58 protein-coding genes and 3 pseudogenes (1 of these 61 running past the window's edge) are annotated in these 55,257 nt (G+C 67.0%); 52 read left to right on the top strand and 9 right to left on the bottom strand.

What is annotated here, in order from left to right; all coding sequences use genetic code 11:
* Positions 1 to 2, bottom strand: a 2-nt sliver of a protein-coding gene (locus tag J7654_RS03165; RefSeq protein WP_209738129.1) for a DMT family transporter. 904 nt of this gene lie to the left of the window's left edge; a 2-nt sliver of its 906-nt coding sequence is all that appears in the window; its start codon straddles the left edge of the window (only 2 of its three bases are visible, at positions 1 to 2); its stop codon lies off the left edge, out of view.
* Between the two features lie 80 nt (positions 3 to 82).
* Here J7654_RS03165 and J7654_RS03160 point away from each other — a divergent pair, with 80 nt between their 5' ends.
* The 15 genes from J7654_RS03160 to J7654_RS03090 all read left to right on the top strand — a co-directional run bounded on the left by J7654_RS03160 (position 83) and on the right by J7654_RS03090 (position 12,770).
* A complete protein-coding gene (locus tag J7654_RS03160; protein WP_209738128.1) occupies positions 83 to 682 on the top strand; it encodes a TetR family transcriptional regulator C-terminal domain-containing protein in 600 nt (199 codons plus the stop codon).
* Positions 683 to 896: 214 nt separating this feature from the next.
* Positions 897 to 1,700 (top strand): FadR/GntR family transcriptional regulator, encoded by an 804-nt coding sequence (locus tag J7654_RS03155; protein WP_209738126.1) that lies wholly within the window; start codon positions 897 to 899, stop codon positions 1,698 to 1,700.
* Complete coding sequence (gene rpiB / locus J7654_RS03150) at positions 1,697 to 2,146, top strand: ribose 5-phosphate isomerase B (RefSeq protein WP_209738125.1); 450 nt, start codon at positions 1,697 to 1,699, stop codon at positions 2,144 to 2,146. The genes J7654_RS03155 and rpiB overlap by 4 nt, the downstream gene beginning before the upstream one ends.
* Before the next feature lie 25 nt (positions 2,147 to 2,171).
* Complete coding sequence (locus J7654_RS03145) at positions 2,172 to 3,098, top strand: NAD(P)-dependent oxidoreductase (protein ID WP_209738124.1); 927 nt, start codon at positions 2,172 to 2,174, stop codon at positions 3,096 to 3,098.
* Positions 3,095 to 3,772, top strand: a complete 678-nt coding sequence (locus J7654_RS03140) for an amino acid ABC transporter permease (protein ID WP_209738123.1) — start codon at positions 3,095 to 3,097, stop codon at positions 3,770 to 3,772. The genes J7654_RS03145 and J7654_RS03140 overlap by 4 nt, the downstream gene beginning before the upstream one ends.
* A gap of 13 nt (positions 3,773 to 3,785) precedes the next feature.
* Complete coding sequence (locus J7654_RS03135; protein WP_209738122.1) at positions 3,786 to 4,460, top strand: amino acid ABC transporter permease; 675 nt, start codon at positions 3,786 to 3,788, stop codon at positions 4,458 to 4,460.
* Positions 4,461 to 4,486: 26 nt separating this feature from the next.
* A complete protein-coding gene (locus tag J7654_RS03130) occupies positions 4,487 to 5,212 on the top strand; it encodes an amino acid ABC transporter ATP-binding protein (protein WP_209740156.1) in 726 nt (241 codons plus the stop codon).
* A 38-nt stretch (positions 5,213 to 5,250) separates the two neighbouring features.
* Positions 5,251 to 6,048: a transporter substrate-binding domain-containing protein gene (locus J7654_RS03125; protein ID WP_209738121.1), complete on the top strand. Its 798-nt coding sequence runs from the start codon at positions 5,251 to 5,253 to the stop codon at positions 6,046 to 6,048.
* A gap of 64 nt (positions 6,049 to 6,112) precedes the next feature.
* A complete protein-coding gene (locus tag J7654_RS03120; protein ID WP_209738120.1) occupies positions 6,113 to 7,033 on the top strand; it encodes a ribokinase in 921 nt (306 codons plus the stop codon).
* Between the two features lie 470 nt (positions 7,034 to 7,503).
* The gene (locus J7654_RS03115; RefSeq protein WP_245195612.1) at positions 7,504 to 8,418 is read left to right on the top strand and encodes a MipA/OmpV family protein; all 915 of its coding nucleotides are present in this window, start codon (positions 7,504 to 7,506) and stop codon (positions 8,416 to 8,418) included.
* A gap of 224 nt (positions 8,419 to 8,642) precedes the next feature.
* On the top strand, positions 8,643 to 9,554 hold the full coding sequence (locus tag J7654_RS03110) for a LysR family transcriptional regulator (RefSeq protein ID WP_209738119.1): 912 nt from the start codon (positions 8,643 to 8,645) through the stop codon (positions 9,552 to 9,554).
* 275 nt (positions 9,555 to 9,829) lie between these two features.
* Entirely contained in the window at positions 9,830 to 10,234 is a 405-nt protein-coding gene (locus J7654_RS03105; protein ID WP_209738117.1) for a DoxX family protein, read from the top strand.
* A gap of 26 nt (positions 10,235 to 10,260) precedes the next feature.
* Positions 10,261 to 11,136 (top strand): VOC family protein, encoded by an 876-nt coding sequence (locus J7654_RS03100; RefSeq protein WP_209738115.1) that lies wholly within the window; start codon positions 10,261 to 10,263, stop codon positions 11,134 to 11,136.
* A gap of 12 nt (positions 11,137 to 11,148) precedes the next feature.
* The gene (locus tag J7654_RS03095) at positions 11,149 to 12,165 is read left to right on the top strand and encodes a glutathione S-transferase family protein (protein WP_209738114.1); all 1,017 of its coding nucleotides are present in this window, start codon (positions 11,149 to 11,151) and stop codon (positions 12,163 to 12,165) included.
* Positions 12,162 to 12,770, top strand: a complete 609-nt coding sequence (locus J7654_RS03090) for an alpha/beta hydrolase (RefSeq protein WP_209738112.1) — start codon at positions 12,162 to 12,164, stop codon at positions 12,768 to 12,770. The genes J7654_RS03095 and J7654_RS03090 overlap by 4 nt, the downstream gene beginning before the upstream one ends.
* 55 nt (positions 12,771 to 12,825) lie before the next feature.
* On the opposite strand, the gene J7654_RS03085 is transcribed toward J7654_RS03090, so the two are convergent.
* Complete coding sequence (locus J7654_RS03085; RefSeq protein ID WP_209738110.1) at positions 12,826 to 13,509, bottom strand: GntR family transcriptional regulator; 684 nt, start codon at positions 13,507 to 13,509, stop codon at positions 12,826 to 12,828.
* Between the two features lie 94 nt (positions 13,510 to 13,603).
* Here J7654_RS03085 and J7654_RS03080 point away from each other — a divergent pair, with 94 nt between their 5' ends.
* From J7654_RS03080 to J7654_RS03035, 10 genes are all read left to right on the top strand, one after another.
* Positions 13,604 to 14,605, top strand: a complete 1,002-nt coding sequence (locus J7654_RS03080) for an Ldh family oxidoreductase (protein WP_377946608.1) — start codon at positions 13,604 to 13,606, stop codon at positions 14,603 to 14,605.
* A 19-nt stretch (positions 14,606 to 14,624) separates the two neighbouring features.
* The gene (locus tag J7654_RS03075; protein WP_209738106.1) at positions 14,625 to 15,878 is read left to right on the top strand and encodes an iron-containing alcohol dehydrogenase; all 1,254 of its coding nucleotides are present in this window, start codon (positions 14,625 to 14,627) and stop codon (positions 15,876 to 15,878) included.
* A gap of 3 nt (positions 15,879 to 15,881) precedes the next feature.
* Positions 15,882 to 17,360 (top strand): NAD-dependent succinate-semialdehyde dehydrogenase, encoded by a 1,479-nt coding sequence (locus tag J7654_RS03070; protein ID WP_209738104.1) that lies wholly within the window; start codon positions 15,882 to 15,884, stop codon positions 17,358 to 17,360.
* A 28-nt stretch (positions 17,361 to 17,388) separates the two neighbouring features.
* Positions 17,389 to 18,504 (top strand): mandelate racemase/muconate lactonizing enzyme family protein, encoded by a 1,116-nt coding sequence (locus J7654_RS03065; RefSeq protein WP_209738102.1) that lies wholly within the window; start codon positions 17,389 to 17,391, stop codon positions 18,502 to 18,504.
* Between the two features lie 23 nt (positions 18,505 to 18,527).
* Positions 18,528 to 20,138, top strand: a complete 1,611-nt coding sequence (locus J7654_RS03060) for an ABC transporter substrate-binding protein (RefSeq protein WP_209738100.1) — start codon at positions 18,528 to 18,530, stop codon at positions 20,136 to 20,138.
* A 13-nt stretch (positions 20,139 to 20,151) separates the two neighbouring features.
* Complete coding sequence (locus tag J7654_RS03055; protein WP_209738098.1) at positions 20,152 to 21,087, top strand: ABC transporter permease; 936 nt, start codon at positions 20,152 to 20,154, stop codon at positions 21,085 to 21,087.
* Positions 21,087 to 21,965: an ABC transporter permease gene (locus J7654_RS03050; RefSeq protein ID WP_209738096.1), complete on the top strand. Its 879-nt coding sequence runs from the start codon at positions 21,087 to 21,089 to the stop codon at positions 21,963 to 21,965. Before J7654_RS03055 ends, J7654_RS03050 begins: the two co-directional genes overlap by 1 nt.
* A 2-nt stretch (positions 21,966 to 21,967) precedes the next feature.
* Positions 21,968 to 22,819 (top strand): fumarylacetoacetate hydrolase family protein, encoded by an 852-nt coding sequence (locus J7654_RS03045; protein ID WP_209738093.1) that lies wholly within the window; start codon positions 21,968 to 21,970, stop codon positions 22,817 to 22,819.
* Between the two features lie 61 nt (positions 22,820 to 22,880).
* On the top strand, positions 22,881 to 24,740 hold the full coding sequence (locus tag J7654_RS03040; protein ID WP_245195611.1) for an ABC transporter ATP-binding protein: 1,860 nt from the start codon (positions 22,881 to 22,883) through the stop codon (positions 24,738 to 24,740).
* A 39-nt stretch (positions 24,741 to 24,779) separates the two neighbouring features.
* Positions 24,780 to 25,400, top strand: coding sequence for a LamG domain-containing protein (locus J7654_RS03035; RefSeq protein WP_209738091.1), 621 nt, complete (start codon positions 24,780 to 24,782; stop codon positions 25,398 to 25,400).
* A gap of 25 nt (positions 25,401 to 25,425) precedes the next feature.
* On the opposite strand, the gene J7654_RS03030 is transcribed toward J7654_RS03035, so the two are convergent.
* Positions 25,426 to 25,749 carry a winged helix-turn-helix transcriptional regulator gene (locus J7654_RS03030; RefSeq protein WP_209740151.1) on the bottom strand — a complete coding sequence of 108 codons (324 nt, stop codon included), beginning with the start codon at positions 25,747 to 25,749 and terminating at the stop codon, positions 25,426 to 25,428.
* Between the two features lie 143 nt (positions 25,750 to 25,892).
* Between J7654_RS03030 and J7654_RS03025 the strand changes: the two genes are divergently transcribed.
* On the top strand, positions 25,893 to 27,008 hold the full coding sequence (locus J7654_RS03025; protein WP_377946603.1) for an NADH:flavin oxidoreductase: 1,116 nt from the start codon (positions 25,893 to 25,895) through the stop codon (positions 27,006 to 27,008).
* A gap of 159 nt (positions 27,009 to 27,167) precedes the next feature.
* Here the strand turns inward: J7654_RS03025 and J7654_RS03020 are convergent, their stop codons facing one another.
* Positions 27,168 to 27,950: a phosphodiester glycosidase family protein gene (locus tag J7654_RS03020; protein ID WP_209738087.1), complete on the bottom strand. Its 783-nt coding sequence runs from the start codon at positions 27,948 to 27,950 to the stop codon at positions 27,168 to 27,170.
* A 245-nt stretch (positions 27,951 to 28,195) separates the two neighbouring features.
* Here J7654_RS03020 and trhO point away from each other — a divergent pair, with 245 nt between their 5' ends.
* Both trhO and J7654_RS03010 read left to right on the top strand, forming a co-directional pair.
* The gene (gene trhO / locus J7654_RS03015) at positions 28,196 to 29,122 is read left to right on the top strand and encodes an oxygen-dependent tRNA uridine(34) hydroxylase TrhO (RefSeq protein ID WP_209738085.1); all 927 of its coding nucleotides are present in this window, start codon (positions 28,196 to 28,198) and stop codon (positions 29,120 to 29,122) included.
* A gap of 82 nt (positions 29,123 to 29,204) precedes the next feature.
* Positions 29,205 to 29,492 carry a hypothetical protein gene (locus tag J7654_RS03010; protein ID WP_209738083.1) on the top strand — a complete coding sequence of 96 codons (288 nt, stop codon included), beginning with the start codon at positions 29,205 to 29,207 and terminating at the stop codon, positions 29,490 to 29,492.
* A gap of 102 nt (positions 29,493 to 29,594) precedes the next feature.
* Here J7654_RS03010 and J7654_RS03005 read toward each other — a convergent pair whose 3' ends face one another.
* Positions 29,595 to 30,539, bottom strand: coding sequence for a LysR family transcriptional regulator (locus J7654_RS03005; RefSeq protein ID WP_209738081.1), 945 nt, complete (start codon positions 30,537 to 30,539; stop codon positions 29,595 to 29,597).
* A 150-nt stretch (positions 30,540 to 30,689) separates the two neighbouring features.
* On the opposite strand from J7654_RS03005, the gene J7654_RS03000 reads away from it, so the two are divergent.
* The 5 genes from J7654_RS03000 to J7654_RS02980 are packed head-to-tail and all read left to right on the top strand — an operon-like array spanning position 30,690 to position 34,904.
* On the top strand, positions 30,690 to 31,427 hold the full coding sequence (locus tag J7654_RS03000) for a 5-oxoprolinase subunit PxpA (protein WP_209738079.1): 738 nt from the start codon (positions 30,690 to 30,692) through the stop codon (positions 31,425 to 31,427).
* A 13-nt stretch (positions 31,428 to 31,440) separates the two neighbouring features.
* Positions 31,441 to 31,683 (top strand): acetyl-CoA carboxylase, encoded by a 243-nt coding sequence (locus J7654_RS02995; protein ID WP_209738077.1) that lies wholly within the window; start codon positions 31,441 to 31,443, stop codon positions 31,681 to 31,683.
* A gap of 5 nt (positions 31,684 to 31,688) precedes the next feature.
* On the top strand, positions 31,689 to 33,065 hold the full coding sequence (locus J7654_RS02990) for an acetyl-CoA carboxylase biotin carboxylase subunit (protein ID WP_209738075.1): 1,377 nt from the start codon (positions 31,689 to 31,691) through the stop codon (positions 33,063 to 33,065).
* Positions 33,065 to 33,937, top strand: coding sequence for a 5-oxoprolinase subunit B family protein (locus J7654_RS02985; protein WP_377946605.1), 873 nt, complete (start codon positions 33,065 to 33,067; stop codon positions 33,935 to 33,937). Before J7654_RS02990 ends, J7654_RS02985 begins: the two co-directional genes overlap by 1 nt.
* A complete protein-coding gene (locus tag J7654_RS02980; RefSeq protein ID WP_209738073.1) occupies positions 33,927 to 34,904 on the top strand; it encodes a 5-oxoprolinase subunit C family protein in 978 nt (325 codons plus the stop codon). Before J7654_RS02985 ends, J7654_RS02980 begins: the two co-directional genes overlap by 11 nt.
* On the opposite strand, the gene J7654_RS02975 is transcribed toward J7654_RS02980, so the two are convergent.
* Complete coding sequence (locus J7654_RS02975; RefSeq protein WP_209738071.1) at positions 34,891 to 35,886, bottom strand: GntR family transcriptional regulator; 996 nt, start codon at positions 35,884 to 35,886, stop codon at positions 34,891 to 34,893. The genes J7654_RS02980 and J7654_RS02975 overlap by 14 nt on opposite strands.
* Positions 35,887 to 36,188: 302 nt before the next feature.
* On the opposite strand from J7654_RS02975, the gene J7654_RS02970 reads away from it, so the two are divergent.
* The 12 genes from J7654_RS02970 to J7654_RS02915 all read left to right on the top strand — a co-directional run bounded on the left by J7654_RS02970 (position 36,189) and on the right by J7654_RS02915 (position 46,709).
* The gene (locus tag J7654_RS02970; RefSeq protein WP_209738069.1) at positions 36,189 to 37,259 is read left to right on the top strand and encodes an ABC transporter ATP-binding protein; all 1,071 of its coding nucleotides are present in this window, start codon (positions 36,189 to 36,191) and stop codon (positions 37,257 to 37,259) included.
* Positions 37,259 to 38,182, top strand: a complete 924-nt coding sequence (locus J7654_RS02965) for an ABC transporter permease (protein ID WP_209738067.1) — start codon at positions 37,259 to 37,261, stop codon at positions 38,180 to 38,182. Before J7654_RS02970 ends, J7654_RS02965 begins: the two co-directional genes overlap by 1 nt.
* A 1-nt stretch (position 38,183) precedes the next feature.
* Positions 38,184 to 39,029 carry an ABC transporter permease gene (locus J7654_RS02960; RefSeq protein ID WP_209738064.1) on the top strand — a complete coding sequence of 282 codons (846 nt, stop codon included), beginning with the start codon at positions 38,184 to 38,186 and terminating at the stop codon, positions 39,027 to 39,029.
* Complete coding sequence (locus tag J7654_RS02955) at positions 39,026 to 39,766, top strand: SDR family NAD(P)-dependent oxidoreductase (RefSeq protein ID WP_209738063.1); 741 nt, start codon at positions 39,026 to 39,028, stop codon at positions 39,764 to 39,766. The genes J7654_RS02960 and J7654_RS02955 overlap by 4 nt, the downstream gene beginning before the upstream one ends.
* 14 nt (positions 39,767 to 39,780) lie before the next feature.
* The gene (locus tag J7654_RS02950; protein ID WP_209738062.1) at positions 39,781 to 40,548 is read left to right on the top strand and encodes an SDR family NAD(P)-dependent oxidoreductase; all 768 of its coding nucleotides are present in this window, start codon (positions 39,781 to 39,783) and stop codon (positions 40,546 to 40,548) included.
* A 26-nt stretch (positions 40,549 to 40,574) separates the two neighbouring features.
* Entirely contained in the window at positions 40,575 to 41,804 is a 1,230-nt protein-coding gene (locus J7654_RS02945) for an ABC transporter substrate-binding protein (protein WP_209738061.1), read from the top strand.
* A gap of 64 nt (positions 41,805 to 41,868) precedes the next feature.
* Positions 41,869 to 42,954, top strand: a complete 1,086-nt coding sequence (locus J7654_RS02940; protein WP_209738060.1) for an ABC transporter ATP-binding protein — start codon at positions 41,869 to 41,871, stop codon at positions 42,952 to 42,954.
* A gap of 46 nt (positions 42,955 to 43,000) precedes the next feature.
* Complete coding sequence (locus tag J7654_RS02935; protein WP_209738059.1) at positions 43,001 to 43,882, top strand: polysaccharide deacetylase family protein; 882 nt, start codon at positions 43,001 to 43,003, stop codon at positions 43,880 to 43,882.
* Positions 43,883 to 43,932: 50 nt separating this feature from the next.
* Complete coding sequence (locus tag J7654_RS02930) at positions 43,933 to 44,259, top strand: hypothetical protein (protein ID WP_209738058.1); 327 nt, start codon at positions 43,933 to 43,935, stop codon at positions 44,257 to 44,259.
* Positions 44,256 to 45,257 carry a CobW family GTP-binding protein gene (locus tag J7654_RS02925; RefSeq protein ID WP_209738057.1) on the top strand — a complete coding sequence of 334 codons (1,002 nt, stop codon included), beginning with the start codon at positions 44,256 to 44,258 and terminating at the stop codon, positions 45,255 to 45,257. The genes J7654_RS02930 and J7654_RS02925 overlap by 4 nt, the downstream gene beginning before the upstream one ends.
* Positions 45,254 to 46,450, top strand: coding sequence for an ABC transporter substrate-binding protein (locus J7654_RS02920; protein WP_209738055.1), 1,197 nt, complete (start codon positions 45,254 to 45,256; stop codon positions 46,448 to 46,450). The genes J7654_RS02925 and J7654_RS02920 overlap by 4 nt, the downstream gene beginning before the upstream one ends.
* 1 nt (position 46,451) lies before the next feature.
* Positions 46,452 to 46,709, top strand: coding sequence for an asparaginase domain-containing protein (locus tag J7654_RS02915; protein ID WP_209740717.1), 258 nt, complete (start codon positions 46,452 to 46,454; stop codon positions 46,707 to 46,709).
* Here the strand turns inward: J7654_RS02915 and J7654_RS18280 are convergent.
* Positions 46,697 to 47,185: pseudogene (locus tag J7654_RS18280) on the bottom strand (RES family NAD+ phosphorylase); the annotation flags it as partial. The gene J7654_RS02915 and the pseudogene J7654_RS18280 overlap by 13 nt on opposite strands.
* Positions 47,186 to 47,193: 8 nt before the next feature.
* Positions 47,194 to 47,544, bottom strand: a pseudogene (locus J7654_RS02905) (hypothetical protein).
* On the opposite strand from J7654_RS02905, the gene J7654_RS02900 reads away from it, so the two are divergent.
* Positions 47,519 to 48,757 (top strand): TonB-dependent receptor, encoded by a 1,239-nt coding sequence (locus J7654_RS02900; RefSeq protein WP_245195610.1) that lies wholly within the window; start codon positions 47,519 to 47,521, stop codon positions 48,755 to 48,757. The pseudogene J7654_RS02905 and the gene J7654_RS02900 overlap by 26 nt on opposite strands.
* Positions 48,758 to 48,845: 88 nt before the next feature.
* The gene (locus J7654_RS02895) at positions 48,846 to 49,097 is read left to right on the top strand and encodes a hypothetical protein (protein WP_209738054.1); all 252 of its coding nucleotides are present in this window, start codon (positions 48,846 to 48,848) and stop codon (positions 49,095 to 49,097) included.
* Positions 49,098 to 49,399: 302 nt separating this feature from the next.
* Here J7654_RS02895 and J7654_RS02890 read toward each other — a convergent pair whose 3' ends face one another.
* On the bottom strand, positions 49,400 to 49,813 hold the full coding sequence (locus tag J7654_RS02890; RefSeq protein ID WP_209738053.1) for a Fur family transcriptional regulator: 414 nt from the start codon (positions 49,811 to 49,813) through the stop codon (positions 49,400 to 49,402).
* Between the two features lie 144 nt (positions 49,814 to 49,957).
* Here J7654_RS02890 and J7654_RS02885 point away from each other — a divergent pair, with 144 nt between their 5' ends.
* The 5 genes and pseudogenes from J7654_RS02885 to J7654_RS02865 all read left to right on the top strand — a co-directional run bounded on the left by J7654_RS02885 (position 49,958) and on the right by J7654_RS02865 (position 54,950).
* Positions 49,958 to 50,863 carry a metal ABC transporter substrate-binding protein gene (locus J7654_RS02885; RefSeq protein WP_209738052.1) on the top strand — a complete coding sequence of 302 codons (906 nt, stop codon included), beginning with the start codon at positions 49,958 to 49,960 and terminating at the stop codon, positions 50,861 to 50,863.
* Positions 50,864 to 50,963: 100 nt separating this feature from the next.
* Positions 50,964 to 51,875: a manganese/iron ABC transporter ATP-binding protein gene (locus J7654_RS02880; RefSeq protein ID WP_209738051.1), complete on the top strand. Its 912-nt coding sequence runs from the start codon at positions 50,964 to 50,966 to the stop codon at positions 51,873 to 51,875.
* Complete coding sequence (locus tag J7654_RS02875) at positions 51,872 to 52,738, top strand: metal ABC transporter permease (RefSeq protein WP_209738050.1); 867 nt, start codon at positions 51,872 to 51,874, stop codon at positions 52,736 to 52,738. The genes J7654_RS02880 and J7654_RS02875 overlap by 4 nt, the downstream gene beginning before the upstream one ends.
* On the top strand, positions 52,735 to 53,571 hold the full coding sequence (locus J7654_RS02870; RefSeq protein WP_209738049.1) for a metal ABC transporter permease: 837 nt from the start codon (positions 52,735 to 52,737) through the stop codon (positions 53,569 to 53,571). The genes J7654_RS02875 and J7654_RS02870 overlap by 4 nt, the downstream gene beginning before the upstream one ends.
* Before the next feature lie 188 nt (positions 53,572 to 53,759).
* Positions 53,760 to 54,950 (top strand): annotated as a pseudogene (locus J7654_RS02865) (IS256 family transposase).
* Positions 54,951 to 55,257: the final 307 nt, after the last annotated feature.

The raw sequence follows: 55,257 nt of genomic DNA, 5'->3' as shown, positions 1-55,257 counted from the left end.
ATGCCACGTCCTTTCATCAGGTTAAGACGACCGGTCTACTTAATTGTTTGACGAGATAAGACGATCGGTCTATTTTTGTCCAATGAAAAGACGCAACACTCGTGAGATTCTGATCGGCGAAGGCCTGAAGGCCTTTCTGGCCAGGGGGTTCGAGGGCATCGGCATCCAGCCGATCCTCGCCGGCGCGGGCGTGCCGAAGGGTTCGTTCTACAATTTCTTCCCGAGCAAGGAGGCCTACGCGCTGGAGGTGATCGAAGCCTATGCGCTGCGATACGAGGCATTCCGCATGGAGTGTTTCGCCGGGAATGCCACGCCGCTCGGCCGCCTGCGGGGCTATTTCGAAGCGCTGGAAGCCGAGAAGAAGGGGGCGGGGGAGACACCCGGATGTCTCTACGGCGTCCTGGCCCAGACCAGCGCGCCGCATAACGAGGCTTTGCGCGCCCGCCTTCAAGCCGCCTTCGCGAACTGGCGCGCCCAGATGGCCGAGCTGCTCGACGCGGCCCGGGCGGCGGGCGAACTGCCGCCGGGGACGGACACGGCCGATCTCGCCGACGCGCTCATCGACGCTTACGAGGGGGCGATGATCCGCGTGCGCGCCGAAGGCGACATGCGGCCGCTGCGGCGCTTCCGGCGGCTGACCCTCGAGAGCCTGTTGTCCTCGCCCCCGACCTCGGACGCCTGAACGCGCATCAGGGCCGACCCGCCTTTCCTGCGCGACAGCCCGGCGATTCTGCCTCCGGCGAGACCGTGAAAATTCCTTTCCGTGCCCGGGAAGCCGGCCGCCCTGATGTATGCGGCACGCCTCGTCGAACGCCTTCACCGGGCTGGAGAGAGGGCGCGGCATCGTCGCGCACGCCTCTGGTTGACTAGTGGTCAGACCACGGTATGATCGCGGCATGAACACTGAGCCCGTCATTCGACGCGACATGCAGGAGCCCAAGAGCGGCTACGCCAAGATCTCGTCCTTCCTGCGCGAACAGCTTTTGAGCGGGCAGTTGAGGACTGGCGACTATCTCCTGCCCGAGCGCGAGCTGGCCACGCGGCTCAACGTCTCCCGCCCCGTCCTGCGCGAGGCGCTTCGGGCGCTCGCCATGATCGGCGTTCTGGAGATCCGCCACGGCGTGGGCACGGTGGTGAAGCGCCCGGACGTTTCCACCCTCGGCGAGTTCTTCACCTTCGTGCTCGCCCAGCAGTCGGACGTGATCGACGACATCATGCAGGCGCGCATCGCGATCGAGCATCAGGCCATCCGGCTCGCCTGCCAGCGCGCCGGCCAGCGCGACTTCGACCGTCTGGCCGGCGCGCTCTCAACGATCGTCGAGACGATCCACGAGCCCTCCGCCGGGGCCGCCGCCGATTTCGCCTTCCACGAGGCGGTGGTGAAGGCGGCGCAGTCGCCGACCCTGTCGAGCATCTACGCCTCGATCGCCGAGCTGATGATGCGCTCCCACCGCGAGCGCCGCGAGCAGATCATCCAGATCGAGGGGATCGAGGAGTTCCTGATCGACCATCACCGCTCGATCTTCTCGGCCGTGATCGAGCGGGATGCGGCGCGGGCCGACGATCTGCTGGCCCGCCATTTCGAGATCGGCGCCGACTTCCGCCGCCGCGCGACCGCGCGCCACATGACCGCGTCCGCGGCGGCCACAGACATGGCGGCCCGCCCGCCGAGCCTCAGAGACGAGAGGATGAGCGAATGAAGATCGTGATCGGCAGCGACCACGCCGGTTTCCCGATGAAGGAGGGCATCCTCGCCTTCCTGAAGGAGGGTGGCCACGAGATCGAGGATGTCGGCAGCTTCGACCCCGAGCCGGTGGACTTTCCCGATATCGCGCGCCTCGTCTGCGCCCGGGTGAGCGGCGGGCAGGCCGAGCGCGGCCTCCTGATCTGCGGAACCGGCGTGGGGGCCTCGATCGCGGCCAACAAGATTCGCGGCATCCGGGCCGCGGTCTGCCACGACGTCCATTCGGCCCACCAGTCGGTCGAGCACGACGATGTCAACGTCATGTGCATCGGGGCGCAGATCGTGGGTCCCTGGCTCGCGCGCGATCTCGTCGCCTCCTACCTCGCGGCGACCTTCGACAGGGAGGACGCCGACTTCGTGCGGCGGGTGGAGAAGCTGGCGGAACTCGAGAAGGCCGGCTGACCAGGAAGAGCAGGGAGGGTTCTCGATGAGTGACAGACAACAGCGCGGCACCGTGGCCTTCGTGGGCCTCGGCGTCATGGGCCGCGAAATGGCCCGCAATCTGGTGGAAGCCGGCTTCGACGTCCGCGTCTTCGATGTGGTGCCGTCCGCCATGGAGGCCGCCCGCCTTCATGGCGCCGTGCCCGCCGTGTCCCTTTCCGCCGCCACGGCGGAGGCCGACATCGTGGTGACGATGCTGCCCGACACGCCGCAGGTGGAGGAGGTGGTGCGCGGGCCGGACGGACTTCTGGCCTGCCCGCCGCGCGGCCGCCTTCTGGTGGACATGAGCACGATATCGCCGCAGGCCACGCGCCGGCTGGCCGGCGAGCTTGCGGCGGCGGGCGTCGCCATGCTCGACGCGCCCGTCTCCGGCGGCCCGGTGGGGGCCCGCAACGCGACGCTCTCCATCATGGTGGGCGGCGAGGCGCAGGCCGTCGCCCGCGCCCGGCCGGCTCTGGAGGCGATGGGCACCACGATCAACCATGTCGGCGCCTCCGGCGCGGGGCAGACGGTGAAGCTCTGCAACCAGCTCATCTGCGGCATCAATCTTCAGGCCATCTGCGAGGCGCTGGCGCTGGGGCGCTCCTGCGGCGTCGACCTGGCGCAGATGCGCGAGGTCCTGATGGGCGGGTCCGCCAATTCCTGGATGCTGGAGAAGCTCGGCCCCGCCATGATCGAAGGGGATGCGAGCGCGGGCTTCCGCATCGACCTGATGCTGAAGGACCTGCGCCTCGTCCTGGAGATGGCCCAGCACGAGAACGTGCCTCTGCCGGGCACCTCGCTCGTCGCCTCGCAATATATCGAGGCGCGCGCCCATGGCGAGGGGGCGAACGGCAACCAGGCCCTGTTCCGCGTCTATGACAGGATGAGCGGGCAGGCGCGGGAGGCCGCGGCCGGGGCCGTTTCGAGATGACGCTCGACTTCACCGTCATCCTCCTGCGCTGGCAGATGCTGCTGGACGGGACGATGCTGACGATTCAACTGGCGGCCGTCACCACGGTGGCGGGCTTCCTGATCGGCACGTTCTGCGCGGTCGCCCGGCGCTCGCACTTCGCCCTTCTGAGGCGGATCGCCGCGATCTATGTCGAGGCGATCCGCAACACGCCCTTCCTCGTGCAGATCTTCGTCGTCTATTTCGGCCTGTCGAGTCTGGGCTTCTCCTTCTCCCCCATCACGGTGGCCATCATCGCGCTGACGATCAATGTCGGCGCCTACACGGCCGAAATCATGCGGGCGGGCTTCGATTCCATCCATCCCGGGCAGTGGGAGGCGGGCGAGTGCCTCGGCCTCTCGCGCGTGCAGTCCTACTGGCATGTCGCGCTGCGGCCGGCCATGGAGCGCGTCTACCCCTCGCTGACCAGCCAGTTCATCCTCCTGATGCTCGCCTCTTCGGTCGCCTCGCAGATTTCCGCCGAGGAACTGACGGCGGCGGCCAATTTCATCCAGTCCGAGACCTATCGCCCGTTCGAGACCTACATCGTGATCGCGCTCATCTACCTGGCGCTTTCGCTGGCCATGCGGGTCTTCTTCTGGGCCTTCGGGCTTCTCGTCTTCCCGCGCCGCCGCCGCCTCGGCACCAGTCTCTAGAGGGAGGGCCAGCATGAACACGGCGATCAATTCCGGCCACCTCGTCTTCCTGCTGCACGGCGCGATGTGGACGCTCATCCTCTCGGTGATGGCCTTCCTCGGCGGCGGGCTCGGCGGCTTCGTCATCGCGCTCGGGCGCACCTCGCCGATCAGGCTGCTGCGCATCCTGGCCGGTGTCTACGTGCAGATCGTGCAGGGCACGCCGCTTCTGGTCATCCTCTTCCTCACCTTCTTCGGCCTGCCGACGCTCGGCTTCACCATCACGCCGCTCTTCGCCGCCGGGATCTCGCTGACGATCTACGTCAGCGCCTATCTCGGGGAGATCTGGCGGGGGTGCCTGGAGGCCGTGCCGACGGCGCAGTGGGAGGCGGCCGAGTGCCTGGCGCTGAACCGCGTCCAGCGCATGTTCAAGGTCATCCTGCCGCAAGCCGTGCGCATCGCCACGCCGCCGACCGTGGGCTTCTCGGTGCAGATCATCAAGAACACCTCGCTCGCCTCGGTCGTCGGTTTCGTGGAACTGGCGCGGGCCGGCCAACTCATCAACAACTCGATCTTCGAGCCTTTCGCGATCTATATGATCGTGGCCTTCCTCTACTTCTGCATGTGCTTTCCGGTCTCCGCGTTCAGCCGCCGCCTGGAGCGCAGCGGCGCCGCGCGGCTGCGGACGCTGAAAGCCGTGTCCGCTTGAGGACGCCCCCCGTTTTGGAGAGCATGATGCCGATCGTCGTTCTTAAGGATGTCAAGAAGAGCTTCGGCTCCCTGCAGGTTCTTCACGGCGTTTCCTTCTCGGTCGAGAAGGGCGAGGTTCTCGCCCTCATCGGCGCCAGCGGCTCGGGAAAGAGCACGGCGCTGCGCTGCATCGACCGGCTGGAGACGGTGAACAGCGGGGAGATCGAGGTCTGCGGCCACAAGGTGCACGACCCCGACCTCGACCTTCGCAAGCTGCGCCTGGACGTCGGCATCGTGTTCCAGAGCTACAATCTCTTTCCGCACCTGACGATCCGCGAGAACGTGACGCTCGCGCCCCGTTCGGTGAAGAAGCTCGGCCGCAAGGAGGCGAACGACATCGCCATGGCCTGCCTGAACAAGGTCGGGCTGGGGGAGAAGGCCGACAACTATCCCGAGCAGCTTTCCGGCGGGCAGCAGCAGCGCGCCGCCATCGCCCGGTCGCTGGCGATGGAGCCGAAGGTCATGCTCTTCGACGAGGTGACCTCGGCGCTCGATCCGAAGCTGACCGGCGAGGTGCTGAAGGTCATCGAGGCTCTCGCGGCCTCCGGCATGACGATGATCATGGTGACGCACGAGATGGGCTTTGCCCGGCGCGTGGCCGACCGGGTCGTCTTCATGCACCAGGGCCTGGTCCACGAATCCGGCACGGCTGGAATCCTGACCGACCCGCAGACCGCCGAGCTCAGGGAATTCGTCATGAACGATCTGTGACGGATGCAATACGCCGATCATCAACGGGAGGACCATCCATGAAGACCGCAAGCCGAATCGCAACCGCCGGCGCCCTGTGCGCCATCATCCTGGGCGCCTCGGCGCCGGCCATGGCCGACGCCTACGAGGATATCATGGCCGCGGGCAAGATCCGCGTGTCCACCGACCTTGCCATTCCGCCCTCGGGCATGCTCGATGCCAACCTCCAGCCCACCGGCTCCGACGTGGAGACGGCGCGGCTTCTGGCCGAGGACTGGGGGCTGGAGCTCGAATTCGTCCAGACCACGGGGGCGACGCGCATTCCCAACCTCCAGACCAACAGGGCCGACATCGTCATCTCGACCCTTTCGGTGACGCCCGAGCGCGCGCAGGTCATCGACTTCTCCGAGCCCTATGCGGCGCTTCGCTCCGTCATCGGCGCGCCGGCCGCCAGCGAGATCAGCGACTGGGAAGACCTGCGCGGACAGACGGTGACGGTGACGCGCGGCACCACGCAGGACACCGAACTGACCGCCATGGCGGCGGAGCGCGGCTTCAACATCGCCCGCTACGACGACGACGCGACGATGGTGACGGCCGCCGTCAGCGGGCAGGCCCAGATGGTCGCCACCTCGGAAACGATCGTGAACCAGATCGGCGAACGCAACACGGAGCGCGCCTTCGAACCGAAATTCGTGATCCGCACCTTCGACATCGCCATGGGCGTGCGCAAGAACGAGCCCGAACTGCTGGCGAAGCTGAACGAGTGGGTGGCGGCGAACCTGGCCAACGGCAAGCTCAACGAAATCTACCAGAAGTATCACGGCGCGCCGCTGCCGGAAGAGATGCTTCAATAGGCCCTTCCTCTGCGGGCGGCGCCGTCACGGGCGGCGCCGCCCCAAGCCCCTGGATGCTGATGGCATGATCCTCGTCTTCGGTTCGATCAATCTCGATCTCGTCGCGCGCGTCCCGAAGATCGCGCGGCCGGGCGAAACGGTGCTGGCCCCCGGCTATGACCGCTTCTTCGGCGGAAAGGGCGCCAACCAGGCCGTGGCCGCCGCCCGTGCGCTGGCCCCCGATGCCCCCGCGATCGCCTTTTGCGGCGCGGTCGGCGACGATGCGTTCGGGGCCGACTGCATCGCCAATCTTGCCGGGGAGGGGATCGACGTCTCGCGCATCGAGGCCGTTTCGGCGGGGACGGGCTGCGCTTTCATCACGGTCGAGCATGCGGGCGAGAACGCCATCACGGTGGCGAGCGGCGCCAACCGCCAGATACGGGCCGACGGGCTGGACGACGCCTTTCTCGCCGCCGTCGATGTCGCCGTGCTCCAGATGGAAGTGCCGTGGGAGGAGAACGCGGCCCTGGCCGCGCGGGCCCGGGCGGCGGGCGCGCATGTGCTCCTCAATTTCGCGCCGGCGCGGCTCGACATTCCGATCGAGAAGCTCCGCGGCTTTCTCGAGGAGATCGACACGCTCGTCGTCAACGAGCATGAGGCCGAAACCCTGGCGCTCGGACTCGGCCTGGGTGGCGGGGATTCCGGCCGGCTGCTCGCCGAGGACCTGTCGCTGACGGTGATCGTCACCCTGGGCGCCGAGGGAACGAGGCTCGTGCAGGCCGGCCAGCCGGACTGGCATTCTCCGGCCCGCAAGGTCGAGGTGGTCGATACGACCGGCGCGGGCGACACCTTCGTGGGCGTGCTGGCCACGGGGCTCTTCGAGGGCCTGCCGGTCCGGCGCGCCATCGAGCGCGCGGGCCTCGCCGCGTCTCTCTCCTGCACGAAGGCCGGCGCCCAGGCCGGGGCGCCGACGCGCGCGGCCGTCGATACGGCCTCGCTCGCCTGAAGCGAGCCGATTCGGGGGAGGGCGAGCCCCCTCGCCGATTCCCGAACGGGCTTCGCCCATCCATCGCAGGCCCGCGACCAGCGCCGCGATCCGGAACCGACCGGAATCGGCGCGGCTGGCCGTGCGGGGGCAGCCGCCGCGCTCCATGTCGTGCGTTCAGGCGAGGCGAGGCGAGGCGGGGCGCGGGCGTGGGGATTCGCGGCAGGCTTACGAGAGGGCCTCCAATACGCCAGCGGGACGGCTGCCCGCCACGTTTCGATACGGCAGAACCAGCCGCGAACGGCTCCATGGGGAGCGGCGCGGCGGCCATCGCCAGCATCGGCATTTCCGCCTGCCTGCGCGCATCGCGGCGGCTTCGCCGCCATCGGATGCCAGCCTGTAATGCTGCGGCAATCATCGGCTCCCAAAGTCCGCCCGAGCCCTCCGGGAGGGCGCGAGCGATCTGCCGATCCGCAACAGGAGTTCCCAAAGTGAGCCGACACATCCCCGGTCTTCGGATGAACGAGCGATGCCGAGCGCGGGTCGCGGGCCCCGGCGGCCGGACGCCGCGGATCCGAGCCGCCACGAGAGGAGCGGCATCCCTGGCCGCCGCGCTGACGCTGGCGCCCCTCGGGGCCCATGGCGCGGACCTCGAGACCTACGAGTCGGACATCGTCCCCGCCCAGCCGGCGGATACGGCGCGCTACGGCGATTTTCGCGACAATCTCGACCGCTGGGAGGTCACGATCGGCGCCGGCGCGATCTATCTGCCGGAATATGAAGGCTCCGACAAATTCGAGGTCAAGCCGTTCCCCCTCTTCTCCGCGCAGTTCGGCGACAGAGTGCAGATGGACATCACCGGCGTGACCGTCGATCTCTACCGGTGGGAAGGCCTGACGCTTGCCGCGCGGGGCGGATACGAGACGGGGCGGCAGGAGGACGATTCGGACTATCTGCGGGGCCTCGGCGACATCGACCCGGGCGGCGTCGTGGGCGGTATCGTCAGCTACGAGGCCGGACCGGTCGAGGTCTATGCCGCGCTCAACAAGACCGTGGGCGGCAGCGAGGGGCTGACCGGCACGTTCGGCGCGAAGGCCTCCCACCGCTACGAGCGCTTCATCGTCTCGGCCGATGTGTCGGGCACCTGGGCCGACGACAATCACATGCAGTCCTATTTCGGCATCACGGCGGAGCAGTCGGCCCGTTCGGGCCTTTCCGAGTACGATGCGCAGGCGGGCATCAAGCGCGTCGATCTCAAGACGTCCGTCACCTACATGATGACGGAGAGCTGGATGGTCACCGGCGGGGCCGGCGCGGGCCTTCTCCTGGGCGACGCGAAGGACAGCCCCGTCGTCAAGGACGATGTACAGCCCTTCGCGATGCTGGGCGTGGCCTATCGCTTCTGAGCGCGGGCGGGGGCGCTCCCGCGCGGGCGCCCGGCGGTCCTTCCGCCGGAGCCCCCGCTTGCAGTTCGGGTGTCCCGGAGTTCCATTTTCGTAAAAAGATACGCATGATGGCGCATGGGCCGGGCGCCGTTCGAGAAGCCCGCCACGGGGCGAGCAAGGAAGCTGGTGGAATGACGGGGGCGGGGGAACGCGGTGCCCGGGGCTCAAGGGGCGACGGGGCCTGAATGGAGCGTCTGGACTGCGACCGCATGTTCGTCGCCGTGCTCGACATCGGCAGCTTCGCGGGCGCGGCCCAGCGCCTCGGAACGAGCAGCGGGCAGGCGTCCAAGCTCGTCTCCAGGCTGGAGGCGGATCTGGGCGTCCAGTTGATCAAGCGCACCACGCGGGCGCTGGCCCCCACGGAGGTGGGCCAGGCCTATTACGAGCGCATCAAGGCCCTGCTCGACGAGTTCGACGCCCTGGACGCCTCCGTGCGAACGGCCTCCGGGGCGCCCGTGGGCCGGCTTCGCCTGACCGCGCCCATGTCGTTCGGTACGATCCAGCTCGCGCCCGTCCTTCTCGACTTCGCCAGCGCCTTTCCCGATATCCAGCTCGATGTCGGTTTTTCCGACCGGGTGGTGAACCTCGTGGACGAAGGCTTCGACGCGGCGGTCCGCATCGGCCATCCGGGCGACAGCAGCCTGATCGCACGCAAGCTGTGCGATGCGAGGATCCTGCTGGTGGCGGCCCCGGCCTATCTGGAGCGTCGCGGCGAGCCGGCATCCTCCCTCGATCTCATCGGGCACGATTGCATCGTGGACACCAATTTCCGCGATCCGCTGCACTGGAAACTGCGGGCGCCGGACGGGCGGCTGGTGGACGTGCCCATCTCCGGCCGGTTGCGCTTTTCCAGCGGGGAGGCCTGCCTTTCCGCTGCCGAAGCCGGTTTCGGCATTGCAAGGGTGCCCAGCTTCATCGCTGGTCCCCGGATCAGGGCGGGCCATGTCCGTCCCGTGCTCGGCTCGTCGGAGGACGCGCCGCTCGGCCTCTACGCGCTTTATCCGCCCGGCCGGCATCTGGCGCTCAAGGTGAGGGCGCTGGTGGATTTCCTGGCGAACCGCTACCGAGGCAAGCCGGCGTGGGACCAGGGCTGGTGATCCCCGGGGCGCCTTGGAATGCCCCGGGATCAATTCCGCTCGGGAAATGGAACGAGCCGTTGTTCATCGGCATGACGGCCGCATAAGCCCCGCCCAGGCATCCCACGCTCTGCACCTTGTCCGCTGACGGCAAAGGGGCTGCCTCGAGAACGGCGCGCCGCTTCATTCCTTCCATTATGGAACGAAAACCTTCCAGTTCCCCTGGATAATCATTCCGGTTGCGCGAGTGCATATCGGGTGGCGAGGCATTCCCCTTTCGTACAAGGATATTCGTCATGATCGACACCCGCACCGCCCCCTACGCCGTGCTCGTCCTGCGCCTGGCGCTGGGCATTCTCTTCCTGGCCCATGCCGGGCTGAAGATCTTCGTGTTCACGCCCGCCGGCACCGCCGGCTTCTTCGCCTCGCTCGGCCTGCCGGGCTGGCTCGCCTACGTCACCATCGCCTGGGAACTCGCCGGCGCCGCCGCGCTGATCCTCGGGGTGTGGCCGCGCCTTGCCGCGCTCGCGCTCGTCCCGGTTCTCCTCGGCACCATCTTTACCGTCCACGGGGCCGCCGGCTTCTTCTTCGACAATGCCGGCGGGGGCTGGGAATTCCCGGCGCTGTGGATCGTCGCGCTGATCGTGCTCGCGCTTGCCGGCGACGGCAAGTACGCGCTCAAGCCCACCCCGGCGCGCTGAACGCGCCCGCAACGGAGACAGGACCCATGACCACCGCCATCACGCGACCCGAAGCCGGCGAAACGCCCGTGTCCATGGGCCGGGTCGCGCTCACCGTCAACGATCTCGACCGCGTCAGCGACTTCTACCAGCGGGCGGTCGGGCTTCACCCCATGGGCGCGGACGGCGAGAGCGCGAGGCTGGGCGCCGGCGGCGCGGTTCTTCTGGAGTTGCGCCGCGACACGGCGGCGCGGCGGCGCTCTCCCCGGGAGGCGGGCCTCTTCCACACCGCCTTCCTGCTTCCCACGCGCGCCGATCTCGGCCGCTGGACCAACCATGCGATCGCCACCCGCACGCCCGTCGTCGGCGCTTCGGACCACGGCGTCAGCGAGGCGCTCTATCTGTCCGATCCGGAAGGAAACGGCATCGAGATCTACGCCGACCGCCCGGCCTCCGGCTGGAAATGGGCCGGCGGGCAGGTGGAGATGCCGAGCGATCCGCTCGACGTGGAAAGCCTGGTCGAAAGCGCCGGCGGGGCTCCCTGGCAGGGGTTCCCGGAGGGCTCGGTCGTTGGTCACGTGCATCTTCAGGTGGGGGCCATCCCCGAGGCCGAGGCCTTCTATTCGGGCATTCTCGGCCTCGACGTGACCTCCCGATACCCCGGCGGCACCTTTTATGCCGCCGACGGCTACCATCACCACATCGCGACGAATGTCTGGAACAGCCGTGGCGCCGGCCCGCGCAGCTACCCCTCCACCGGCCTTGCCGAGGTGGTGGTCAGCATGAACGGCGCCCGGCGCGAAGCGGTGCGCGAGCGAGCCGCCTCGCTTATCGAACAGGCGCCCGGCGCTCTCACCTTGAGCGACCCGTGGGGCACGGCGATCGCGTTGCGCGCGGCCGATTTCGACAACGACGCTTCTTGAGAGGAACGAATCATGCTGGTGGACGGCAAGTGGACGGCGGACTGGCAGCCGGTGCAGGCGACCGACAAGAAGGGCGGCTTCGTGCGCCAGACTTCCGGTTTCCGTCATTGGATCACGCCCGACGGCAGCGCCGGGCCGACGGGCGAGGCCGGCTTCAAGGCCGAGGCGGGGCGCTACCACCTGTATGTGGCGCTGATCTGCCCCTGGGCCTCGCGCACGCTGATCGCCCGCAAGCTCAAGGGGCTGGAGGATGCGATCTCGCTCTCGGTGGTGGAGCCCGCGCTGACCGACGAGGGCTGGCGCTTCGGCGATTATCCGGGCTCGGACCGCGACACGCTGAACGGTGCTTCGCATCTGCACGAGCTCTATACCCGCGCCGACCCGCACTATACGGGCCGGGCGACCGTTCCCGTGCTGTGGGACAAGGAGCGCGCGACGATCGTCAACAATGAATCGGCCGACATCGTGCGCATGTTCAATTCCGGCTTCGGCACGCTGGCCCGGCCGGATTTCGAGCTTTACCCGCAGGATTTGCGCGAGCGGATAGACGCGCTCAACGAGCGCATCTATCCGCGCCTCAACAACGGGGTCTACCGGGCCGGCTTCGCCACCACGCAGCTCGCCTATGAGGAGGCCTTCGCCGACGTCTTCTCCATGCTGGACGAGCTGGAGGAGCGCCTGGGCGGCGAGGGGCCCTTCCTGTTCGGCGAGCGCTTCACCGAGGCCGACATCCGCCTGTTCGTGACGTTGGTGCGCTTCGACGCGGCCTATCACGGCCTGTTCAAGTGCAATCTGCGCCGCCTGGCCGACTACCCGGCCCTCAGCGCCTATCTGGCGCGCGTCCTCGCGGTGCCGGGCGTGCGCGGCACGGTCGATATCGACCACATCAAGCGCGGCTACTATTCGATCAAGGCGCTCAACCCCACCGGTATCGTGCCCGTGGGGCCGGACCTTCCGGGGCTCGATCCGGTCGCTTCGCGATATGCGGGGCAGGCGGCGGGCGCGCAGGCGTTGAAGGAGCCGGCATGAGCGAGGGTCTCGTCATCTTCCTGCACGGCGTGGGCAGCCGTGGCGCGGACCTTGCCCCGCTCGGCGAGATGTGGCGCTCCGCGCTGCCGGGAACGGATTTCGCCGCGCCCGACGCGCCCTTCGCCTTCGACCAGGGCTCGGGCGGCCGGCAGTGGTTCAGCGTCCGGGGCGTCACGCCCGCCAACCGGGCCGAGCGGATTCTGGCCGCCCGAAGCGCGTTCGACGGGACGATCGCGGGGATCGTAGAGGCGCACGGCCTGACGGACCGGCTGGACCGGGTCGCCTTGGTCGGCTTTTCGCAAGGCTCGATCATGGCGCTCGATGCTCTGGTGTCCGGCCGCTGGCCTGTGGGCGCCATCGTCGCCTTCTCGGGACGCCTGGCCTCGCCCGAGCCCTTCGCGCCCTCCACGCGAACCCGGACCCTGCTCGTCCACGGCGACGCCGATCCGGTGATGCCGGTGCAGGAAGGCGAAGCGGCGCTGGACGGGCTGAAACGGGCGGGTGTCGATGCCTCCCTGACGGTCCTTCCGGGCCTGGGGCACACGATCTCGCCGCAGGGGGCCTCGGCGGCGCTCGACTTCCTCTCGCGGACAATCGCCGCGTAAGCGGGGAGCGCGGGCGCCGCGCCCCGTTCTCCCCGGCCGCAGCGAAGGCGGCCGTTCAGAACACCAGCCTGAAGCGCTGCTGGGATCGTTCGATATGGTCGCGCATGGCCGCTTCCGCTCCGGCGGGGTCGCGCCGCTTGAGCGCGGCCAGGATGCGCTGGTGTTCCTCATTGGCCTCGATCGTCGCCCGCGCGTGATAATGCAGGCGGAACAGATGCACATGCGTGTGCAGCCGCATCAGCGTCTCGTGCACGATGGCATTGCCGCTTTCGGCCGCGATGCGGTCGTGGAACTCGCTGTCGTAGCGGGCGAACTCGGCGTAGCCCTTCTGGTTCAGCTTGCCGTCCATGGCCCGCATGTTGCGGTCGTCGCGCTCCAGAAGCGCGAGGGCGTCGTCGCTGATATGCGTCGCGGCCCTGGCTGCCGCGAAGGGCTCAAGGAGCAGGCGCAGCTCGTAGAGCTGCGCAAAGCGCTGCTCGTCGATCTGGCCCGCCGCGCTGTATCCGATCAGGTGCGTCTTCACCACCAGCCCCTGCGCCTCCAGGCGCGACAGGGCCTCGCGGATCGGCGTCTGCGAAACGCCCAGTTCGCGCACGAGACTGTCGACCGACAGGCGCCCGCCGGGCGCGATCTTCAGCGACATCAACTGCGAATAGATCGCCTCGTACACATCGTCGACGAGCCGGGAGGGCCGTCTGATCGGTCCGTTCGCGCCGGCATTCGCTTTGTCTCTCACCATCGTCCCCGGAAAGCAGCTTGACCGAGGCGACGCCTATCATCATAGTGCCCGCAAGACAATCAGATATCCGATAGGATTATATATTGTGGAATTGATCGCTCTCGATGAGGCCCGTGCGGTGGGCTTGCGGGCGCTGGCGAAGGCAGGGGTGCCGGACGACCACGCGCGAACGCAGATCGAGCTTCTCCTCGACGCGGAGCTGCGCGGCGTGCCCTCGCACGGGCTGCTGCGGCTCGGCCGGATCATCGAGCGGATCGGGAACGGCGTTGCCGATCCCGCCGCGCGCGGGGCGCATTCCTGGCGCGCCGAAGGGTTCCTGGCGGTGGACGGGCAACGCGGGCTCGGCCCCGTCGTGGCCAATGCGGCGCTCGATGCCATCGCGGAGCGTGCGCGCCGCACGGGCATCGCGCTGGCGGCCATCTCCAATTCGAACCATATCGGTATGCTCGGCTGGTATGTGGAGCGCATGGCGGACGAAGGCTTCACCGCCATCGCCCTGTCCACCAGCGAGGCGCTCGTGCATCCCTGGGGCGCGCGCCGCGCCATGATCGGCACGAACCCCATCGCGATCGCCGTGCCGACGGGCGAAGGCGAGCCCTTCATGATGGATACGGCGACCGGGATCGTGTCGATGGGCGAGATCCACGACCATGCGAACCGGGGGGCGCCCATCCCGTCCGGCTGGGCGCTGGATGCGGAAGGCAATCCGACCACGGACGCCGCGGCCGCCAAGGACGGCGCCATCGCGCCCTTCGGCGGGGCGAAGGGATATGCGCTCGGCCTGGCGCTGGAGCTCATGGTGACGAGCCTTGCGGGCGCGGCGGTCGGCCGCGATGTCGTCGGCACGCTGGATTCGGACCGTGCCTGCAACAAGGGCGACGTCTTCATCGTCATGGACGGCCCGCGCCACGACCTCAGCCGCTATCTCGCGGAGCTTCGGGCGCTCGAACCCGCCGAGGGATTCGAGCGCGTGCTGATCCCTGGAGAGCGGGGCCGTGAATGCAGACGCCGCAGGCTCGTGGAGGGAATTCCCGTCGCGGAGGCGGTGTGGAACCGGATGCAGGCTTTGGCAGGAGTGGAACATGTCGCCGGATGAAGCTGGAAAGGGGAGGGCCATGCCGAACTTCGGGACCTTGCGCGTTCCGCGCAACATCGTCTTCGGGGCCGGGCAGCGCCGCGCCGTGGCGGGCTACGGGCGCGAGCTGGGCTCCCGGGCGCTGATCGTCACCGACGAGCGCCTCGGGGCCGATCGGGAGCTGCGCGACCTTGTGGACGCGCTCGCCGCCGCCGGCGTCCGGTCCCGCGTGTTCGCGGGCACCATGGCCGAGCTTCCGCTCGACTGCCTGGGGGCCGGCTGCAAGGCGGGCGCAAGCTTCGGCGCCGACCTCGTCATCGGCTTCGGCGGCGGAAGCTGCCTGGACGCGGGGAAGGTCATCGCGTTGATCCTCGCCCATGGCGGCCAGCCGAAGGACTATTACGGCGAGTTCGCCGTGCCCGGGCCCATCCTGCCGGTGATCGCGTTGCCGACGACCGCCGGAACGGGTTCGGAAGTGACCCCGGTCGCGGTGGTGGGCGATCCCGAGCGGGCCGTGAAGGTGGGCATCGCCAGCCCCCACCTCATCCCCCACACGGCGATCTGCGATCCCGAGCTGACCTATTCCTGCCCGCCGGGCCTGACGGCCGCCTCGGGCGCGGACGCCATGACCCATGCGATCGAGGCGTTCACCAATCTTCGCCGCGAGGCGACGGGAAGCGTCGTCCATGAGCATGTCTTCGTGGGCAAGAACGCGCTGAGCGACCATTTCGCGCTTCTGGCCATCTCGCATCTGGCCGCCGGCTTGAAGCGCGCCTGCGACGAGGGCGGCGACATCGAGGCGCGAGAGCGCGTCATGCTCGGCTCCCTCTCGGCGGGCCTTGCCTTCGGCACCGCGGGCACGGCGGCCGCGCACGCCGTCCAGTATCCGGTGGGCGCCATGACGCACACCGCGCACGGTGTCGGCGTGGCCGTGATGATGCCCTATGTGATGGCCTTCAATCGCGACCACTGCGAGGGCGCCCTTGCCGAGATCGCAAGGGCCATGGGGCTGGCGAGTGACGAGGGAACCGTGTCCGGCGCGGCAGTCGCCGCCGTGGAGGGGGTGCGCTCGCTGTTCGCCTCGATCGGCATTCCGCGCACCATCGCCGAGCTGGGGGTTCGCGAGGACCAGCTCGCCCTCGTCGCCGAGCAGGCGCTCGGCAGCGTGCGCCTCGTCAAGAACAATCCTCGCCCGCTCGACGCCGCGTCCATGCGGCTTCTCGTGGATGCCGCCTTCCATGGCGGTGATCCGCTCGCGGACATCCCGTTTTCCGAAACGCGAAAGGCTAGCTGAACGATGAATGCGATCCAGAAGATTTCCGCGGCGCTCAGCTTCGACATCGCCTCGATTCCCACCGACCTGATGATCGGAGGGCAGTGGCGGAAGGGCCGCGGCGGCGACCGGCTCGAGGTGATCGACCCGTCCACCGGCGCCCGGATCGCCGATGTCGCGAACGCCTCGATCGAGGACGCGATGGACGCCGTGCGGGCCGCGCACGAGGCCGGGCCGGGCTGGGCGGCGACGCCGCCGCGCAAGCGCTCCGACATCCTGCGCCGCTGCTTCGAGCTGATGATGGAGCGCCGCCAGATGCTGGCCGAGCTGATCAGCCTGGAGAACGGCAAGGCGCTGAGCGACGCGCAGGGCGAGGTGGCCTATGCGGCCGAGTTCTTCCGCTGGTTCTCCGAGGAAGCGGTGCGCCTGAACGGCGAAATCTACACGGCGCCGAGCGGCGCCAACAAGATCGTGGTGGAGCACCAGCCCATCGGCGTCGCCGTGCTGGTGACGCCCTGGAACTTCCCCGCCGCCATGGCCACGCGCAAGATCGCGCCGGCGCTGGCCGCCGGCTGCACCTGTGTGCTGAAGCCCGCGACGGAGACCCCGCTCACCGCCTACGCGCTCGCCGCGCTCTATGCGGAGGCCGGCGTCCCGGACGGTGTCGTCAACGTCGTCACCACCGGCCGCGCGGGCGCGACGGTCAGCGCCATGCTGCACGACCCGCGCGTGCGCAAGCTTTCCTTCACCGGCTCCACCGAGGTGGGGCGCCGGCTCCTTCACGAGGCGGCCGACACCGTCGTCTCCTGCTCCATGGAGCTGGGCGGCAACGCCCCCTTCATCGTCTTCGACGATGCCGATCTCGACAAGGCCATCGAGGGCGCGATGGTCGCCAAGATGCGCAATGGCGGCGAGGCCTGCACGGCGGCCAACCGCTTCTTCGTCCAGAAGGGCATTCTGGAGGCGTTCTCGACGCGGTTGGCCGAACGCATGGGCGCCATGGCGCTCGGGCCCGGCTACGATGCGGCCACGCAGTGCGGCCCGGTGATCAACGCCGAGGCGCTGGAGCGGATCGACGGCCTCGTTCGCGATGCGGAGGGGCGCGGGGCGCGCACGCTGACGGGCGGCCGGCGGGCGGATCGCGAGGGCTTCTATTTCCCGCCCACCGTCCTGTGCGACGTTCCCGCCGAAGCGAGCATCACGGCCGAGGAGATCTTCGGCCCGATCGCGGCCATCGCCTCCTTCGAGACGGAGGAAGAGGCGATCGCGCGGGCGAACGACACCGAGTACGGCCTGATCTCCTACGTCTTCACCGAAGACCTCGGCCGCGCCATGCGCGTGGCCGAGAAGCTCGACAGCGGAATGGTGGGCGTGAACCGGGGGCTCGTGTCCGACCCGGCCGCCCCCTTCGGCGGCACCAAGCAGAGCGGGCTCGGCCGGGAGGGCGCCCATCACGGCATCATGGAGTTCTGTGAGACCAAATACATCGCCGTCACCTGGTAGGCGGCCACCGAAGAGGGAGGAATTCGGTTTGAAAATCACCAAGATCGAGGCATTTCAGGTGACGATGGGCAATGGCGACGGCTGGATGCCGAAGAGCGCCTTTGTCCGCATCGAGACGGAGGACGGCGCGTTCGGCATGGGGGAGGCCTCGCCCATGCTGGGAGGCTACGCCTCGCTGGTCGTGGTGGCGCGAGATCTCGCGCCGGCGCTGATCGGCAAGGACGTTCTCGACCATGCCATCCTCGTGGACCGGCTGTTCCACAAATGCGTGAAGCTGGGGCCGGAGGGCGTGGCCACCGCCGCGCTGGCGGCCGTCGACATCGCCCTGTGGGACCTGAAGGGCAAGCTCTTCGGCCAGCCTGTCTACAAGCTCCTGGGCGGCGCCTGGACGACCAGCCTTCCCTGCTACTCCTCGGTCGGCGGCAATGCCGCGCGCAGCGTGGACGAGGTGGTGAGGGAGGTCGAGGCGCGCGTGGCGAAGGAGAGACCGGCGGCCGTCAAGATTCGCTGGGACGGCGACCGGACGCGGCAGGATGTCGATATCGCCGGGGACATCGCCAAGGCGAAGGCGGTCCGCAAGCTCCTGGGCGACGGCTTCCCGATCGGCTTCGACGCCAATAACGGCTATTCCGTGGGCGGCGCGATGCGCGTCGGCCGCGCGCTGGAGGACCTTGGATACGACTGGTTCGAGGAGCCGGTGCAGCACTACAACGTGCGGGCCATGGGGGAGGTGGCCCAGCGTCTCGACATCACCGTGTCCGCCGGAGAGCAGACCTATACGCTGCAGGCGGTGCGGGACCTGATCGAGGCGGGCGTGCGCATGGTGCAGCCCGACATCGTCAAGATGGGCGGCATCACGGGCATGATGCGCTGCGCCGCGCTGGCCCATGCGGCGGGTGTCGAGCTCGTGCCGCACCAGACGCAGCCGGTGGTGGGGCATCTGGCCAACCTGCACGTCCTGTCCACCTTGATGCATCTTTCCAAGCCCGTCGAGCTGGCGGACATGTGGGAGCGGGGCTCGCCCGTCTTCGTCAATCCGGCCGAGCCGAAGGACGGGCGGTTCCACCTGCCGTCCGCTCCCGGCCTCGGCGTCGAGATTCATCAGGAGGAGTTCGATCGACGAGCCGTGCTCGTCGCGCAATGACATTTTCGCTGGGAGGCAAGCACATGATGAACCGCAGGCAGTTCCTTTCGCAGACCGCGATCGCGGGCTCGGCACTTTCACTCGGCCTAGCGGCGGGATGGGGGCCCGCCCTGGCGCAGTCGGACACGTTGTCCATCGCCCTGGCGTCCCGGACGTCGAACGGCATGAACCCGCAGAAGCCCGGCATCGCCGGCGCCGACAACTGGGTCATCTACCAGCTCTTCAACCAGTTGGTGAAATCGCCGCTCGGCAAATGGGCGACGCGGCCGGAGGAGTTCGAGCCCAATCTCGCGCAGTCCTGGGAGATGTCGGACGACGCGCGCACCTTTACCTATGCGCTTCGGGAGGGCGTGCAGTTCCACAAGGGCTATGGCGAGCTGACGGCCGACGACGTCGTCTTCACCTTCGGCCGTCATCTGGACGCCTCGATCCCGACCCTGAACAAGGTGCTCTACGCCAATATCGAAACGGTGGAGGCGCTCGATCCGCGCACGGTGCGCTTCGTCCTCAGGCAGCCCGACCCCACGTTCAACGGCACCTGCGCCTCGCAGATCACCGCCAGCATCCTTTCGCGCAGGGCCTTCGAGGAGAAGGGCGAGGGCTACGACACCGATCCGATCGGGACCGGCCCCTACCAGTTCCAGTCCGTGGACCAGAATCGCGGCCTCCTGCTGACCGCCTTCCCGGAGCATTTCGACGGGCCGCCCGCCACGCCCAACCTCCAGGTCTCCTTCATCGCCGACACGACGGCGCGCACGCTCGCCTTCGCTTCCGGCCAGCTCGACATGATCGAGGGCGTGCGCGCGCCCGGCTGGCTCCAGACGATGCGCCAGCGCTCGGCCGACACCATCTTCGACGCCACCGAGCCCGGCAGCTTCAACGAGCTTCACCTCAACCTCACGCGCAAGCCTCTCGACGATCTGCGGGTGCGCCAAGCCATTCGCTACGCGATCAACAACGAGCAGATCGCCGCCGCATTCGGCGAGCTGGCCACGCCCATGGTCGGCGTCATCGCGCCGCAGTTCGAGGGCTCGGTGACGAAGGACGAGCTGCCGCCGGAGCTGCGCTACGACTACGACCCGCAGAAGGCCCGCGCCCTCCTGGCCGAGGCGGGGCATCCGGACGGCATCACCATCCCCTGCTACACCAGCCAGCGGGAGGACTACGCGACCATCAGCCTCATGATCCAGGAGCAGCTTCGGGCCGCCGGGATCACGCTCGACATGCAGATAGTCGATCATTCGACGTTCCGGTCCGACAACCGGCTGGATCGCAACAGCCTGCAGCTCTACTCGTCGAGCTTCCCGCCCGTCCCCACGCAGCCCTTGGTGCAGATGCTGTCCGCCGCCGCCGCCGTCAAATCCGACGGGAGCGGGCAGGACAATTTCAGCCATTACGGCGTCGCCATGGAGGGTATCGACGCGCTGATGGCGGAGGCGGAGAACGAGCCGGATTTCGACCGGCGGATCGCCATCATCAAGGAAGCCGAGAAGAAGATCCTCGCCGATCTGCCGACCCTGGGCATCATCACGCTGTCCTACGTCATCGCCCGCAACCCGCGCGTCGATCTGGGCTACGAGGTCGAGGGCGGCCCGGCCTACTGGTCCCTGGCCCGGGCCAGGCGACTGGCCTGACGAGGAGAGCCCCATGTCGAGAACCCTCTATGTCAGGCTCCTCGACGCCGTTCCGACGGTGCTCCTGGTCCTGACCCTCGTCTTCGTGGCGCTCCGGCTCCTGCCGGGCGACCCCGCCATGGTCGCGCTGGGCGACTACGCCACGCCGGAGCAACTCGCGCTGTTCCGGGCCCAGATGGGGCTCGATATCCCCATCTGGCAGCAGTACTTCGTATTCCTGAAGGACATGCTGACGCTGGATTTCGGCCAGTCGCTCATCTCGGGCCAGCAGGTCACGACGCTGATCTGGCGCAACCTGCCCTTCACGCTGGAGCTGACGCTCGCCGCCGTGCTGATCGGCATCCTCATCGGCATCCCCTTCGGCGTCTGGGCCGCCGTGAAGCGCAATCGCCTGCCGGACTCGGGGATGCGCACCTTCTCGCTGCTCGGATACGCCATACCCGACTTCTATCTCGGCGCTCTCCTGCTGATCGCCTTCGCGCTCAACCTGCAATGGTTCCCGATCAATGGCGGGGGCGAGGGGTTCGTCGACCGGCTCCATCACCTGGTGCTGCCGGCGGTGACGCTGGCGACGATCAAGATCGCCTTCCTGGGGCGCCTCACGCGCACCTCGATCCTGGAGGTCCTGTCGAAGGACTATGTGCGGACCGCGCGCGCCAAGGGGGCGGGGGAGCGGCGGGTGATCTACCGCCATGCCCTGCGCAACGCCCTGTTGCCCGTCACCACCGGCATCGGCCTCAGCATCCTGTCCACGCTGTCGGGCTCGGTGGCGGTGGAGCTGGTCTTCAACCGGCCGGGCCTGGGCAGCATGCTCGTCACCGCCATCGCCGAGCGCGACTACCCGGTGATCCAGGCCGGCGTCGTCATCTTCGCCCTCAGCGTCGTCGTGGTGAACCTCCTCGTCGATCTCGCCTACGCCTTCATCGACCCACGCCTGAGGGGGAACTGATGACCGTTTCCGACGCCAACACCGCCATCGTCGCGGCGCGACCGCCCTCCAGCGTCCTCCGGCGGATCGCCTTCGCCAAGCCGACCACCACGGTCGCGCTCGTCGTCATCGCCCTCTATCTGGCGATGGCCCTCTTCGCGCCCTTCATCGCTCCCTATGATCCGCTGGCGCAGAGCTACTTCGCGATCAGCGCCTATCCCTCGGCCGAGCACTGGCTGGGCACCGACCAGTTCGGCCGCGACGTGCTCTCGCGCCTGATCTACGGCGCGCGCAACTCGCTGACGCTCGGGCTGATCGCGCCCGTCCTGGCGGCCGTCATCGGAACGGCGCTCGGGGTCTCGGCCGGCTATTTCGGCGGGCTGATCGACCGCATCGTCACGCGGCTGATCGACCTTCTCCTGTCCTTTCCCGAGCTGCTTCTGGCGATCATCATCGCGGCGGCGCTGGGCGGAGGCTTCTGGAACGTCGTCATCGTGCTGACGATCGCCTTCGTCCCCGGTTTCGCGCGCGTTTCCCGGGCCGCGACCCTCTCGGTGAAGGAAGAGCCCTATGTCGAGGCGGCCGTGTCGATCGGGGTGCGCACGCCCGTGATCATCCTTCGGCACGTGGTGCCGAACATCTCCGCCTCGGTGGTGCTTCTCCTGACCTTGTGGATCGCCTCCGCGATCCGCCTGGAGGCCGCGCTCAGCTTCCTGGGCATCGGCACCCGGCCGCCGAGCCCGAGCTGGGGCAACATCATCCGGGACGGGCTGGGCAACGTGTTCGGGACGCCCTGGCCGATCATCGGGGCGGGCTGCGCGATCACCATCATCGTGCTGGCCTTCAACATCCTGGGCGACACCGTTCGCGACGTTCTCGATCCGGAAGCGGCTGAATAGCCATGAAGCTCCTCCGGTACGGACCGCCGGGCCGGGAGCGGCCCGGCATGATGGACGACGCGGGAGAGATCCGGGACCTCTCGCCCCACATGCGCGACCTCGACGGCGATGCGCTGGGGCCGGAGAGCCTCGCGGCGCTCGGCCGGATCGATCCGGCCACGCTGGCGCGGGTCGAGGGCGCCGTGCGCCTCGGCGCCTGCGTGGCCCGGCCCGGAAAATTCGTCTGCCTCGGGCTGAACTATGCCGACAACGCGCGCGCCCTCGGCCTGCCGAGGCCGCAGGAGCCGGCCATCGCCATGAAGCCGCTTTCGGCCGTGTGCGGCGCCGGGGACGATATCGAGCTGCCGCGAGGCTCGGCGGCCACGGACTGGGAGGTCGAGCTCGGGGCGGTGGTGGGGCGCCGGGCGCAATATCTGGAAGCCGGGGAGGGGCTTGCCCACCTCGCCGGCTACTGCCTCGTCAACGACCTGTCCGAACGCCACTTCCAGGCGGCGCGGGGCGGGGATTCGAGCAAGGGGCGGGGCCATGACAGCTTCGGCCCCGTCGGTCCCTATCTGGTGATGCGCGACGAGATACCCGATCCGCAGGATCTGCGGCTCTGGCTGGAGATCGACGGCGAGCGCGTCCAGTCCGGCTGGACCGGCGACATGTTCTTCGGCGTGGACGAGATCGTCGTCCATCTTTCGCAGTTCATGACGCTCCTGCCCGGGGACATCATCGCCACCGGAACCCCGGCGGGCATCGGCGCCGGCATGAAGCCGCCGCGCTTCCTGCGGGAAGGGCAGATGGTTCGTCTCGGCGGGACGGGGCTGGGCGAGCAGGCGCACCGTGTCACCGCCCCGTTCGGCACATGAACAAAACGGCCGGCAGGCCCGTCGCCCGCGCGGCGAGGCATCGAACGGCAGGAGGAAACCCATGTCGATGACGCAACAGCATTCCATTCCCGCAGCGAGACCGGAGGCGGCGGTTCTCCCCGAGGCCGCGCTCAGCGTTCGCGGCCTCAGAACCTCGTTCCGCAGCGGCGCGGGCTGGACGCCTGTCGTCCGGGGCATCTCCTTCGACGTTCCGCTGGGGCAGACGCTCGCCATCGTGGGCGAATCGGGCTCGGGCAAGAGCGTCACCGCCATGTCCATCATGCGTCTCCTGCATCGCGAGAAGACCCGCATCGAGGGGCAGGTGATGCTCGACGGGCGCGATCTCCTGGCGCTGGACGAGGAGGAAATGCGCAAGGTGCGCGGCAACGCCATCTCGATGATCTTCCAGGAGGCGATGACGAGCCTCAATCCCATCCTGACGATCGGGGAGCAGATCGCCGAGGCGCTGACCCTGCACAAGCCTCTGAGCAAGCGCCAGGCGCGCGAGGAAGCGCTGCATCTCCTGGAGAAGGTGCGCATCCCCGCGCCGCAGAAGCGCCTGAACGAATACGCGCATAACTTCTCCGGCGGGATGCGCCAGCGCGCCATGATCGCCATGGCGCTGGCCTGCAAGCCGAAGGTGCTGATCGCCGACGAGCCGACCACGGCCCTCGACGTGACCATCCAGGCCCAGATCCTCGAGCTGATCAAGCAGCTTCAGGAGGAGGAGGGCATGTCCGTCCTCTTCATCACCCACGACATGGGGGTCGTGGCGGAGATCGCCGAACGCACGATCGTCATGCTGAAGGGGGAGATCGTGGAAAGCGACGCGACCGAGGTGATCTTCCGGAACGCCGCGCACCCCTACACGCGGATGCTGCTCACCGCCGTGCCGCAACTGGGCGCGATGAAGGGAGAGCCCTACCCGAAGCCGTTTCCCGAGGTCGATCGCGCGACCGGGCTGGCGAAGCCGCTGGCGCTGGAGCTGCAATCGACGCCCCCGGAGGACGATCCGCTTCTTCGGGTGCGCGGCCTGACCAAGCGCTACGATATCCACACGGGCCTCCTGCGCCGCGTGTCCAGCCGCATTCACGCGGTCGAGAACATCTCGTTCGACCTGCGCAGGGGCGAAACCCTGTCGCTGGTCGGGGAGTCGGGCTGCGGCAAGTCGACCACCGGGCGGGCCGTGATGCACCTGACCAAGCCCAGTGCGGGGTCGGTCCTCCTCGAGGGCAAGGACATCGCGGCGATGACGGGCCACCAATTACGCAATGCGCGGCGGTCGGTGCAGATGATCTTCCAGGACCCGTTCGCCAGCCTCAGCCCGCGCCGCACGATCGGCGACTCGATCGCCGAACCCTTCCTGACGCACGGGCTCGGCTCGGCCGAGGACGCGCGCAAGCTCACCGCGGACCTCCTGGAACGGGTCGGCCTGTCGCCCGACATGGCCGGGCGCCTGCCGCACCAGTTCTCCGGCGGGCAGCGCCAGCGCATCTGCATCGCCCGTGCCCTGGCGCTTTCGCCGAAGGTCATCGTGGCGGACGAATCCGTGGCCGCGCTCGACGTTTCGGTGAAGGCGCAGGTGATCAACCTCCTGATCGAGCTCCAGAGAAGCCTCGGAATCTCCTATCTCTTCATCTCCCACGACATGGCGGTGGTGGAGCGGATCAGCCATCGCGTGGCGGTGATGTATCTCGGCGAGATCGTGGAGATCGGTCCTCGGGAGCGGATCTTCGGCAACCCGCGGCATCCCTATACGAGGAAGCTCCTGGACGCGGTTCCGCTGCCCGATCCCTCGCGGCGCGGCATGAGGCGCCTCATCTCGAACGACGAGATCAAGAACCCGCTCCGCGCAGCGGATTACGTGCCCCCGCAGCGATCCTACGAGGAGGTCGCGGAAGGGCATTTCGTGCTCGCATGAGGGCACGGGAAGAGCAGGGCCGGTGAACGGGGTATCCATATGATGCGAATGGAAGACTATCGGCTGCGGGGCGTCACCGCCGCGCAGGCCACCTATCTGGGCAGCGAGGCGCTTGAAGTGCGCATGTCGCCCGCCGACTGGCAGGACCCCGCCCGCGAGGCGCTGAGCGACCGCGACTTCATGGCATGGCTGCCGGTCGACTTCCATGACGGGACGATCGAGGCGGAGGTGGCGAGCGTGCTGGCGCCGGGCGCGCCGGACTATGCCCGTGGCTTCATCGGCCTCGCCTTCCGCATCACACCGGACGGGCGCTTCGAGAGCATCTATCTGCGCCCGGTCAACAGCCTCGTGGACGATCCTGTCCGGCGCAATCGCAGCGTCCAGTACGTGGCCTATCCCGATTTCCGCTTCGACCGGCTGCGCGAGGAGGCGCCGGGCCGGTACGAAACCCATGCCGACCTTGCGCTGGAACGCTGGATCGCGATGCGCATCCTTGTGAAGGGCGCGCGCGCCGAGCTTTACCTCGACGGGGCCCCGGAGCCCACGCTGGTCGTGCCCGACCTCAAGCACGGCGCCGATCTTCGCGGCGGGGTGGGGTTATGGCTCGAATCGGGAACCATCGCCTATTTCCGCAACCTGCGCATCGACACGCGGGACTGACGGCGGGTGAGGCGCGCGCTTCGCATCAGTCCATGATGCGCCGGTCGAACCGCCGCCGCGCGTCCTCCACCTCGTCGAAATGGGCCAGCGTCCATGCGTAGAGCGCCTTGAAGGGCGTTTGCAGCGAACGGCCGAGCGGGGTGATCGCGTACTCGACCGCCACCGGCGAAAGGGGAATGACACGTCGCGAGACCAGTCCGTTGCGCTCCAGGCGGCGCAGGCATTGCGTCAGCGCCTTCTGGGTCACGCCCTCCAGATGGCGCTTGATGGCGTTGAAGCGCATGGGGCCGTTGTCCAGCACGGTCAGCACCATCATCGACCATTTGTCCGCGATCTGGTCGAAGAGCAGGCGGCTGGGGCAATCGACGGCGAAATGCTCGCATTCGGCCACTAGGTTTCCTCCGGTATACTTGGGGGAGTTGAAGTGCGTTATTGACACTAGGTCTATGATGTATACCTAAGCCGCTCCCGCTTCAACGGAGCTTGTCCAGCATGACGTCCCCGGTCGACGCCCTCTTCCGCCCCTTCCAGCTGAAGTCCCTGAGCCTTCCCAACCGCATCGTCATGGCCCCGATGACGCGCACCTTCGCGCCGAACGGCGTGCCGGGCGAGGCGAACGCGGCCTATTATCGCCGGCGCGTCGAAGGCGGCGTCGGCCTGATCCTCTCCGAGGGCACGGTGATCGACCGCCCGGTCTCGCGCAACGAGCCGGGCATTCCCTTCTTCCATGGGGAAGAGGCGCTGGCCGGCTGGCGGGGCGTCATCGACGCGGTCCATGCGGCGGGCGGCAAGATGGGGCCGCAGATCTGGCACACCGGCTCCACGCGCGGCATGAGCGGCTGGGAGCCGGAGACGCCGGTGGAAAGTCCGTCCGGGCTCGTCGCGCCGGGCGAACCGAGGGGGGAGGCCATGAGCGAGGAGGCCATCGCCGATACGGTGGCGGCCTTCGCGCGCGCCGCGGCGGACGCCAGGCGCCTCGGCTTCGACACGGTCGAGATCCATGGCGCGCACGGTTATCTCATCGACCAGTTCTTCTGGCAGGGCACGAACGAGCGTACCGACCGCTATGGCGGCGCGACCATCCGCGAGCGCTCCCGCTTCGCGGGCGAGGTGGTGGCGGCCATCCGCGCGGCGGTCGGCCCCGACTTCCCGATCATCCTTCGGCTCAGCCAGTGGAAACAGCAGGACTATAAGGCGCGCCTGGCCGAGACGCCCGACGAGATGGCGGACTGGCTCCAGCCGCTGGTCGATGCCGGCGCCGACATCCTCCACTGCTCACAGCGGCGATATTGGGAGCCGGAGTTCCCGCAGATCGACGGCGAGAGCGGCCTCAACTTTGCCGGCTGGGCCAAGAAGCTGACGGGCGCGGCCACGATCAGCGTCGGCTCGGTCGGCCTGTCGGGCGAGTTCCTCGCCGCCTTCTCGGGCGAAGGCTCCGCGACCGTGGGAATCGACCGCCTCGTCGAGCGCATGGAGCGCGACGAGTTCGACCTTATCGCCGTGGGCCGGGTGCTGATCAGCGACCCGCAATGGGTCGCGAAAGTGCGGGCAGGCGACTCGGCCGGCCTGAAGGGCTTCGACGCAAAGGCTCTCGCCGAGCTCGTCTAGGGATCGGATCCCGGACTTGATGGTGCAGCGGCCGGCGAAGGCGGGCGCGCGATCGAGGCTTCGTTCGCGCGCTCCAAGGGGCTGCCCTTTCCGCGAAGGCTGCGGCGACCGATTCTGGAGGCCCTGGCTATCCTGCCGAGAGAGCGGTTCCCGCCGCCGCTATTCCACAAGCCCGAGGATCGGCCCGTAGCCGCCATGCCAGGAGAAGTCGTTGCGCCTCATCTCCGGCAGGTAGATTCCAGCGCCGCGGCCGCCGTCGAGGAAAAGCGCATTCGGGCAAGCCAGATGGTCGCGGAACAGCCGGGCGAAGTCGTAGAAGTTGACGCGGCCGTCGCTGATGGCGAACCGGACCTCTCCTCCTTCGCACACGCCCACGCCGCTGCGGCGCGTCCTGTCGGTGGAGCCGGGAATGAACGCGGGGTGCAGCCTGTTCTCGATGACCAGCATCGGTCCCGATTGAGTGGCGAAGCGCACATCCGGCCGCTCGGCGAGGTATTCCTCGGTGGGAAGGATGCCCGCGCCGGCCTCGCCTAGAAAGAAAATGCCGTTGGGCTTCTTGTAGAAGTTGGGGACCCGCGACGGCGGGCCGTCAACGCTGGCCGTATCCGCCGGTCGCAACTCGCCACCATTCTCGACATGAAGGCCGACGGGCGAGAAGTCGGTCTGGTACATGCCCGCGTTGATTGCGAAGATCAGCGCCCGCCCCTCGTTGCCGAGCGCCGCGGCCAGATTGGAGAAAGTGCGATAGGGGCCGCCCTCGGCATTCTGCCAGACGAGCCGCAGGTCGGACACGGCCGGGTCGATCGTGCAGACGACATAGCCGGCCCCCTCGAAGCTCTCCTCGGCGCATGGCCCGGCTTTTGCCGGCTGCGTGAGGGGCGCGGCAAGCAGCGCCAGCATCGCCGCCTTCAACGCGCTCCCGGAAGATGCCCAGACAGCCATGCCATGTCCTCGCTTCGTGTCAGCCATCGGCCAATAGCAGAACAATGCCGGATTTCTGAAGGCAGACGAGCGCGGGCATTCGCGAGGTCGCATCGGCTTCCTCGTGAAGAATGGTGCCCTGCTCGTTATCGACGACATGCGGGAGCGTCGTGGCGTTTGGGAAAGCACCGGGTCGTGGGGGGAGGGGGCCGGTTCCCGCCGAAGTATGATGTTGCCTGCCGGATATCGCGGGGCTATCAGCCCCGATGATGCTGGATGTTGTCGCTCTATATCGCTTCGTGCCGCTCGAACGTCTCGAGGCCCTGCGCGAGAATCTATCGTGCCTGTGCCGGGACAACGGCCTGCGCGGCACGATCCTCATCGCCTCGGAAGGCATCAACGGAACTGTCGCGGGCACGGCCGCCGGAACCTCGGCCCTCATCGAAGCGCTCGAGGCGATCTGCGCGATCTCGAAAGGCGAGGTCAAGCATTCCAAGGCGAGCCACTGGCCCTTCTCCCGGATGAAGGTGCGCATCCGCCCCGAACTGATCACCATGCGCGCGCCGGAGGCCGATCCGTCCCGGCAGGCCGGAACCTATGTCGCCCCGGCCGACTGGAATGCCCTCATCGAGGCGCGGGACGTCCTCGTGCTGGATACCCGCAACCGGTATGAAACGAAGGTCGGAACGTTCGAAGGGGCCGTCGATCCGCGGATCGACAGTTTCACGGAGTTCAAGACATTCGTCGAAGCCGAGCTGGATCCGGCCGTGCATCGCAAGGTGGCGATGTTCTGCACCGGCGGCATCCGCTGCGAGAAGGCTTCCAGCTACATGCTGTCGAAGGGTTTCGAGACCGTCTATCACCTCAAGGGCGGTATCCTGAAGTATCTGGAGGACATCCCGCCGTCCCGCTCACGCTGGAACGGCGAATGCTATGTCTTCGATGGGCGTGTGGCGGTCGGGCATGGCCTGAAGCCCGGCACATGGATCGCCTGCCATGCCTGCGGCGAACCGCTCGGCGAAACGGAGACCCGCTCGGCTGCCTACGAGCCGGGCGTGTCCTGTTCCCATTGCATCGAAGAGCTGACCGACGAGCGCGCTCGCGATCTGCGGGCCCGGCACCGGCGCCTTCTGCAAACGCCCTCCGGGTCGCAGGCGGATCTGTCGACGCCTCGCCAGATCGCCGATAGCTGACGATCCTGGAGGGCACGCCGACAGAACGGTCTCCGAGAGACCTCCGGCCTGCCCGGACCGATCGCCAAAGTCGGATAGCCGAGTGAGGCAAGCCATCGCCGCGCTCGGCGTTCTCACCGCCCGCCCCTCGGCCTTCAGCGGCCTCCCGCTCGTCATCGTCGCGCGCGGCCTCCAACTGCGCCTGGCGCTGGCACGCATCGTGGCTATCGCCCTGTTGCTGGCCGGCGCCCTCTTTTCGCTCGTGAAGGGGCTCTACTGGGAAGAGGCGCTGGTGCTCACCGCCATCGCCGCGCTCCTGGGCGCCTACGGACCGGCTATCGCAAGCGAGACTGGCGCGCCTTCCGGCCGACGCCGCGTTGGCTCGCTCTGATTGAACCGCTTCTCGCGATCGCCGCGTCAATCCTGGCCCACTGCATCGTCGGTCAATCCTGAATACGCATCCCGCAGCGACCATCTTCACGGGCCGGTTTCGTTAAGTGAGGGGCAGGGCACTGTCACGGCCGGCGGCCGTCAAGCTGCGCACCCTCGGCGACTGGTAGGCCTGCCGGAAATAGTCGCGGAACGCTTCGGCCGTGCGGGTCAGTCCGCTCTCGCGGCTCCAGGCAAGGCCGACATCCATGGTCGGCACCTGGTCGTTGAGCACTACCGTCTCCAAGCGTTGGCCCTCCAGCGACCAAGGGCGGTAGACCATGTCGGACAGGATGGCTACACCTTGTCCGCTGGCCACGAGCGAGCGCACTGCCTCCACGGACGAGGTGCGCAGCGCGACGTTGGGTTCCATCTGGGCCGCGCGCCAGTAGCGGACCGAACTCTCCTCCGCCTCGTCGACGGTGAGCATGATGTAGGGCTCGTGCAAAAGGTCCTGCAAGCCTAGCGAATCGCGTTTGAGCAGCGGATGGCGCGAGGTGAGCCAGAGACGGCGGGGTGAGGCGACCACGCGCTCTGCGGCAATGCGCAGATCGTTCACGTTCGAGGTGAGAAGCACCGCGATGTCGAACCGCCCGTCCGTAAGTCCGGCCTCGATGGACTGCCGGTCGGTCTCATGCAGCCGGATGTCGAGGCCCGGATAGGAGCGTCGCAGTCGGTGCAGATGGTTGGGCAGAAAGTAGCCGATCACGGTGTAGGTGGCCGCCACTGACAGGTGCCCCTCGATGGCCGCCGAGGGGAGACGCAGCGTGCTTGCCTCCTCTACCTTTTGCAGGATGTCGTAGGCATGGAAGAGAAATTCTCGCCCCGAAGGGGTCAGCTCCATGCCGGAGGGTGAGCGCCGGAACAGCTCCACTTCGATGCCTCTCTCAAGGTCGCGGATCGCGGTGGTGACCGCCGATTGCGAGATCGAGAGCTCCACGGCAGCCTGCGAGATCTGGCCCAGCTCCGCCGTGGCAACGAAATAGCGGAGTTGGCGCAGGGTAAGCATGGCTGACCTGAGGCGGGCGACGTTCTGTTTTTACGATAGCTTACCGCGTGAAAATAGAATTTTCAAAGAGGCCGATGATTTTCTAGCCTCCTTCCACCCTAGCGAAGAAGGATCCGGGCGAACGTGCAGGCGGTAGATATCAATTGCGACATGGGCGAGCGCTTCGGGGTTTGGCGCCTCGGCGGAGCCGACGACGCGGCGCTGATGTCGCTGATCAGCTCCGCCAATATCGCCGCAGGCTTCCATGCGGGCGATCCTGACCTCATCGCGAGCACCGTCGCGCTGGCGGTCGAGAACGGGGTCGCGATCGGGGCCCATCCGGGTTTTCCTGACCTCAAGGGCTTCGGGCGCCGGCGTATGGAGGGTCTGCCGGAGGAGTTCGTCAACGATATCGTCTATCAGGTGGGGGCGGTCGCCGAGTTCGCGCGCCGGAGCGGTGATGCGCTCGCCCACGTCAAGCCGCACGGGGCACTCTACATGGAATTGGCCCGCAGCGAGGCAATGTCCGCTCTCTTCATCGATTATATGCGCATGGCGCGCCCTGACACGCCGATATTTTGCATGGACGTCTCGCACACATGCCGGATCGCGCGCGAGGCCGGTCATCCGGTCGTGCGCGAGTTCTTTGCCGATCGCGACTACGGCGAGGACGGTGCCATCGTCTTCACGCGGCGCGTCGGCGCTCTCGATCCGGCCGCTATCGCCGACAAGGTGCTGAAGGCCTGCCGAGAGGGGCGGGTGACGGCGGTGACGGGGCGCGAGGTGGATATCGTCTTCGAGTCCGTCTGCTTCCATTCCGACACGCCAGGCTCAACCGAGATCGCCCGCGCCATACGCGAGCGGCTGGACGGTGCCGGCATCGACATCCGCCCTGTTTCCCAGAACTAGACGAGGACACGCCATGCCCAAGCTCGAGATCCGTGCCCCCATGCCCGGCGTGTTTTACCGCCGTCCCTCGCCGGACACCCCGCCTTTCAAGGCGGACGGAGACCCCCTTTCGCCGGGCGAGGTGGTGGGACTCATCGAGGTGATGAAGAGCTTCCACGAGGTGAAGGCAGAAGTCGGCGGTGCTGCGCTCGCCTTCCTCGCTGAGGACGGAGATGCGATCATGGCGGGGCAGGTCCTTGCTGAGGTGGAGGACTGAGCAGCATGGCGATCGGCTCCCTCCTCGTCGCCAACCGCGGTGAGATCGCGGTGCGTATCCTGCGCGCGGCGAAGGCACTTGGCATTCGCACCGTGCAGGCCTACAGCGCCGCCGACGCGGACTCGCTCGCCGTGCGCATGGCCGACGAAGCCGTGCTCATCGGCCCGCCGCCCGCCGCCAAGTCCTATTTGAACGGCGCCGCCATCATCGAGGCCGCGAAGGGGCATGGCGCCGACGCTATCCATCCGGGTTATGGCTTCCTCGCCGAGAACGCCGATTTTGCGCAAAGCGTGGAGGCTGCCGGCCTTGTTTTCGTCGGTCCGTCGGCGCAGGCGATTCGTCTCCTCGGGGACAAAGTAGCCGCGCGCGAGGCCGCGCGCCGGGCGGGCGTTCCCACCGTGCCGGGCAGCGAGGGGCGAATCGCTGATGCGCGCGTCGCCCGCGAACTGGCCGCAACAATGGGCTTTCCGGTGATGATCAAGGCCGCAGCCGGCGGGGGTGGGCGGGGCATCCGCATCGTCTCCGACGCAGGCGCCTTCGAGACCCAGTTCGCGCAGGCGAGCGCCGAGGCGCTGGCCGCTTTCGGCGACGGTAGCCTCTATGTCGAGCGCTTCATCCCCCGTGCGCGCCATGTCGAGGTGCAGATCCTGGGCGACGGCAAGAACGTGATCCATTGCTTCGAGCGCGAATGCTCCGTCCAGCGCCGTCGCCAGAAGGTATGGGAGGAGGCGCCGGCCTTCGGCCTTACAGACCCTCTGCGCGCGGCGCTTTGCGAAAGCGCCGTCTCGCTCGGCCGCTCTGTCGGCTACCGGGGCGCAGGCACCGTGGAATATCTTTACGACCCGGATGAAGAGCGCTTTCACTTCATCGAGGTGAACACGCGCATCCAAGTCGAGCACCCCGTGACCGAGATGGTGACAGGCATCGACCTTGTCGCCGAGATGATCCGCATCGCCGGTGGCGAGAGGCTGTCTATCCGGCAGGAGGATGTGCGCCTGGAAGGGCACGCCGTCGAGTGCCGCATCAACGCGGAAGATCCGGCCGCCGGTTTCGCGCCGCAGCCGGGGCGCGTGGATGGGCTCGCCGTACCGAAGGGCCCCGGCATCCGTTTCGACACCATGCTCTACGACGGCTACACGGTGCCGCCCTTCTACGATTCGCTCCTCGGCAAGCTTGTCGTTCACGGGGCTGACCGCGCCGAGGCCATCAGCCGAATGGGCCAAGCGGTGGCGGCGCTGCGGATCGGCGGCGTGAAGACCACGGCGCCGCTCCACGCCGCGCTCGCTGCCAGCGAGGAACTTCGGGCCGGCCAGGTACACACGCGCTGGCTGGAGGATTGGCTGGAGCGCACGCCGCTGACGCGGCAAGAGGAGGTGGCCTGATGGTGCGATACACGTTCGGCGGCGACGAGCACCTCTTCGTGGAGGTTGCCGAGGAGATGTCACTCGACGCCTTCTTCAAGAGCCTGTCCATGACGCGCATTCTCGCCGGGAAAAGGATCGAGGGTGTCACGGAGATCTGCCCGGCCAACGCTTCCTTCCAGGTGCGCTTCGACCCGGACGTGATCGCGCCGGATGCGATCCTGGAAACGGTGCGCGCGATCGAGGCGGAGGCAGAAGGAGCCGAGCCGGTCATCGACACGCGCCTCATCGAGGTGCCCGTCTTCTACCGCGACCCGTGGACGCACGAGACGCTGATGCGCTTCCGCGAACGGCACCAGGACCCATCGGGCACCGATCTTGAATATGCCGCGCGCATCAACGGCTACGACAGCGTGGACGACTTCATCGGCGCTCATTCGGGCTCGCCCTGGTTCGTCTCGATGGTTGGCTTCGTGGCGGGCCTGCCTTTCATGTACCAGATGGTGGAGCGCGAGCGGCAGCTTCAGGTGCCGAAGTATCTGCGCCCACGCACTGACACGCCCAAGCACACGGTTGGCTACGGAGGATGCTTCTCCTGCATCTATTCGGTGCGCGGGGCAGGAGGCTACCAGATGTTCGGCATCACGCCGATGCCGATCTTCGATCCGCAGGAGAAGGCCGCGCATCTCTCCGACTTCATGGTCTTCTTCCGACCGGGAGACATCGTGAAGTTCCGCTCGGTCGATCGCGAGGAGTATGACCGGATCGTCGCCGAGGTGGAAGAAAACCGCTTCCGCCCCCTTATGCGCGAGGTGCGCTTCGATCTTCGCGCATTCAACACAGATATCGCGGGTTACAACGCTGGTCTGGAGGCCGTAATTCATGGCGTTTGAGGTTCTCCACCCCGGTATTCAGACAAGCGTGCAGGATCTGGGGCGGCCGGGCTACTTTCATCTCGGCATCCCGCTCTCCGGCGCCATGGACCGCTTCGCGCTACGTGCTGCCAACCTTCTCGTCGGCAACGAGGAGGGCGCGGGCGCGCTGGAGGCCGTCTTCGTCGGCCCCAAGCTTGCCTTTCGCGCCGAGACGGTGATCGCCGTGACGGGCGCCGAGATGCCGCTGCGCATCGACGGCAAGGAGCATCCCGGTTGGACCGCGATCCCGGTCAAGGCGGGGCAGGTGCTCTCCTTTGATTATCTGAAGGCGGGCGCGCGCATCATCATCGCCTTTGCCGGCGGCATCGATGTTCCCGAGCAACTGGGCAGCCGCTCGACCTATGCCATCGGCGCGCTCGGTGGCTTCAAGGGCCGCCCGCTCGCGGCTGGTGACGTGGTGCCGCTCGGGGAGCCCAGCGTCGTGGCGGTGGGGCCAGGTGTCGATGAGGATATGCGCCGGTCGATGGGCGCGGAGGCGAGCCTTCGCGTCCTGCCCGGCCTCTACGAGCACCGCCTGACGTCCACCGCGCTGGACCGCTTCTTCGAGGAGACATGGAAAGTGGCGCCCGAGGCGGACCGGATGGGTTACCGCTTCCGGGGCGGCAGCCCGGTGGAGTTCGTGGAGCGCGAGCCGCCCTTCGGCGCGGGCTCGGACCCTTCCAACATCGTGGACAGCTGCTACCCCTACGGCTCCATCCAGGTGCCGAGCGGCACGGAGCCCATCGTACTCCACCGCGACGCGGTGTCAGGCGGCGGCTATTTCATGCTCGGCACGGTGATCTCGGCCGACATGGACCTCATCGGGCAGCTCCAGCCGAACACGAAGACGCGCTTTCTGCGCGTGAGCATGGAAGAAGCGCTGGCCGCGCGTGCCGCGGAGGCAGGACGCCTTGATCGCCTTCGCGCCGCGTTCAGGCCGCGATGAGGTAGGGCGCGAGATGGCCGGGGTGGGGAAGCACGGCTACGATCTTGAGCTGGGCGATGGTGCGCTCACACGCCTTGGCAAGATGCGTCTCGAGCATCCGGGCCGCGCCCGCCTCCGAGTCGGCGAGGATGAGTTCGGAGATCATCCTCAATTCGCGGATGGAGGAGGTGTCGGCCGGAAGACCGAGCGCGAAGAGCGCCCGTTGCGAGGCGCGCAGCATCTTGCGGTTGCTTGCGACCAGCCGGCGTACGTCGCCGTTGGGGGCGGGAAGGATGGCGAGGCTGGCGAAGCTCTCCACGAGGTCGAACCAGGCTTCCGGCGTCGTCACTGTTCTCTCGGCGGCCTCCATGCGCGAGCAGAGCGCGCGCAGGGCGAGGCGATCCACGAACGGGGCGGCCGCGCGCAGGGCCGCGCCCTCCAGGATGACGCGCAGCTCGAACTTGTCGCGAATCGAGCGGGCGGTGAGCGGCACGGTGAACCAGCGCGAGGTGGAGTTCTTCGCTACCATACCCCGTTCCTGAAGGCGGCCGAGCACGTCGCGGATCATGGTGCGGCTCACCTTGAAATGGTCCGCGAGGTCGTTCTCTACGATGCGGTAGCGGCCGAAGACGAGGCAGGAAGCGATGTCGCCCTCCAGCCGGTCGTGGACGCGCTTCCAGCTTGGGCGCGCGTGCCCTTCGGCCCCTGGCTCGTCGATCACGAGGTCGAGCGCGTCGAGATCGGCACGCACGGGGGCGAGCGGGTGGCCGGGCGGGCCGACGAGATAGCCGCGCCCGTCAAAGCGGCTGACGAGGCCGTCCGCCTCAAGAAGCGCCAGTGCCCGCTTCACAGAGCTTCGGGAGATGTTGAGGAGGCGCGCGATCGGGCCCTCCAGCAACACCAACCCGGGCGAGAGCGTACCCTCGTCGATGTTGAGGCGGATGGTCTCGGCTGCCGAGCGGAAGAGGGGAAGGCGTTCCGTTGTCTGCGGCAGGCGACTCATCTCGGAGAATCCAGCGTGGACCGCGTTTGTGGCAAGTCGCGACGGGCAATTCAACCATGCGATCAAGAGCTATGGAATACAAGATCATCTTGCGGCCAAGGCTGACGACTGCCGGATGCCTGGCGGAGTGCCTATCCAGTTATCATGCTGCCATATCGCAATCCATAAGTGCATAATTTTCCGGCGTTAGTGACTCAAATCAGAAGAATGCGAACGAATTGCACGTTTTTTGTATCTGATCAGGACTTGCGCAGATCGTAAAAAACAGTTCTGTATCCATAATCGTTTTATGGAGGGCTCCGGTGCTCACGCTGACGTCCGTCTCCAAGAGTTTCGGCGACATGGTGGCCCTCAACGGGCTGAGCCTCTCCCTGCCGCACGACCGGTACGTTTCGCTGCTCGGCGCCAGTGGCAGCGGCAAGACCACTCTCCTTCGCATCATTGCCGGCTTCGACGAACCCGATTCCGGCACGCTCAGTCTTGACGGGCGAAGGCTCGACGGCACGCCGCCGCACGAGCGCGGTATCGGCTTCGTGTTCCAGAACTTCGCTCTCTTCCCTCACCTCACCGTCGAGCAGAACATCGCCTTCGGCCTGCGCTACCGGGCGAAGGGGCGCCTGGAGAGCAGGGACGAGATCGCCGGGCGCGTGGCTGATATGGTGCGCCTCGTGGGGCTGGAGGGGCTGGAGAAGCGTAAGGTGATGGCTGTCTCCGGCGGCCAGCGCCAGCGCGTGGCGCTCGCCCGCACCCTCGTCACCGAGCCCGGCTTCGTGCTTCTGGACGAGCCGCTCGGCGCGCTTGACGCCAATCTTCGCGAGCGCATGTGCGATGAATTGCGCGCCATCCGCGAGCGGCTGAAGGTCACCTTCTTCCACGTCACCGGCAGCGAGAGCGAAGCGCTGATGATGGGCGAAACGGTCGCCGTCCTCTCGCGCGGCGTCATCGCCCAGTCCGGCCCGGCGTCCGCACTCTTCGAGACCCCGGCCGACGCCGAGGTGGCGCGCCACCTGGCCGCCTACAACATCCTGAAAGGCCGCGCCGAGGGCGGGCGTTTCGTCTTCCCCGCCGCGAGCTTCCCGTTGCCGGGCGGTGTCGCGGTGCCCTCCGGTGCGCCGATCGAGGTGGCGCTGCGCTTCGACCGCATCCGTGTCCTGCCGGCCGCTTCAGGCGCAGAAGGCATCCCCGCGCGGTTCGTGGCGAGCGAGTTCACGGGCGCCTCGACGCTCTCCTTCTTCCGCACGGGGGACGGCGCGCTTCTACAGGTGGTCGCACCCGTGGGTACCGCGCTGCCCGAGCCCTATGCCGAGGGCGAGCCGTATCTCCTCGCCTTCGATTCCGACCTTGCCATCCCGTTTCTCGAAAGGGCTGCCTGATGGAACTCGTCCAGAACGGCGCAGGCCGCGCCGCAGGCGAAAGGCGAGCCGGCTCGCCCGCCGCCGCGCGCGAGCGCGCCGAGCGGCGCCGGGCGCTTCTTCTCGTCTCGCCCGGCGTCCTGTGGATGGCGCTCTTCATGGTGCTGCCGCTGGCCATGGTGGTCTACGTCTCCTTCTGGACGCAGACCACCTTCACGGTGGAGCCGACGCTGACGACGGAGAGCTGGGCGCGCTTCCTGACGAGCCCCACCTACATCTCCGCCGCATGGACCACGGTGCGCATCTGGGCCATCGTGCTCGTCTCGACGCTTCTCGTCGGCTACCCGGTGGCGCTCTTCATCGGGCTGATGGTGCGCAACCAGACGCTCCAGACCGCGCTGCTCGTGCTGTGCGTCATCCCGTTCTGGACCTCCTTTCTCATCCGCGTCATCGCATGGCGCCCGATGCTGGGCACTGAAGGGGCGATCAACTCGATCCTCCTCAAGATCGGCGTCATCGACGCGCCGATCACCTCGCTGCTCTTCTCCGAATTCGCCGTGCTCGTCGGCATGACGCAGATTTACTGCGTCTTCATGGTCGGGCCGATCACCTTCATGCTCGCGCGCATCGAGCCCAGTATCATCGAGGCCGCGCGCGACCTCGGCGCCGGCTTCGGGCGCATCTTCTGGCGCATCATCCTGCCCCTGTCGCTGCCGGGCGTGGTGGTGGGGGCGATCTTCGTCTCCGTCATGGTGCTCGGCGAGTTCGCCACCGCCGCCGCGCTGTCGGGCCGCACGGTCAACCTGCTCGGCAACATCATCGTCAGCCAGGTCGGCTCGCTGCGCTGGGCCTTCGCCTCGGTGGCGGGCGTGGTGCTGACCCTCGTCATCGCGGTGGTGGTGTCGCTGCTCCTGCGGGTCGTCAGCCTGCGCAAGGAGGTCTGAGATGGAATCGCGCATCCTCAAGCCGGTGCTGGGCGTCTACTGCGCCGCCTTCATCCTCTTCCTTTACGCTCCGATGATCACGCTCGCGATCCTCTCCTTCCAGGGACCGGGCGGAGGGCCGCAATTTCCGATCATCGAGTGGTCCACCTATTGGTACCGGCACCTTCTCGGCCTTACCGAGCCGGGCCGCATCGCGCGCCTGCCCATCGGCGAAAGCCTCCTGCGCTCGCTCACCCTGGCGCTGATGACCACCGTCGTCTCCACCGTCCTCGGCGTGATGACGGCGCAGGGCTTCCGCAAGCGCTTCAATGGGTCGGGCGTGGTCTTCTACCTCGTCATCCTCGGCATGATCGTGCCGGGCGTGCTCGTCGGGCTCGGCATGTCGCTCCTGTCGAACACCGTGGGCGTCTCGCGCACATGGTGGGGCACCGCCTTCGTGCTCCATGTCGTCTACACCTATCCCTTCGCCTTCCTGGTGATGCTCGCCATCCTCAACCGCTTCGACCGCTCGGTGGAGGAGGCCGCGCTCTCGCTCGGCGTCTCGCCCGCCGAAACCTTCCGGCGCGTGACCTTCCCCATGATCTTCCCCGGCGTCCTGTCGGCGATGCTCTTCTCCTTCACCCTCTCCTACGACGAGTTCTCCCGCACCCTCTTCGCCTCGGGCCGCGAACAGACGCTGCCATTGACGATCTACGGGACCTTCGCCGTGGAGATCTATCCGAACATCTTCGCCTTCGGGGTGCTGACGACGCTCTTCTCCTTCACGCTCCTGGCCATCTACGCGATGCTGATGACGCGCGCGGTGCGCGCGGGGCGCAGCTTCAAGGGGCAGGAGGACGCCCTGTGAGCGCGCGTCCCTCCGCCATCGTCACGGGCGCGGGCTCTGGGATAGGAGCCGCCATCGCGCTTCGCATGGCCCGCGAGGGCTACGCTCTCGCCATCAACGACCTCACACAGGAGGCGTGTGGGCGCACCGTCGAGGCGATCCGCGAAGGCGGCGGCACGGCGCTTGCAATCCCCGGCGACGTGTCGGACCCGCAGGCCGTCGCAGATATGACCAAGGCGGCGAGCGAGCGCTTCGGTCCGGCGCGACTGCTCGTCAACAATGCCGGCCACGGTCATCAGGCGGCCTTCCTCGACATCTCCCTTGCCGAGTTCGAGCGCATGTTCGCGGTCCATGTGCGCGGCACTTTCCTGATGGCTCAGGCGGTGCTGCCGGCGATGGTGGAGGCGGGCGATGGCGTGATCGTCAACGTGGCCTCCCAGCTTGGCCAGATCGGCGGCGTCGAGCTTGTGCACTATTCGGGCGCAAAGGGCGCCATCATCGCGATGACCAAGTCGCTCGCCCGCGAGGTCGCTGGGCGCGGCGTGCGCGTCAACGCCATCGCGCCTGGCCCCATCGAAACGCCGCTCGTCGCCGCCCTTTCCGAAGACTGGAAGCGCGCCAAGGCCGCTGGCCTGCCGCTCGGGCGCTTCGGACGTCCGGAGGAGGTGGCGGGCGCCGTCGCCTTCCTCGCCTCGCCGGATGGGGCGCTCTTCATCGGCCAGACGCTCGGACCGAACTCCGGCGACGTGATGCTCTGAGGAAAGGAAAGCCGATGTCCACTCCCTCCCGCCGAACCGTCCTCGTCACCGGCGCCGGCATCGGCATCGGCCGCGCCACGGCTGAGGCCTTCGTCCGTGGCGGCGACCATGTGGTCCTCACCGACGTTTTGGAGCTGGAAGGCCGCGAGGCCGCGGACGCAATCGTTGCGAGCGGCGGCTCTGCCGAGTTCCGCTTTCTCGACGTGCGGTCCACGCAGGCGGCCGAGGCTCTCGTCGCGGACATCGAGGCGCGGTACGGCGGCATCGACGTGATCGTCGCCAATGCCGGCATCGCGCACCGGGTGCCGCTGGCTCATCTCATCGACGAGAAATGGGACGAGACCTTCGACATCGACCTGAAGGGCATGCTGCGCGTCATCCGCCCCGCTGTTCCGTCGATGCGCAGGCGGGGGGAAGGGGCGATCGTGTGCCTCTCCTCCATCATGGGTGTCGCCTACGGCTGGGACGAGCATGTCCACTACTCCGCCGCAAAGGCGGGTGTCGTCGGCCTCGTGCGGGGCCTTGCCGTGGAGCTGGCGCGCGACGGCATCCGCGTGAACGGCGTCGCGCCCGGCTACATCCGCACCGCCCAGCTTCTGTCTGAGAAGCACTCGCTGGGGCCGGAGGGCGCCGAGAAGGCCGCCGCCTTCATCCCCATGGGCCGGCTCGGCGAGCCGGGGGACATTGCCGACGTCATCCATTTTCTCGCTTCTTCGGGCGCACGCTACCTCACCGGACAGGTGCTCGCCGTTGATGGAGGCCTCCTCGTGGGGCGCTACTGAAGATCAAGACAAAGAGGTTCCGCGACATGAGACAGCCCTCCATGATCCACCGCCGTGCCCTTCTGAAGGGAGGGGCGGGAGCGATGGCCGCCGCCGCGCTCGGCTCCGCCCCCTTGCTCGGCGCCCGCTCCGCCTTCGCGCAGGAGCTGGCGAGCCAGCAGCTTCGCACCATCGGCCTGTCCACCACGGTCCAGGACCGCATTCTGGAGATATTCCGGCAGGAGAGCGGCGTGCGGGCCGTCTCCGGCACGGCCGCCACCTTCCCCGATGCGCAGACGCGCATTCTCTCGGGCGGCGGCGACTACGACTGCTGGGAGATCATCGCCGAGCGCCTTCCTGCGCTGGTGGCCACCAACAATGTGGAAGCAATCCCGGTTGCCGACCTCCCCAACTGGAACGGCATCCGCGACATCTTCACCACCCCGGACGAGAAGTGGGATCGCAGCGCCCAGATCGTCGGCCAGATCTGGGCCGACGAGGGGCAGACCGAGCTCCAGATGGTGCCCGCCGTCTTCAACTACGACTCCATCGGCTACAACCCGGATGTCCTCAGCGATGAAGAGGCCAACACCTGGACCGCCATCTTCGACGAGAAGTGGCGCGGGCGCTCCGGGCTCAACGTCGATCCGCTGATTGCCATCGGGCAGGCCATTCTCGCACTGAACTCGCTGGGCGAGCTGGAGGCGAAGAACCCCGGCAACCCGACCGCCGAGGAGATCGACGAGGCGACGAACTTCCTCATCTCCAAGAAACGCGAGGGCCAGTTCCGCGCCCTGTGGGGCGATTTCGGCGAACTGGTGAACCTGATGGCCTCCGGCGAGATGGTGGTGTGCGACGCCTGGCAGCCGGCGGTGATGGCGGTGAAGGCACAGGGGCGGCAGGCGAAATACGCAACCCCGCGCGAGGGCACACGCGGCTGGGCCATCGGTCCCTCGCTGCTGGCCGGTTCGCCAAACCGCGAGGCGGTGATTGCCTATGCCAATTTCTGGCTTTCCGGCGCGCCCGCCATCGCCGTCACCGAGCAGGGCTACTACTCGCCCTCCACCCGCGTCAGCGAAGATATGGACCCGGACCAGTACGGCTTCTGGTACGAGGGCAAGCCTTGGGTGGGTGCGCCCGAGCGCGGCATCGAAGAGGGCGACCTTCGCGACGGCGGCTCGCTGGAAGAGCGCTCGGCCAATGTCGCCTACTGGCACCAGTGGCCGGACGAGTACGACCACCTGATCCAGCGCTGGGACGAGTTCCTGAACGCCTGACCCTCGAAAGGCCGCGCTGAACGGGCGCGGCCGCCGCGGCCTCCCGCGCATCGGATGGAGCTCCATGTACGATCTCGAACTCATCGGCGTCGGCAAGACCTATGCGGACGGCACGCTCGCCGTCTCCGACTTCGACCTGCGTGTGGGGCGGGGCGAGTTCGTCGCCTTCCTCGGTCCCTCGGGTTGCGGCAAGTCCACCACGCTGCGCATGATCGCCGGCTTCGAGACGATTTCGCGCGGCGACATCATCATCAAGGGCCGCAACGTCTCCGACGTGCCCCCGGAGCGGCGCCCGACCTCGATGATCTTCCAGAACTACGCGCTCTTCCCGCATATGAGCGTTGCGGACAACATCGGCTTCGGCCTGGACGTGAAAGGCCTGTCCAGCGCGGAGAAGAAGGCCAAGGTCGGGCGCATCATGGAGATGCTCGACCTCACCGCCCTTGCCGGCAAGAAGGCCGACCGGCTTTCCGGCGGCCAGCGCCAGCGCATCGCGCTCGCGCGCGGGCTGGTGGTGGAGCCGCACATCCTCCTCCTCGACGAGCCGCTCGGCGCGCTCGACGCCAATCTGCGCCGCGTCATCCAGAACGAGCTGAAGCTCCTCCAGAAGGATCTCGGCATCACCTTCGTCTTCGTCACCCACGCCCAGTCCGAGGCGCTCGGCCTCTCCGACCGGGTCGTTGTGATGAACCGGGGCCGGGTCGAGCAGATCGGCACGCCGCAGGAGATCTACGGCGCGCCCTGCACGGAATTCGTCGCCCGCTTCATCGGCTCCAACGCGCTGATCGAGGGCATGGCGGGCGGCGGTGCCGAGGGCTTGCGCCTCGCCCGCACCCGCTTCGGCGAGATGCGCGGGCGCGCCACGCCGGGCCTTGCGGAAAACACGCCCGTGCTCGTCGCCGTCGCCGCCGAGGCCATGCGCCTTTCGGCGGCGTGCGAAGCGGCCCCGGGGACGAACCGCCTCTACGGCAGCGTGGAGGACAGGCGCGTCGTGGGCGCTCTCTGCCGCTTTACCCTGCGCCTGGATGCGAGCCAGATGCTCGACGTCGTGGTGAGCACGGACGACGCGCGCGCCATGACGCTCACCCCCGGCGACGCAGCCGTGGCCGAGTGCCCGCCAGAGCGCGTCACCATCGTGGCGCGGGGCTGAAGTCCCGCCCGCACAGCCTGAAACTCCCAAAGGAAGGAAACATATCATGGCCAAGGAAATTCTGGTCGGATTCGGGATCGACGTGGACGCCGTGGCCGGCTGGCTCGGTTCCTATGGCGGCGAGGATTCGCCCGACGACATCTCGCGCGGCCTCTTCGCCGGCGAGGTCGGCTCACCGCGCCTCCTGAAGCTCTTCGACAGGTGGGGGATCAAGACCACGTGGTTCATCCCCGGCCATTCGGCCGAAACCTTCCCGAAGGAGATGAAGGCGGTGGCTGAGGCCGGCCATGAGATCGGCATCCACGGCTACAGCCACGAGAACCCCATCGCTATGACGCCGGAGCAGGAGGAGGAGGTGCTCGACAAGTGCATCGCCCTGATCACCGAGCTGTCCGGCAAGCGCCCTACCGGTTACGTCGCGCCGTGGTGGGAGTTCTCCAACGTGACCAACGAACTGCTCCTGAAGAAGGGGATCAAGTACGACCACTCGCTGATGCATAACGACTTCACGCCCTATTACGTGCGCGTCGGTGACAAGTGGACGAAGATCGATTATGCGGGCAAGCCCTCCGACTGGATGCGGCCGCTGGAGCGCGGGGAGGAGACCGACCTGATCGAGATCCCCGCGAACTGGTATCTCGACGACCTTCCTCCGATGATGTTTATCAAGAAGGCGCCGAACAGCCACGGCTTCGTCAACCCGCGTCATCTGGAGGAGATGTGGCGCGACCAGTTCGACTGGGTCTACCGGGAGAACGACTACGCCGTCTTTCCGATCACCATCCACCCGGACGTATCCGGCCGCCCGCAGGTGCTGCTCATGCTGGAGCGCCTCTACGAGCACATGAAGAGCCACGAGGGTGTGCGGTTCGTGACCATGAACGAGATGGCGGACGACTTCGCCAAGCGTTATCCCCGCAAGACGTAAGCCTGTCGGGCGGGGCGTCGGCTCTGCCCAAACTTCAGGAGGCTCCCGCCATGTGCTCGCTCTGCGGCGTCCTGGGATGCGACGACCATTGGACCAGCGCCGTGGCGCGGCCGGGGGTCTACACGCAAAACACCGACCGGGTGAGCCGGCGGCGCGAGGCCTCGCGCCGCCTGGCGCTCGCCAACGCCCTTCTCTCCACCCGCCGCCTTTCGCTTGCCGAGTGGCAGGGCCGCTCCTACGTTCTTGCCTCACCCACGGGGCGCACGCAGATCTTCGACGCCTTGTCGCATCTGTGGCCCGAGGCCGAGGCCATGGCGGGCCGGCCCTTCGACCCGCTCGACCCGGAGTTCATTGAGAAGATCGAGGCGATCCGATGAGCGGGCCGACGCCGGTCCATCTCCTCACCGGCTTTCTCGGCTCCGGCAAGACGACGCTGCTCCGCGGTCTTCTCACCGATCCCGCAATGGCGAGCGCGGCCGTGCTCGTCAACGAATTCGGCGAGATCGGCCTCGACCACGAACTTCTGGAGCGCGTGGACGAGACGGTGGTGCTGATGAAGTCCGGCTGCGTCTGCTGCACGGTGCGGGGCGAACTGGCCGACGCTATGCTCTCGCTGCATTCCCGGCGAGCGCGCGGCGAGGTCCCCTTTTTCGAGCGCGTCGTGATCGAGACCACAGGCATGGCCGATCCCTACCCGGCGCTCTCCACCATCCAGTCGCACCCGGTGGTGCGCAGCCATTACCGCGTCGCCAACGTGGTGACAACGGTGGACGCGGTGAACGCGCCGGCTCAAATGGCGACGCGTCTGGAGGCGCTGCGGCAGGTGGGCGCGGCCGATCTCCTCGTGCTGACCAAGACCGATCTCGCCGACCCCGATGGGGCTGCCGCACTCCATGCCCGCCTGGCCGAGATCAATCCGTCCGCCCGGCTCATCGAAGCGCGGGAGGCCGTGGCGGAGGACTTCCTCGCGCAAGACGCCGAGCGTGTGCTGCGGGTGCCCGCTGCCGCTGCGCTGGCCCACCACGGCGCCTTCCGGGCCGAGGCCCCCGTCACCTCTTTCGCGCTGGAGATCGAAACGCCGCTCGACTGGACGGCTTTCGGCCTATGGCTGGCCATGCTGCTCCATCGCCACGGCGAGCACATCTTCCGCGTCAAGGGCATCCTGTGCATCGAGGGCGAGGAACGCCCCGTTGCTGTGCACGGCGTCCAGCGCCTCGTCCATGCGCCGGTGCATCTGGAGCGATGGCCGGACGGGCGGCGCCTCTCGCGCATCGTCTTCATCGTCAACGGCCTGGACCATGGGCGCATAGAAGCTTCCTTCCGCGCCTTCGAAGCCCTGTCGCAGCGCGTCCTTTCCCGGCAGGCGGCTGCATGACCGGTGCTCTGCGTATCCTGTGCACCGAGATCACGCCCCACCGCCAGCTCCTGGCGCGGGCCGAGTACGACCTCGGCTTCGAGTTGGTCTTCGAGGAGCACGACTTCGTCGATGCCCAGCGCATCGCGGCCACAGAGCCGGATCGCTACGACGTTTACGACCAGTGTTTCCACAATCTCGACATCGTGTGGCACTGGGGTGCTATCCAGCCGATCGAGGTCGAGCGCATCGAACTGTGGAGCGAGGTCAGCGACCTGACCAAGAAGGGGCGCATCGGCGCGGCTGCCTCGCTGGGGCTCGGCGACGCGCCGGCGACCCGGCTCTACGTGCAGGAGGACCGTTCCCTCTCCCCAGTGGAGACGCTGCGCATCTCCATGCTGCCGACGGTTCACAATTTCGATTCCTTCGGCATCAACGAGACCGAATCGGGCGTTGATGCCGACCGCGAGGTGCGTTCCTGGGCAGAGCTTCTTCAGCCGCGCTGGCACGGGCACCTCGCCATCGTGGACGAGCCAGCCATCGGCTTCTTCGACATCGCGCTGGCGTTGCGTGCTGCCGGGCGGAGGAGTTTCCAGAACCTCGGCAACATGAGTGTCGGCGAGATCGACGCCCTGATCGACGACGCGCTGGAGCTGAAGCGCTCGGGCCACCTCGCCGGCCTTTGGCGCACGACGGAGCAGGCCACCGCCCAGATGGCCGCGGGCCGGACGTGGATCGGCTCGATCTGGTCGCCGAGCATTATCGCCTTGAAGGCGAGCGGGCTGAAGGTGTGCCAGGCGGTGCCGGTCGAGGGCTACCGCGCGTGGCACGGAGGCCTGTGCCTCGCCGGCCATCTCGAAGGGAATAGGCTGGATCGCGCTTATGCCTATCTCAACTGGTTCCTCTCCGGCTGGGCGGGGGCGGTGGCGGCGCGGCAGGGCTACTACATGTCTGTACCGGGGCGCGTGCGCGAGCATCTCTCCCCTGCCGAATGGGATTACTGGTATGATGGGCGCCCCGCGCGCGGGGTATTGTGCGGGCCGGACGGACGGCCCGCCATCCAGGCCGGAGAGGTGCGCTCAGGTGGCTCTTACTGGAGCCGCGCCTCGCACATCGCTCTCTGGAACACGACGATGGACGAACACAACTACCTCGTTCGCCGCTGGAGTGAACTGACGGGTGAGAAGGCAGCATCTACGAGAAGGGCTTCCTGACATGGCGCGCATCGCACTCCTCACCACCGGCGGCACCATCGCCTCGAGCCGCGCGGCGGGCTCGGATCGCGTGGTCGCCAACATCGCGGGAGAGGCCCTGCGCGCATCGCTCCGCTCCCCGCTGGAGGGCGTCGACATCAAGGTGAAAGACTTCGCCTTCGATCTGCCGCTGACCTTCCGCCTTGCCCTTCGTGTGAATACGATCCTCTCGGCTGGCACGCATGACGGCGACGTCGTTACCCACGGCAAGCGATGCTGATCATCGATCAAGGTGAGCCGGCAGGGCGCTGCGTCGCTCCATTTCCAGAGGACAAGATTGAGGTCGTCATTGGACGCGCCGGGAGCGAAGCTCCCGACGAGCAAGCCATGATAGCCAGCTTCGGCGAGCCTTCGCGCAAAGCCTTGCGTCTTCGCTTCCCCGGTCGCTTTCATTTGATCGCGCCAGGCCGGATCGGCGAGCGCCGCCGCATCCATCCCCTCCTTCCGCAGGGCAGTATCGTCCCTGCCGTCGAAAACGCGCTCGATGTCCGCGTCATAGGAGATGAGCGTCGTTGGCTGAAGGCTGCCGATCTGGTTGGCTTCGCGCAACGCCGTCATGACCGACAGCGACGTATAGAGCGCCGGTGTTCCCTTCTCGTTGAAGCGGCCACCGTAGAGCGCCGCGCCACGGCCGGACATCGGTTCGTGCGCATAGACGGGGTTGAGCGCCCGGTAGAGTTCCCCCTGGACGCGCATCGTCCGGGCTAGATGTGAACGCCGGCGTCGACAGCGTCGATATAGTCGAGCACGTCGTCGGCACGACCGTCGCGGACGAGTTGCATCGCCGTCTGCCCGGAAAAGCCCGACAGCGGCTCGGAGCGGTATCAGGCGTAGGCCATCAAGGCCGAGCCGAAACGGGGCTCGACCTTGTTGATGATTTCCGTGATCTCGCGCAGCCGGCGTTGCGTCTTGTTCGAACGGATGCGGTCCTTACGCTGGATCGTATCCTTGCCGAGCCCGGCTGTGCGGGTGATTTCCTCGCTCGTCGTGCGCAACGCGTCTGCGATCTTGCGCGGGGAAAACAGTCCGTTGTCGGCATATCGGGCAAGCCGCACGGTTTGCATCTCCATTCCCGAATGCCAATCATTCTCCTACAGGATCACCAACTCGAACGGCGACGCCACGGCGACCCTCGCCATCCAGCCCCAGCAGATCGAGGGCCTGACCGGGGAGGTCGGCCTGCGCTCGGAATTCGAGACGGGCGTCGTCGGCCACCAGCTCAATATCTCGGCGGCCCGCGCGCTCAACGAGAACTATCGCGGCGGCTTCTCGCGGATCGTTCTCCCCAGCTTCCCGACCAACATCTACAATCCGGTCTTCCTGGCCGACAGCGCGGTGGACACCAGCGGCTTCCCGCTTGCCAGCGGCCGGCCGCTGTTCGCGGACCTCCTGCTCACCAGCGTCGCGATCACCGATACGCTCTCGTTCGCGCAGGACCGCTTCCAATTGACGGTGGGCGGGCGCTACCAGGACATCCGGTCGAGGGCCTTCTCAACGGTCGTGGGCCCGACCCTCGGCGATCTCACCTATGAATACGACGACGCCCGGTTCAGCCCCGCGGTCGCCGCCGTGGTTCGCCTCACCGACAATTTCTCCGTCTACGGCAATTACGTCGAAGCCCTTACCGAAGGGCCGACGGCGCCGGCGACGGCGAGCAACGCCAGCGAAGTGTTCGCGCCCGTGGTGAACGAGCAGAAGGAAGTCGGCGTCAAATACGACTTCGGCTCCTTCGCCCTGACCGCGTCGCTGTTCGAGATCACCCAGGCCAGCGGCTTCACCGACCCCGCCACGAACCTTTTCTCCGTGGGCGGACGGCAGGTCAACCGCGGCATCGAACTGACCGCCTTCGGCGAGCTGTTCGATGGTGTGCGCCTGCTCGGCGGCATCACCTTCCTCGACGCGGAGCTGGACAAGACCGCCGGTGGCGCGTTCGACGGCAACGATGTGCCGGGCGTCGCGAGGACCGCGATCAACCTCTACGGCGAGTACGACATGCCGTGGCTCGTCTCCGGGCTGACCATGACCGGCCGGATGATCCACACGGGCAGCACCTGGTACGATCAGGCAAACACCCAGAAGGTGGACGACTGGACGCGCTTCGACGTCGGCCTGCGCTATGAGTTCACCGGGCCGCACGACAAGCCGGTGGAGCTGAAGGCCAATATCGAGAACGTGTTCGACGAAAGCTACTGGGCTTCGTCCGCCCGCGGCTTCCTCGCGGCCGGCGCGCCCCGGACATTCACCGTCGCCGCCTCGTTCGAATTCTAGAGCATTTTCCAGTCGGTAAAGTCTGGCGTTCTGTCTTTATGCAAGCTGCTGACCGGAAGGGAGGCAGCAATGGCATGGCCTTTATCGATTGATCTGCGCATCGGGTTTTGAAGGCGATGCGGCAGGCGCCCCGACCTACCTGGTGGTCGAACAGTTCAGGATTTCGATTGCGACGGCAGTGCGCTGGCGCTCGCAGGACCGAGCAGGTCTCGGCAATCCACTGCCAATGGGCGCAGATCGTCGTTCGGGCCGCATCAAGGCGGAGGCTGCGTTTCTGGGAGGCTTGATCGACGGTAAAGACGACATCTCCGCCTACAAGATGCAGCGTCCATCTGGCTGAGGAGCGTGAGTTGAAGGTCGGAATTGGCACGCTCTGGCGCCTTTTCAACCCTCGTGGGCTGGCGTGGAAAGGACCGCGCACGCGAGCGAACAAGAACGCCCCCATCTCCTGAAACAGTGCCGAGCCCGGTTCGAGGATCAAATCCGTGGTTTCTTTTGAAGAACCTTCGAGGCGATCGTTGCCGAAATATATTGCGGCAGCCAAGACTGCACATCATCGCTTATCAAGCACCTATCAAGACCGCGCCCGCATTCCAGCGGGCATCCACACAGAGCGGTTCACCTCGGACCATGTCAGGAGGTTTATATCTTCCGCGCACGGATCAGCGCGTGATGGCTGACGATCTCATACCCGAGCCGCGTGACCAGTTCTGACCGCAGGCGGTTGATCTCTTCGCTGGCGATCTCGATCACCTCGCCGGTATCAACATCGACCAGATGGTCGTGCTCGGCGGTTGGGGTGATCTCGAAGCGGGCGGGCTCGCTTTCGAAGCTGAGCTTGCGGATCAACCCGGCCTCCTCCAACGCCGACAGGGTGCGATAGACGGTCGCTAGCGAGATCGAATCGTCAACGGCACAAATGCGGGCGAACAGATCCTCGGCCGTCGGGTGATCAACTGCTTCCATCAGCTTCGAAAGAAGGACGACGCGTTGCTGAGTGACCCGCAGCCCTGCTTTCCGCAGCGCCTGCGCAAAATCCGTTGTTTGCGCGCGCATGCCACCTCCCTGTCCTAGCCGTCTCTTCCTCGCACGGATACGCCTGCGAAGCAAGAAAATGAGAATGCGTCTCATTTGCCTTGACACATGCAAATGAGTTGCATTTACATGCGGTCGGATCAGCACTCAGGAAAGGACTTTGGGATGCCTTCAACGATCGCGCGCCTGCTCGGCGCGGCAACGGCAACGGCGCTGTTCACCAGTGCCGCGATGGCGGATGACGAGCGGATGAAAGTCGTGACGACCTTTACCGTTCTGGCCGACATGGCGCAGCGTGTTGCGGGCGAGGCCGCCGAGGTGGTCTCGATCACCGTTCCCGGCGCGGAGATTCACGGTTACGAACCCACCCCGCGCGACATCGTCCGCGCTCAGGATGCAGACCTGATCCTGTGGAACGGCATGAACCTCGAACTGTGGTTCGAACAGTTCCTGCGCAATCTAGGAGACGTTCCCTCGGTCACGCTGACGGACGGGATCGACCCCATCTCGATCTCGGGCGGCGAATATGACGGCAAGCCGAACCCCCATGCCTGGATGGGTCTGGACAATGCGTTGATCTATGTTTCCAACATCGCGGCAGCCTTCGCCGAGCACGATCCGGCCAACGCCGAAATCTATGCCGCCAACGCCGCAGGCTACGCGGAAGAACTGCGGGACACGCTTGAGCCGTTGCGCGATGCGATTGCCGCGGTCCCAGAGGAACGCCGCTGGCTGGTCACCTGCGAGGGCGCGTTCAGCTATCTCGCGCGCGATTTCGGGCTGAACGAGCTTTATCTCTGGCCGATGAACTCCGACCAGATGGGCTCGCCGCAGCAGGTGCGCGGGGTGATCGATGGTGTCCGGGAGAACGACATCCCCGTGGTCTTCTGTGAAAGCACGGTCAACACGGCGCCCGCCCGGCAGGTCGCGCGCGAAACGGGTGCGGCGTATGGAGGCGAGCTTTACGTGGACAGCCTGTCCGAGGCTGACGGTCCGGTGCCGACCTATCTCGACCTTCTGCGCGTTACCTCTGAAACCGTGGTCCGGGGTCTGACCGGCGCCACCAACTGAGGCTTTCCGGCCCGTTCGACAACGCCTGTCGCGCGAGAACCGCGCGACAGTCTCCATCTTTCTTTCAGGGCGGCCGCCCCTTCCGGCAGAAAGACATCCGATGAACCATGACAGTTCGATCCGATCGGGCCCCGTGAGCGGAGGCACGGGGCCCGGCGGCATCATCGCCCGCGACGTGACCGTGACCTACCGCAACGGCCATACCGCGCTGCGCCACGCCAGCTTTGAAATCCCCCGGGGGACCGTAACCGCACTGGTCGGTGTCAACGGCGCCGGGAAATCGACGCTCTTCAAGGCGATCATGGGCTTTGTGCCTGCCGCCGCTGGAGAGATCCGCCTGCTCGGTCTGCCGGTGAAAGAGGCGTTGAAGAAGAACCTCGTCGCCTATGTACCGCAATCAGAGGAGGTGGACTGGTCCTTCCCGGTGCTGGTCGAGGATGTGGTGATGATGGGGCGCTACGGTCATATGGGCTTTCTGCGCCGACCTTCGAAGGCGGACCGAGACGCTGTGGATCAGGCGCTGGCGCGGGTGAACATGCTCGATTTCCGTCAGCGCCAGATCGGCGAGTTGTCGGGCGGGCAGAAGAAGCGCGTCTTTCTTGCGCGCGCTTTGGCGCAGGACGGCCGGGTGATCCTGCTCGACGAACCTTTTACCGGCGTCGATGTGAAGACCGAGGAGCAGATCGTCGCCCTTCTGGGCGAGTTGCGTGCCGAGGGGCGGGTGATGCTGGTCTCGACTCACAATCTTGGTTCGGTGCCCGAATTCTGCGACCGGGTGGTGCTGGTCAAGGGCACGGTGCTGGCCTACGGCCCGACCGAGACCACCTTCACCCGCGACAATCTGGAGGCGGCCTTCGGCGGCGTGCTGCGCCACTTTACCCTTGGCGGCGACGTGCTGCATGACGATGACGACCCGCGCCATGTCACGATCCTGACCGATGACGAGCGACCGCTGGTGCAATACGGCAATCGCACCCGCACGGCCGACCGGGCCGGGGAGCGGGCCGAATGAGCCTGCTTCTGGAACCGTTCTCCTATGGCTACATGACCAATGCGATGTGGGTGTCGGCCCTCGTCGGCGGGGTCTGCGCCTTCCTGTCCGCCTATCTGATGCTGAAGGGCTGGTCGCTCATCGGCGACGCGCTGGCCCACTCCGTCGTGCCGGGGGTGGCCGGCGCCTATGTGCTGGGCCTGCCTTTCGCGCTCGGCGCGTTCTTTTCCGGCGGGCTGGCGGTGGCGGCCATGCTCTTCCTTTCGGATCGCTCGGGCCTCAAGGTCGACGTGGTGATCGGCCTGATCTTCACTTCCTTCTTCGGACTGGGCCTCTTCATGGTCTCGGTCAGTCCGATGTCGGTTTCGGTCCAGACCATCACCATGGGCAACATCCTGGCCATCACGCCGGAGGACACTCTGCAACTGGCGATCATCGGCTTCGTCTCGCTCGGTGTGCTGCTCCTGAAGTGGAAAGACCTGATGGTGGTCTTCTTCGACGAAAGCCACGCGCGTTCGATCGGTTTGCATCCGGGGGCGTTGAAAGCGGTGTTCTTCATTCTGCTTTCAGCCTGCGTCGTGGCTGCGATGCAGACGGTTGGTGCATTCCTTGTGATCGCCATGGTGGTGACGCCGGGGGCGACGGCCTATCTCCTCTGCGATCGCTTCCCGCGGCTGATTGCGCTCTCGGTCGCCATCGGCACGGTGACGAGCTTCACGGGCGGCTATGCCAGCTATTTCCTCGACGGCGCGACCGGAGGCATCATCGTCTGCCTGCAAACCTTGATCTTCCTCGCGGCTTTCGTCTGGGCGCCGAAACATGGACTTCTGGCCGCCCGCGCCAAGGCGCGCGCTGCCTTGCGCGAAGAAGGAATGGTCCAATGATCGACATGCTGCTTCTGCCGTTCCAATTCGGCTTCATGCGGAACGCGTTTCTGATCGCGGCCATCGTCGCCGTGCCGACGGCGCTGCTGTCGTGCTTCCTTGTGCTCAAGGGATGGGCCCTGATGGGCGATGCGGTCACGCACGCCGTGCTGCCGGGGATCGTGCTGGCCTACATCTTCGGCTTCCCGCTGATCCTCGGCGCGTTCGCCGCTGGCATGTTTACCGCCGTCGCCACCGGATACCTGGCCGAGAATAGCCGTGTGAAGCACGACACCGTCATGGGCGTCGTCTTCTCCGGCATGTTCGGCCTGGGGATCGTGCTCTACACCTCGATCACTTCGGACGCGCATCTGGACCATATCCTGTTCGGCAACATGCTGGGGGTCCAGGCTGAGGATCTGTGGACCGCTGGGCTGATTGCCCTGTTCGTCACCGTTGCGCTTCTGCTGAAATGGAAGGACCTGATGCTGCATGCCTTCGATGCGGCACAGGCGCGTGCCTCGGGGCTGCCGGTGGGGCTTCTGCACTATGGATTGCTGACGATCCTGTCGCTGGCCATCGTCGCCACCATGTCCGCGACGGGTCTGATCCTGGCCGTAGGACTCCTCATCGCGCCGGGTGCCATAGCGTTTCTCGTGACGCGCAGCTTCGGCAAGATGCTTGCAATCTCGGTCGTGGTCTGCCTCGCCTCGATGTTTGCCGGCGTCTATGCGAGCTTCTTCCTCGACAGCGCCCCGGCGCCCACCGTCATCCTGATCCTGACGGCCGTGTTCATCGTGGCTTTTGCATACAAGACAAGGTTAAACCGCAAGGCCTCCGCGGCCATGGCTTGATTGTTCTGTGCATGAGGATCACGGGCCGGTATGCTGGTTCGGAAGGCTGGGTTCACATCGGTTCAGAGAGCTGCGTTCGCTTGAGCCCCGGGTCTGAACGTCCCTGCCTTGAACTTCGAAGTCCGTCGCCGGGACTGTCAGGAATTCTGTGCGGGAGGCCATGATGATGGAAAGGAAAGGACCATCGCATGGGCATCGACAAAGAGCTTCTGGACCAGTTTCTTGCGGGACGCGACCCGCAGGAGGTTTTCGCCCGTGACGGGCTTCCGGACGATCTGAAGAAGGCGCTGTCGGAGCGCATTCTGAACGCCGAGCTCGACGCGCATGTCGAAGGGGAGCATGCCGAACCGGCGCAACGGCTCGTCGAAGAAGACGATGCTGACGGGCACCTCGAAGATCGATCTGGCGACCCCCCGCGATCGGGCCGGCACCTTCGATCCGCAGCTCATCGCCCGGTATCAGCTCCGTTTCCCGGACTTCGACGCCAAGATCGTCTCGATGTACGCCCGTGGCATGACGGTGCGCGAGATCCGCGGCCATCGGGCGGATCTTTACGGGATCGACGTCTCGCCCGAGCTGATCTCGACAGTGACCGACGCGGTGCTCGATGAGGTCACCGAGTTGCAGAACCGCCCGCTCGATGCCTGCTGCCCCCTGGTGTTCTTCGACGCGATCCGCGTGAAGATTCGCGACGAGGGGTTCGTGCGCAATAAGGCGGTCTACGTCGCGCTCGGCATCCTTCCGGACGGGACCAAGGAGATTCTGGGGATCTGGATCGAGCAGACGGAAGGCGCCAAGTTCTGGCTGCGCGTCATGAACGAGCTGAAGAGCCGCGGCGTTGCCGATGTCCTGATCGCGGTGGTCGACGGGCTGAAGGGCTTCCCGGAGGCGATCAACGCCGCGTTCCCCGAGACCGTCGTGCAGACCTGCATCGTCCATCTGATCCGCCATTCGCTCGAGTTCGTCTCCTGGAAGGACCGCAAGGCCGTGGTGCCGGCGCTGCGGGCGATCTACCGGGCTCGGGACGCGGAGGCCGGGATGAAAGCCCTGGAAGCCTTCGAGGCCGGCGAATGGGGCCGGCGCTACCCGGCGATCGCGCTGAGCTGGCGGCGGAACTGGGCCCAGGTCGTGCCCTTCTTCGCCTACCCCGAGGGCGTGCGCCGGATCATCTACACCACGAACGCCATCGAGGCGCTGAACTCCAAGCTGCGCCGCGCTGTTCGAACGCGGGGCCACTTCCCCAATGACGATGCGGCCATGAAGCTGCTATACCTCGTCCTCAACCACGCCGCCGAGGAATGGAAACGCCCCCCTCCCGCGAGTGGATCGAGGCCAAGACGCAGTTCGCTGTCGTCTTTGGAGAACGCTTCGTCCCCTGACGAAGAAACGGCCTCCCGCACAGAATTCCTGACAGTCCCACGGGATCTCGCGGGAAAGCCACACCGAGAGGCTTGGCATACGTCCAACCGAAGACCCCGTCAAAAGAACGGAAATCAAGCTCGGCAAACAGGCGGCATCCATCACACGATATCGACGGTGTGACAGTCTCGCCTGATGACTATCCCTTAAAGCTTGCCAATGAGATAGCGTATCGCCGCAACCGTGATCCGCACGGAAAGCCCGGACGCCCTGATGCCACCTCCGATGGAGGCGATCTCATCCGGCGTCAAAACCATAATTCTCGCG

This window comes from Aureimonas populi, assembly GCF_017815515.1.
GTDB lineage: Bacteria > Pseudomonadota > Alphaproteobacteria > Rhizobiales > Rhizobiaceae > Aureimonas > Aureimonas populi.
This window is presented reverse-complemented; position numbering and strand designations above follow the sequence as displayed.

Coding starts and splice junctions, on each gene's coding strand:
- J7654_RS03045 (WP_209738093.1), top strand. CDS start 21,968: ATGAAGCTCCTCCGGTACGGACCGCCGGGCCGGGAGCGGCCCGGCATG.
- J7654_RS02985 (WP_377946605.1), top strand. CDS start 33,065: ATGGTGCGATACACGTTCGGCGGCGACGAGCACCTCTTCGTGGAGGTT.
- J7654_RS03040 (WP_245195611.1), top strand. CDS start 22,881: ATGTCGATGACGCAACAGCATTCCATTCCCGCAGCGAGACCGGAGGCG.
- J7654_RS03020 (WP_209738087.1), bottom strand. CDS start 27,950: ATGGCTGTCTGGGCATCTTCCGGGAGCGCGTTGAAGGCGGCGATGCTG.
- J7654_RS02980 (WP_209738073.1), top strand. CDS start 33,927: ATGGCGTTTGAGGTTCTCCACCCCGGTATTCAGACAAGCGTGCAGGAT.
- J7654_RS03005 (WP_209738081.1), bottom strand. CDS start 30,539: ATGCTTACCCTGCGCCAACTCCGCTATTTCGTTGCCACGGCGGAGCTG.
- J7654_RS02920 (WP_209738055.1), top strand. CDS start 45,254: ATGACCGGTGCTCTGCGTATCCTGTGCACCGAGATCACGCCCCACCGC.
- J7654_RS02885 (WP_209738052.1), top strand. CDS start 49,958: ATGCCTTCAACGATCGCGCGCCTGCTCGGCGCGGCAACGGCAACGGCG.
- J7654_RS03100 (WP_209738115.1), top strand. CDS start 10,261: ATGACCACCGCCATCACGCGACCCGAAGCCGGCGAAACGCCCGTGTCC.
- J7654_RS03145 (WP_209738124.1), top strand. CDS start 2,172: ATGAGTGACAGACAACAGCGCGGCACCGTGGCCTTCGTGGGCCTCGGC.
- J7654_RS03050 (WP_209738096.1), top strand. CDS start 21,087: ATGACCGTTTCCGACGCCAACACCGCCATCGTCGCGGCGCGACCGCCC.
- J7654_RS02890 (WP_209738053.1), bottom strand. CDS start 49,813: ATGCGCGCGCAAACAACGGATTTTGCGCAGGCGCTGCGGAAAGCAGGG.
- J7654_RS03155 (WP_209738126.1), top strand. CDS start 897: ATGAACACTGAGCCCGTCATTCGACGCGACATGCAGGAGCCCAAGAGC.
- J7654_RS03160 (WP_209738128.1), top strand. CDS start 83: ATGAAAAGACGCAACACTCGTGAGATTCTGATCGGCGAAGGCCTGAAG.
- J7654_RS02915 (WP_209740717.1), top strand. CDS start 46,452: ATGGCGCGCATCGCACTCCTCACCACCGGCGGCACCATCGCCTCGAGC.
- J7654_RS03035 (WP_209738091.1), top strand. CDS start 24,780: ATGATGCGAATGGAAGACTATCGGCTGCGGGGCGTCACCGCCGCGCAG.
- J7654_RS03085 (WP_209738110.1), bottom strand. CDS start 13,509: ATGGTGAGAGACAAAGCGAATGCCGGCGCGAACGGACCGATCAGACGG.
- J7654_RS02935 (WP_209738059.1), top strand. CDS start 43,001: ATGGCCAAGGAAATTCTGGTCGGATTCGGGATCGACGTGGACGCCGTG.
- J7654_RS03025 (WP_377946603.1), top strand. CDS start 25,893: ATGACGTCCCCGGTCGACGCCCTCTTCCGCCCCTTCCAGCTGAAGTCC.
- J7654_RS02925 (WP_209738057.1), top strand. CDS start 44,256: ATGAGCGGGCCGACGCCGGTCCATCTCCTCACCGGCTTTCTCGGCTCC.
- J7654_RS02990 (WP_209738075.1), top strand. CDS start 31,689: ATGGCGATCGGCTCCCTCCTCGTCGCCAACCGCGGTGAGATCGCGGTG.
- J7654_RS03070 (WP_209738104.1), top strand. CDS start 15,882: ATGAATGCGATCCAGAAGATTTCCGCGGCGCTCAGCTTCGACATCGCC.
- J7654_RS03075 (WP_209738106.1), top strand. CDS start 14,625: ATGCCGAACTTCGGGACCTTGCGCGTTCCGCGCAACATCGTCTTCGGG.
- trhO (WP_209738085.1), top strand. CDS start 28,196: ATGATGCTGGATGTTGTCGCTCTATATCGCTTCGTGCCGCTCGAACGT.
- J7654_RS03095 (WP_209738114.1), top strand. CDS start 11,149: ATGCTGGTGGACGGCAAGTGGACGGCGGACTGGCAGCCGGTGCAGGCG.
- J7654_RS03135 (WP_209738122.1), top strand. CDS start 3,786: ATGAACACGGCGATCAATTCCGGCCACCTCGTCTTCCTGCTGCACGGC.
- J7654_RS02880 (WP_209738051.1), top strand. CDS start 50,964: ATGAACCATGACAGTTCGATCCGATCGGGCCCCGTGAGCGGAGGCACG.
- J7654_RS02960 (WP_209738064.1), top strand. CDS start 38,184: ATGGAATCGCGCATCCTCAAGCCGGTGCTGGGCGTCTACTGCGCCGCC.
- J7654_RS02950 (WP_209738062.1), top strand. CDS start 39,781: ATGTCCACTCCCTCCCGCCGAACCGTCCTCGTCACCGGCGCCGGCATC.
- J7654_RS03090 (WP_209738112.1), top strand. CDS start 12,162: ATGAGCGAGGGTCTCGTCATCTTCCTGCACGGCGTGGGCAGCCGTGGC.
- J7654_RS02975 (WP_209738071.1), bottom strand. CDS start 35,886: ATGAGTCGCCTGCCGCAGACAACGGAACGCCTTCCCCTCTTCCGCTCG.
- J7654_RS03125 (WP_209738121.1), top strand. CDS start 5,251: ATGAAGACCGCAAGCCGAATCGCAACCGCCGGCGCCCTGTGCGCCATC.
- J7654_RS03140 (WP_209738123.1), top strand. CDS start 3,095: ATGACGCTCGACTTCACCGTCATCCTCCTGCGCTGGCAGATGCTGCTG.
- J7654_RS03105 (WP_209738117.1), top strand. CDS start 9,830: ATGATCGACACCCGCACCGCCCCCTACGCCGTGCTCGTCCTGCGCCTG.
- J7654_RS02965 (WP_209738067.1), top strand. CDS start 37,259: ATGGAACTCGTCCAGAACGGCGCAGGCCGCGCCGCAGGCGAAAGGCGA.
- J7654_RS02870 (WP_209738049.1), top strand. CDS start 52,735: ATGATCGACATGCTGCTTCTGCCGTTCCAATTCGGCTTCATGCGGAAC.
- J7654_RS02875 (WP_209738050.1), top strand. CDS start 51,872: ATGAGCCTGCTTCTGGAACCGTTCTCCTATGGCTACATGACCAATGCG.
- J7654_RS02995 (WP_209738077.1), top strand. CDS start 31,441: ATGCCCAAGCTCGAGATCCGTGCCCCCATGCCCGGCGTGTTTTACCGC.
- J7654_RS02945 (WP_209738061.1), top strand. CDS start 40,575: ATGAGACAGCCCTCCATGATCCACCGCCGTGCCCTTCTGAAGGGAGGG.
- J7654_RS03110 (WP_209738119.1), top strand. CDS start 8,643: ATGGAGCGTCTGGACTGCGACCGCATGTTCGTCGCCGTGCTCGACATC.
- J7654_RS03060 (WP_209738100.1), top strand. CDS start 18,528: ATGATGAACCGCAGGCAGTTCCTTTCGCAGACCGCGATCGCGGGCTCG.
- J7654_RS03055 (WP_209738098.1), top strand. CDS start 20,152: ATGTCGAGAACCCTCTATGTCAGGCTCCTCGACGCCGTTCCGACGGTG.
- rpiB (WP_209738125.1), top strand. CDS start 1,697: ATGAAGATCGTGATCGGCAGCGACCACGCCGGTTTCCCGATGAAGGAG.
- J7654_RS02940 (WP_209738060.1), top strand. CDS start 41,869: ATGTACGATCTCGAACTCATCGGCGTCGGCAAGACCTATGCGGACGGC.
- J7654_RS02930 (WP_209738058.1), top strand. CDS start 43,933: ATGTGCTCGCTCTGCGGCGTCCTGGGATGCGACGACCATTGGACCAGC.
- J7654_RS03130 (WP_209740156.1), top strand. CDS start 4,487: ATGCCGATCGTCGTTCTTAAGGATGTCAAGAAGAGCTTCGGCTCCCTG.
- J7654_RS03120 (WP_209738120.1), top strand. CDS start 6,113: ATGATCCTCGTCTTCGGTTCGATCAATCTCGATCTCGTCGCGCGCGTC.
- J7654_RS03000 (WP_209738079.1), top strand. CDS start 30,690: ATGGGCGAGCGCTTCGGGGTTTGGCGCCTCGGCGGAGCCGACGACGCG.